The following is a 56,872-nucleotide window of genomic DNA, read 5'->3' as shown; positions in this document are numbered from 1 at the left end:
CGGCGTGGCGGCGCTGCGCTTCCATCTGGTGGCGCGGGCGACGGTGCGGGCGCTGGTTGCGCGGCTGGCGGCGGCCGATGGCGCCGGCCGGGGCGCCGAGCCGAGTGCGCCGTCGGGCGACGCGCCGGACGCCGGGCCGGGCCTCGCCTCGGGCGCCGAGCCGGGCGCCGCGCCGCCCGACTACCTCGCCGTCGCCGCCCGCCTGACCCGGCCCGCCGCGCCGCGCCTGCTCATCACCCACGGCCTGTCCGGCGCGGGCAAGAGCCGGCTGGCGCTGCAACTCGTCGAGCAGGCCGGCGCGTTGCGGCTGCGCTCGGATGTCGAGCGCAAGCGGCTGTTCGGTCTGGCGCCGCTGGCCAGCTCGCGGGCCGACGCCGCGCTGGCCGGCGCCAGCGGCATCTACACGCCGCAGGCCACGCGCGCCACCTTCGACCGCCTGCTCGCGCTGGCCGGCCCGGCGCTCGATGCCGGCTGGCCGGTCATCGTCGATGCCGCCTTTCTGCGCCGTGCCGAGCGCGACGCCTTCCGCGCGCTGGCGGCCGGCCGCGCGCTGCCCTTCGCCATCCTCGACTGCCGCGCCGATCCGGCCCTGCTCGGTGCGCGGCTCGCGGCCCGCGCCGCCGCCGGCAACGACCCGTCCGAAGCCGACGCCGCCGTGCTCGCGCGCCAGCAGGCCACGCAGGAAGCGCTCGCGCCCGACGAGGCCGGCGTCATCGCGGTGGACAGCGGCGGCGCGGTCGACGCCGCGGCGCTGGCCCGCCGCTGGCTGGCCGGCTGAGCCGCCTGGCGGCAGCCGCGCGCCACGGAATCGCGCCCGGCCGACTCGCCCGTCGCCCACCTGCCGCCGAATCCTCCGGTTACCGGCGGCCGTGCGGCTTGTCCTTGGCGCGCGCCGCCGGCCGCGCCACTGTCGCGCCTCCCTCCCGCCCCGGTCGCAACGCACGGCCGTCCGCCCATGCCATTCCGTCGCCCTGTTGCCGCGCTCGCCAGCGCCCTCGTCCTCGCCCTCACGCTCGCCGCCTGCTCCGGCCTGGCGCCGGGCCGGCCCTCCGCCGCCGTCATCCCCGACCGCATCGAGCTGGCCGTGCCAACCGGTGCCGCGCCGGTCGGCCGCTGTACCGAAGTCAATGCCGGCGTGCCGCGCGCGCCGCTCGGGCTGGACCTCAGCTTTCGCGAGGACTTCGACCGGCTGCGCCTGGGCGACGGCGCCTGGCTGCCGCACTACAACCTCGGCCGCGATCCCGATACCGGCGTCTGGCGCGGCGCCGAGCTGGCGCTCAACCGCACGCTGGCCGGCAATCACGAGCAGCAGATCTATGTCGATCCGGCCTACGCCGCCGGCACCGGCAAGCCGCTCGGTCTCGACCCGTTCCGCATCCAGGACGGCGTGCTGTCCATCGTCGCCGAGCGGGTGCCGCCGCGCCTTGCCGAGACGCTCAAGGGCTTCGACTACACCTCGGGCCTGCTCACCTCGCGCGCCAGCTTCGTGCAGCGCTACGGCTATTTCGAGATGCGCGCGCGCGTGCCGGCCGGCAAGGCGCTCTGGCCGGCGTTCTGGCTGCTGGCGGCCGACCGCGTCTGGCCGCCCGAGATCGACATCCTCGAAGTGGTGGGCCAGCAGCCCGAGCTGATGGTGACCACCGCGCACTGGAGCAAGGCCGACGGCAAGCACGGCAGTTCGGGCTGCCGCACCCGCCTGCCCGATGCCTGGAACAGCTTCCATCTGTTCGGCGCGCTGTGGACCGCCGAGCGCATCGTCTGGTTCATCGACCGCGTGCCGGTGGCGCAGATCGCCACGCCGGCCGGCTTCGACAAGCCGATGTATCTGCTGCTCAATCTGGCGGTCGGCGGCAACATGGTCGGCCGGGCCGATGCCGACACGCCGGTGCCGGCGCAATTCGACGTGGACTGGGTCGCGGCCTGGAAGCTGCCGGGCAGCGACGCCGCGCAATAGCGCGTTTGCGCCGGATGGCGCGGCCCGCCCGGCGCCGGCTCAGCGGCCGGCGCGGGCCGGCGCTACGCCGGCCGGGCCCATCAGCCCGATGCCGAGCGCCAGCACATCGGCCCAGACATTGCCGGTGAGCCCTTCGTCGGCCGCCACTTGCGGCAGCCCCTTGGCCACCTTGTCGAGCGCGGCGCACTTGCGCACCGCCGCGCCGAGCGCGCGCCGGTCGAGCCGCGCGACCGCCTTGGGCATGAGCTTTTCGCGCGCGCCCCAGATGCGCAATTCCTTCATCACGGCGGCGACCGGCCGGCCGGCGTCCATCGCGCCGCGCAGCCGCCACAGCGTGCGCAGGTCTTCCGCCAGCGTCCACAGCACCAGCGGCAGCGCTTCGCCTTCGCCTTCGAGGCCGGCGAGCATGCGGGCATAGCGCGGCGCATCGCCGGCCAGCAGCGCCTCGCTGAGCTTGAACACGTCATAGCGCGCCACGTTGAGCACCGCGTCCTTCACCGCCTCGGTATCGAGCCGGCCTTCGGGATGCAGCAGCCCGAGCTTGAGGATTTCCTGATGCGCCGCGAGCAGGTTGCCCTCGACCCGGTCGGCGATGAATTGCAGCGCCTCGGGCGTGGTGGTCTGGCCCTGGCCGGCGAGGCGCTGGGCGATCCATTGGGGCAGTGCCGGCCGCTCGATCGGATCGATCAGCAGCACCCGGCCGGCGGCGAGCAGCGCGGCAAACCACTTGCTGTCGCGCATGTCGCGGTCGGCGCGCGGCAGGGTGATGACGGTGAGCAGCGAATCGTCATCGGCGCGCAGCCCGGCTGCAAAGGCTTGCAGCACCGCCGCGCCATCCTTCCCCGGCTTGCCCGAGGCGATGCGCAGCTCGACGATGCGGCGCTCGGCGAACAGCGACAGGCTGCTGCTCGCATCGACAAAGCCGCTCCAGTCGAAGCGCGGGCCGACGGTGGCCACCTCGCGCTCGCTGTAGCCGCAGCGGCGCGCGGCGGCTCGGATCGCATCGCAGGCCTCGATCTGCAGCAGCGGTTCGGCGCTCGCCACCACATACAGCGGCGCGAGCTTGCCGGCCTTGGCGGCGGCAGCCAGATGGCCGGGCAGATCGTCGAGGCGGAGCAGAGGCATGGGCGGGCGTTGAAAGACGGGCGGTTCAGCGATGCGTGGCGGTATCGATGCGCCCGCCGCCTTCGGTCACGCGCGCCAGCTCGGCCAGGATGACCGCCGCCGCCTCGGCAGGTGCGCGCAGCACGCCCTCCGCATGCAGCCCGACAAACCGCGCCACCGCCGGAAAATCCTCGGCGCCGGTGGCGCGGATCTCGGCCTGCATGTCGGTATCCATCACGCCCGGATCGACGTTGACCGCCAGCACCGGCTGCGCCTCGCCGGCCTGCTCCAGCGCGATGGCGCGGATGTGGTTCTCGAGCCCGGCCTTGGCCGCGCAATACAGCGACCAGCCCGCATAACCCTTGAGCGCCGCGCCCGACGAGATGTTGGCCAGCAGCTTGCGCGCCGCATGCGGCTGGAAGTGCCGCACGAACAGCGCCGCGAACAGCACCGGCGCCGCAAAGTTGAGATCGAGATTGGCCAGCAGCTCGGGCAGCGGCTTGCGCGCCGTCGGCCCGATGGGCGTGAGCGTGGCGGCATTCATCACCGCCAGTACCTCGTCCCAGTCGCGCGCGGCGAGTTGGGCCAGCTTTTCGTCGAGCAGCGGCGCGGCGTTGGCCAGATCGCCGAGATCGACCTCGACCGAGCCGGCATGCGGCGCCGCGCGCGAGAACTCCACCACTTCCCAGCCGGCGGCGGACAGCGCCGCGACCAGGGCAGCACCCAGCCCGCGCGAGCCGCCAGTGACGATTGCCAGTCTTGCCATGCCGCTCTCCCTGAAGGTTTCAGCGCCGGATCAGCGCCAGCCGCCGCACGATCTGCTGTGCCATGTCGGTAATCATGTCGCGGTACAGGAAGTTCTCCTGCGCCTCCTGGGCCAGGATCTGGTCCTCGATGTTGGTCGTGTCGCGCTTGAGCGTGAGCTGGGACGGCTCGATGAAATCGTTGCCCTTGCCGTCCGACACGCGATAGCGCGCGGTGTAGTACAGCCGGTATTCGCGCGCCCGGCCGGCCGAGTTGAACGACACGATCTCGCGCGTGCGGGTCTCGGCCAGCAGGTCGAAGCGCGCCTCGGCGCCGGCCGCCTCGGGCAGCAGCAGCACGTTGCTGCCGTGCAGCAGATTGCGCCTCAGCTCCGCGCCGAGCGCCGAGCCTTCGGGCGTGGCCAGATACAGCGTGGCGAACGGCAGCTGGGCCGAGCCGCGCAGCCGGAAGCCGCAGCCGGCCAGCAGCGCCGCGCCGCCCAGCGCCGCCAGCAGCGCGCGGCGGCCGGGGGCGACGACAGCGCTGGCGCCGTCGCCGGCGGCTTCGGCATCGGACGCCGTGGCGCGGAGCAGGTCACGCGGCGCGGTCATCTCAGACCACCACGTTCACGAGCTTGCCCGGCACCACGATCAGCTTCTTGATCGGCTTGCCCTCGACGAACTTCTGCACGTTTTCATCGGCCAGCGCGGCCGCCTCGATGGCCGCCTTGTCGGCGCCGGCCGGCACATTGACCGAGCCGCGCAGCTTGCCGTTGACCTGCACCACCAGCGCGATCTCGTCCTGCACGAGCGCCGCCTCGTCCACCTGCGGCCAGGGCGCATCGACCAGATCGCCGTGGATCGACACATAGCCCAGCTCGCTCCACAGCGCATGGCCGATGTGCGGGCAGGCCGGATAGAGGATGCGCACCAGCACGCCGAAGCCCTCGGTGACCACCGCCGCGCGCGCGTCGTCGGCCTCGCCGTCTTCGGCGATCGCGGTGGCCGCCGCTTCCAGCGTGTTGAGCAGCTTCATCGCCGCCGAGACCACGGTGTTGTACTGCATGCGCTCGTAGTCGAAGCTGGCCTGGCGCGTGATCAGATGCACCTCGCGCCGCACCGCCTTGAGCCGCTTGCCGAGCGCCGCCGGCAGATCGAACACCGCGCGGCCGAACACATGCGCATGGCCAAACGCCCACACCCGGCGCAGGAAGCGGTTGGCGCCTTCCACGCCGGCGTCGTTCCATTCCAGCGTCTGCTCGGGCGGCGCGGCAAACATGGTGAACAGCCGGGCCGTGTCGGCGCCGTACTGCTCGATCAGCGCCTGCGGATCGACGCCGTTGTTCTTGCTCTTGCTCATCGTGCCGACGCCCTGGTAGTCGATGGGCGTGCCGGCGGGCAGGTCGCCGACCGCGTGCTTGAGCGTCGCGCCCGTGATCTTGCCGTCGGCGCCGACCACGTTCTCCACGTCGTGCGGCCAGAAGTACTCGATGCCGCCCTTGTCGGTGCGGCGCGAGTAGATGTGGTTGAGCACCATCCCCTGCGTCAGCAGCTTGGTGAACGGCTCGTTCACCTTGGTGAGGCCCAGATCGCGCATCACCTTGGTCCAGAAGCGCGCGTACAGCAGATGCAGGATCGCGTGCTCGATGCCGCCGATGTACTGGTCCATCGGCATCCAGTGCTCGGTGCGCGCATCGACCATTGCCGCGTCATAGCCGGGCCGGTCGTTGGCCAGCGTGTAGCGCATGAAGTACCAGGAGCTGTCCACGAAGGTGTCCATCGTGTCGGTCTCGCGGCGCGCCGGCTTGCCGCACTTGGGGCAGGCCACGTTCAGGAAGCTCGCGCACTTGGCCAGCGGATTGCCGCTGCCGTCGGGGATGAGGTCGTCGGGCAGGCGCACCGGCAGATCGCTCTCGGGCACCGGCACCGGACCGCAATCGTCGCAATGGATGATCGGAATCGGCGTGCCCCAGTAGCGCTGGCGGCTGATGCCCCAGTCGCGCAGGCGGAAGGTGGTCTTCTTGTCGCCCAGGTCCTTGAGCAGCAGCGTGATGGCGACCGAATCGACCGCCTTCTTGTAGCTCAGCCCGTCAAAGGCGCCCGAGTTGACGGTGACGCCGCGCGTCTTGTCGCCGTACCAGTCCTGCCAGCCGTCGAGGCTGAATTCCTGGCCCTCGACCGCGACCACCTGCTTGATCTCGATGCCGTACTTCTTCGCAAAGCCGAAGTCGCGCTCGTCATGCGCCGGCACGCCCATCACCGCGCCGTCGCCATAGCTCATCAGCACGTAGTTGCCGACCCACACGGGCACTTGCGCGCCGGTGATCGGATGGGTGACGAACAGCCCGGTCGGCCGGCCTTCCTTTTCCTTGAGCGCCAGTTCGGCCTCGGTCGTGCCGCCCTTGGCGCAGTCGGCGATGAACTCGGCCAGCTCGGGATTGCCGGCGGCGGCATGCGCGGCCAGCGGATGCTCGGGCGCCACGGCGCAGAAGGTCACGCCCATGATCGTGTCGGCGCGCGTGGTGAAGACGTAGAGCTTGCCGTCCTGGATCTTTTCGCCGTCGGCGCCAACGATGTCGTGCGGAAAGGCGAAGCGCACGCCCTCGCTCTTGCCGATCCAGTTTTCCTGCATCAGCCGCACGCGCTCGGGCCAGCCGCTCAGGAATTGCGGGCTGGCCGGATTGGCCACCGCGTCGAGCAGCTCGTCGGCGTACTTGACGATGTTGAGGTAGTAGCCGGGGATTTCGCGCTTTTCCACCAGCGCGCCGGAGCGCCAGCCGCGCCCGTCGATGACCTGCTCGTTGGCCAGCACGGTCTGGTCGACCGGGTCCCAGTTCACGGTCTGGGTGCGGCGCTCGCAGATGCCGGCCTCCAGCATCTTGAGGAAGAGCCACTGGTTCCACTGGTAGTAGGCCGGCGTGCAGGTGGCGATCTCGCGCGACCAGTCGATGGCCAGTCCCATCGCCTGCATCTGCTTCTTCATGTAGGCGATGTTGTCGAAGGTCCAGGCGGCGGGCGAGACCTTGTTCTTCATCGCCGCGTTCTCGGCCGGCAGTCCGAAGGCGTCCCAGCCCATCGGCATCAAGACGTTGTAGCCGTTCATGCGCAGGTAGCGCGCCAGCATGTCGTTGATGGTGTAGTTGCGCACATGGCCCATGTGCAGCTTGCCCGACGGGTAGGGCAGCATCGAGCAGGCGTAGTACTTGCCCTTGGGAAAGCGGGCGTCGTTCTCGCTCACGCGGTAGACGGAATGGGCGGGATCGTCGGCGCGCCAGTGGCTGCGGGCGGCGGCTTCGATGTCGGCGGGGGAGTACTTGTCTTGCATGGTGTCGGGGCGGCGCTGCCGGCGGTTGCGCGAAACCGCCGAGTATAAACGGCGCCCCTTTCTCGCATGAATATTCATGCTTGAGCCAGCAACGGCAAATGCTGGCGTGCGATTGCCTAGCCGACCAGCGCCCCGCTCGCGGCCGGCTCGGCCTCGTCCGCCGCGCTGAGGCCGAGCGCCTCCAGCAGCTCCAGGCTCGGCAGCGCATCGCCGGCATGGATCTTCTGCGCATCGACCAGCGCGACCAGTGGCCCGCCCGATTCGCCGCCGGTGACGAAGCCGACCAGCCAGGGCGTGTTGCGCGCGAATTCCGGCGCCGGCTTGAGCCGCGTCGGCGCGATCGAGCTGACGGTGAGCAGCCGGTCGACGCGCAGGCCCAGCTCGCGCGCGCCCTGGCGGATCACGACGATGGTCAGCTCGCCGTCGTCGCTGGCGTCGCCGTGGTGTTGCAGCCGGAAGTCGATCACCGGCACCAGCCGCGTGCCTTCCGCCGAGTGATGCTCGACCAGCCCGGCGAGCTGGCGCGCGCCCGGCATCGGCACGATGCGCGGCGGCCGGATCGCCTCGACGATGTCGCCGACCGGAATGCCCAGCAGCAGTTCGCCGCTGCGGAACAGGCCGATCTGGAGCGCCGCGTCGCCGGTATTGGGGCAGGACTGGAAATGCGCATCGGCCGGCCCCGCCACGCGCACGGGCAGCGGTTGCAGCACCAGGCCGACGACCGGCTCGCGGTAGCCGTCGCTGCGCTTGAACTCGCGGTAGCCGCCCGAGGCGGCCACGCCGGCCAGATAGCGCGCGCCGTCCAGGCTGAGCATCTGCATGTTCGAGGCGCCGGGCTCGGGCAGCGCGATCTGGCCATGCTCGGCAAAGTGGTCGCCGGGCTGCCAGCGCGGATCGGTCGAGCCGATGACGCTGCCGCCGGGGCGCAGGAACAGCGCAATCATCGACTGGCGCGGCGGAATGGCGCCGTGCAGCATCGCGCCGAATTCGGCCTGCGAATCGAAGGCCAGCACCACGCTGCCGAGCGCGCGCCGGGTCGCCGGATCGCGGATCTGCGCCAGATAGAGATAGGTCGGCTCGTCGTCGCAGAGCGGCGAGGGCTCGAACGGCGACACCGCATAGGCCTGCGAATCGGCCAGCCCGGCGCAGGCGCGCAGCAGCGGCTCGGGCAGGCGCCAGTCGGCCGGCAGCGCCTCGGCCGGACGCGACAGCGCCACCACGCGGCCGTCGGCATCGCACAGCGCCACGCGGCGGTAGACGGTGTAGAGGTCGTTGAGCCGGCCGAGCACGCGGCTCGCGCGTTCGGCGGCGGCGGCGTCGGCCGGGTCGTCGCGCAGCGCCAGCAGGGCTTCGGTCAGTTCGCCCGACAGCGCCCACCAGCGGCAGTCGTTGGCGCGTTCGTAGAGGTTGCGATCGAGGATGTTGACGGCCAGGTCGGCGCGCGCGCGCAGCTGGTCGCGCCGGCCGTCGGCCACCAGCGCGCACAGGCGCCGGATGCCCTCGGCAAAGATGCGCGTGGTGCGCCGGCCGGCCTCGCCGATCTGGTCGAGCACCGCGCTGGCCGAGCCGCTCGCGTCGTTGGCGCCGCGCGCCTGTTCGAGCTTGCCGTTCCAGATCACATGCTCGAGTCCGCGCTCGATGGCGGTGGCCTGCTCGATGGTGCCGATCAGGCTGGCGTCGCTGCGCATGATGGCGTCGAGCATGGCCTCGTGATCGGCGCCGCGCGCCAGCTCGGCGCTGCCGGTGCGAAAGGCCACCTCCAGCCGGGTGAGCGCCAGCGCGCGCCAGGGCAGGCCCATGTAGCCCTGATAGCCGCGGGTCTGGCGGTCGCTGGCCAGGTATTCGGTATCGCGGTGCAGCACGATCGGATAGTCGGGCTCGGGCGGCTCCAGCGGCTCGCCCACCGCCACCACGTCGGGCCGGTTGCTGGCGATGGCGATGCCGTGCTCGTCGACCAGCGCCACCACCGCATGCCGATTGCCATCGTCGATCTCGCAGAAGATGGCGCGCATCTCGGTGGCGAAGCCATAGCTCAGCGCCACGCAGCCGACCACACGGCCATCCGGCGCCAGCACCCGGTGCGCATACACCAGCACCCGGCGTCCGGCCGCCACCAGCGCATCGAAGCCGTGGAACTGGGCATGGCCGTCATGCGCCAGCGCCGCGACGAACCAGGGCGCGTCGGCATGGCTCGCGGGCGCATCGGCCGGCGCGTCCTCCAGCCGGCACAGCACGCGGCCCTCGCGGTCGAGCAGCAGGATGTCGTCGTACACCGTGTACTTGGCGCGGTATTCGGCCAGTCGCGCCCGCAGCGCGGCGGCATCGTGCGCCTCGGGCTCGCTGGCCAGCGCCACCAGCTCGGGATCGGTGGCGATGAAGCCGACATCGGCGGTGCGCTCGTACAGGCTGCGCACCAGCAGGTCGATGGTGACCTGGGCGCGTGCGATGAGGTCGTTGTGCTTGTTGGTCAGATGCACATCGATCACCCGGTCGAGCAGCCGCTGCTGGAGCGTGGCGAACTGCTCGCGCGTGGCGACCAGCGTGCTCAGAAAGCGCGCCGCCGCCACCGGGCAGACCATGCGCGCGGTCGACTCGACCAGATCCCAGCGCAGTTGCAGCTCGTGCAGCTCGCGTTCGAGCTGCTGCACATGGCGCATCGACGGCAGGGCGGCCTCGATGAGTGCGGCGCGGCCGCTGTTCTTGTCGTGGCGCTGCTGGACCTGGCGCTCTCTCATGGGGGGCTCGCTGTTCTTGATTTGTGGCGAAGGGGGGAGTGCGGCGGTCAAAGGTTGCTGGCGGCTCGCACTTCGGTCATGTCGGTCACGCCCATCAGGGCTTTCTGGATGCCGTCCTGGCGCAGCGTGCGCATGCCGGCGCCGACGCCGGCTTCGAGGATCTGCTCGACCCGGGCACCGGTCTGGATCAGCCGCTTGGTCGCGCGGTCGGCGCTCAGCAGCTCGTGGATGCCGGCGCGGCCCTTGTAGCCGCTGCCGCCGCAATGCTTGCAGCCCGGCGCATGCCAGAGCTGAAGCCGGCCGCGCGCATTGCCGAAGCGTTCGACCGCCGTCGCCAGCAGCGCCTCGGGCGACGGTCGCACGGGCTCGGGAATCTGGGTCAGGTATTCGGCGACGAGGGCGTCGGTCTCGCTGTCGCCCAGCTCGGTCGGCACGCGGCATTTCTCGCACAGCCGGCGCACCAGCCGCTGGGCCAGCACGCCGAGCAGCGCATCGGCGAAGTTGAACGGATCGAGCCCCATGTCGAGCAGCCGCACGATGGATTCGGCGGCGCTGTTGGTGTGCAGCGTGCTCAGCACCAGATGGCCGGTGAGCGAGGCCTCGACCGCGATGCGCGAGGTCTCGGTATCGCGCATCTCGCCGATCATGATCACGTCGGGATCGGCGCGCAGAAAGGCGCGCAGCGCATCGGCGAAGGTCCAGCCGATCTTGGCGTTGACCTGCACCTGGCGCAGCCCCTGCTGGGTGATTTCCACCGGGTCTTCGGCCGTCCAGATCTTGCGTTCGGGCGTGTTGATGTGGGCCAGGCAGCTGTGCAGCGTGGTGGTCTTGCCCGAGCCGGTCGGCCCGCACACCAGAAACAGGCCGTAGGGCCGCTGGGTGATCCGGTCGATCGATTCGAGATTGAGCGGGCTCAGGCCCAGCTTGGCCAGCGGCACCGGCTTGGCCGAGGCCAGCAGCCGCATCACCACATCCTCCAGCCCGTTGTTGGTCGGGATGGTGGCCACGCGCAGCTCCAGCTTGACCGGCGCATGGCGCGAGAAATCGATCTTCCCGTCCTGCGGCTTGCGCCGCTCCGAGATGTCGAGCGAAGCCATGATCTTGATGCGCGCGACGATGGCGCGCCGGTAGCTGGCCGGCAGCTCCAGATAGGGCTGCATGTCGCCATCCTTGCGAAAGCGGATGCGCGTCTTGGCCTTGCCCGGATAGGTCTCGATGTGAACGTCGGACACGCCCTGCGCGAACGCGTCCATGACCATGGTGTTGACCAGCCGGGTCAGGGCGTTGTCGCTCTCGCTGACCTGGGCGTCCTCGATCTCGCTGCCGTCGGTCAGGTCTTCGGCCACCAGCCGCTCGGCCAGCGCGGTGGCATCGCCGGGCTCGTAGTCGAGCATGCCGGCATGCTCGTCGTCGTCGCCACCGGCCGGCCCGGCGGCGCCGCGATACACGCGTTGCAGCGCGGCGCTCAGCGCGACTGGCGTGGCCAGCACGCCGACCACCTTGCGCTGGGTGGTGAACTTGAGCTCGTCGATGACATGGGCGCGCGCCGGATCGTCGATGGCCACCACCAGCAGGCCGTTGCGCTCGGCGATCGGCAGGGCGCGCAGCCGGCCGGCGGCGGCGCCCGGCACCAGCAGCGTGGCGGCGGCATCGATCGGGAAGTCGTCCAGCTCGACCGACGGCATGCCGAGCTTGGTGCCGAGCGCGGCATTGAGCGTGGCCTCGTCGATGCAGCCCAGCTCGACCAGCGCGCGGCCGAGCGGCCCGCCCTGCTTCTTCTGGCGCTGGAGCGCGGCGGCCAGGTCGGCCGGGTTGATGCGTCCGCGCTCGACCAGCAGCTCGCCGATGCGCGAGACCGGCACCGTCGAATTGCCGTCGATCTCGCGCCACAGCTGCTCGACCGAGGCGATGCGCAGATTGATGGTGCTGCCCAGGCCCGGAATGGTGGCGGTCGGATCGCCGGCGGGCGGCGCCGGACTGGCCGGGGCCGGCGCGGTGCGGCGCTCGGGCCGGGCGACGGCCGGCTGGGTCGGCGTGCGCTGCGGGCCGGGCGTGGTGTCTTCGAGCTTGAGCGGCGCGCGGCGCGGATCGATCTCCCAGCGCATCACCGAGCCGTGCGGCACGAAGCTGCGCGCCACGCCGTCGCCGGTGGCGATGAAAAGAAAGGTGCCGCCCGGCGTCTCGATGGCCGAGAACACCTGGCCCTGCTCGCGCGTGTCGTCGGCATAGCAGACGCGGTAGTCGCGCAGCGCCGGCTGGCGCCGGTCGGGCGCGAAATGCAGCGGCGTGGTCAGCCGCACCGCGCGCAGCATCGCCAGCCGCATCGCCAGTGGCTTGCCGAGCGCCGCCGGCTCGAACATCAGCGCATCCGAGCCGGGCGTGAAGCGCACCAGCCGGCCTTCCACATGGCTGCCGCGCAGCATGTCGAGTCGGCAGGCGCGCGAGTCGCCCTCGACCGCGCCGACGCCGGTCAGCCCGGGCCAGTCGAGGACATCAAGCGGAACGAGTCGGTCGGTGGAGTCGGGGGCGCCCATGGATCACATCTCTTGCGGATGCCGCATGTGACCCCGAAGCCGCGTTGTCCGATGCCCGGATAAGCGGTGTAACCGGCTTTGTCTCCGGCGCTTTCAGAGCCGCCGCAGCCGCGCCGAAATGCGCGCCTCGATGAAGCCGTGCAGCCGGTCCCAGGCCAGCGGCTTGTGCAGCAGCAGCGCATCGGGCGGCAGGCCGCCGCGCTCGGCCACGGTAGCCGCGTCGAGCCCGGTGATGACGACCAGGTCGACCCGGTCGTATTCGCGCGCCTCGCGCAGCCGGCGCAGCATCGCGAAGCCGTCGAGATGCGGCATGACCAGATCGGTGACCAGCAGGTCGGGCTGCCATTGCGGCAGCTTCATGAGCGCCTCGATGCCGTCGCCGACGGTCAGCAGATCGAGCTCGAAGTTCCACTGCGCCAGCTTGCGTTCGAACAGCCGGCGCGTCGGCGCGTCGTCCTCGACCAGCAGGATGCGCATGCGCATGCCGGCGCCGCCGCGCGCGCTGCGCTCGCGCCAGGCCGCCAGCGACTGGGCCGAGATGCGGCGATGGCCGCCGGCGGTCTTCCAGGCGGCCAGTTCGCCGCGGTCGACCATGAGCTTGACGCTGCCGATCGACAGGCCGAGCTGCTCGGCCGCTTCCGCCGTGGTGAAGAAGCGGTCGGCGTCGTCGCTGGCCGGCACGGGGGAATTTGATGAGGTCATGAAGCGGATTTTTTGCCAACGACTGCCGCGACTCAAATCTTTTCGGACGACTACAATCGTTTTTGACGATTTTGGCGGTTTACTCGGGTTTCTCTCCGGGTCGCTCCCGTCGCCCGGCCTGCGTTGTCGCGTCATATCCACGGTTTCCCTAGGCTCGTGACTCTTCCCTCCGCTCCGCCCACCCCCGCCGGATCGCCGCTGGCGCTGACGGTCGACGACGATCCTGCCGCGCGCCAGTGCATCGCCGGCGCGCTCGCGGCTGCCGGCATCCGCTGCGACAGCTTCGCCGACGGCCGCGCGGCGCTCGCCGCCGCCGCCCGGCGCGCCTACGACGTGGTGCTGCTGGCGCGCGAGCTGCCCGGCCTCGACGGCGCCGGCCTGCTCGCCGAGCTGCGCCAGCTGCCGCCGATGCGCGCGGTACCGGTGCTGTTCACCTGCCGCGCCGCCGATCGCGCCAGCCTGCGCGCCGCCATGGACTGCGGCGCCGACGACGTGCTGGCCAAGCCATTGCGCGCCGCCGAGCTGCTGGCGGCGGTGCGGGCCCGGCTGGCGCGCGCCGAACTGCTGCACCAGAGCCTGCGCGCCCATCAGGAAGCCGACCGCGAAGCCCTGCTCGACATGTTTCCGCATGAACTCAACACGCCGCTCAACACGCTGGTGGGCTTTGCCGAGGTGCTCGCCACCACGCCGCTCGACGCGGCCGAGCGGCGCGAGGCGATGACCGCCGTGGCCAGTTCGGCCGACCGGCTGCGGCGGCTGTCGGCGCGCTTCCTGGTGGCGACCCGGCTGCGCGAAGGCCAGCGGCTGTTCCGCAGCGACCAGCGCGATACCGCCGCCGTCATCGCGCTGGCCCGTGAGGTGGCGCGGCAACACGGCGCGCTCTGCGTCGCCCCGGAAAAACCCGAGGCCGCGCGCTACTTCACGTCGCTCGACGGGCTGCGTGCCATTCTTGAAGAACTGCTCGACAACGCGATGAAGTTCCGCGCCGAGCGGGCCGAGTTGCTGGTTGAGCAGGACGACACTGGCCTCACGATCGAGGTGCGCGACGATGGTCCCGGCCTGAGCCCGGAGCGGCTGTCGCGGCATCGACTGTTCGACCAGTTCGATCGCCAGCAGCTGGAGCAGCAGGGCAGCGGACTCGGCCTGTTCATTGCGCGGCGCATCGCGGAACAGGTCGGCATCAAGTTTCCGGCGCTGGCGACGTCAAGCGACATGACCTCCGGCGGTGCGCGGATTCTTTTGCGCCTCGAAAAAAGAAACTGAGTGCATTCAATGCGATTTCGATTCCGCCTCCAATCCGCGGTCGCCGCCCTGTCGCTCACGCTGCTGGCGGGTCTGTGGCTGGCCTTCTTCGTGCAGATGGACCATGAGCGCGAGGTCGCGGTGTCGAACGCCCGGCGCGACATCCGCAATCTGGTGCTGGCCTTCGCCGAACACACCGACCGCACGATCCAGGGCGCCGACCAGGCCGCGCGCTTCGTGCGGCATCAGATCGTCGAGCACCAGGGCAAGATCGATCTCGAAGGCTTCGTGCGCGACGGCCTCATCGTCGACCCGATGTACAACCTCATCACCTGGGTCGGCGCCGACGGCTTCGTCGTCAAGTCGTCGCAGAACTTCAAGCGCGTCGACCTGAGCGACCGCGAGCACATCCGGGTCCAGCTCGATGCGCCGGTCGGCAGCGACAAGCTGTTCTTCAGCAAGCCGGTGCTCGGCCGGGTGTCCAAGAAGTGGTCGCTCCAGCTCACGCGACGCATCGCCAATGCCGACGGCAGCGCGGCCGGCGTCATCGTCGTCTCGCTCACGCCCGACTACTTCACCGGCCTGTATGCCAACGAAGACCTCGGCGCCGGCAGCGTGATGGCGCTGGTCGGCGGCGACGGCATCGTGCGCGCCCAGGCCGGCGGCAGCCGCGTGGTGCTGGGCGAGAACGTCGGCGACAGCGCGGTGTTCCGCCGCATCGACAGCCAGGCGACCGGCGAGACCGAGGGCGACGACTTCATCGACGGCACGCGGCGCCTGTATGCGTTTGCAACCCAGCCCGAGACCGGGGTGTCGGTGGTGCTGGGCGTGGACGAGGCCACCGTGCTGGCGCCCTGGGTGCACCGGCGCGATCTGGGCGCCGCCAGCCTCGCGGCGATCACGCTGGTGGGCCTTGCGCTGACCGCGCTGGTCATCCGCCAGGCCAGCGCGCAGGACCGGCTGGTGACCGCGCTGCGCGAAAGCCAGCGCCGCGCCAACGAGGCCAACGAGCTCAAGAGCAAGTTCCTCGCGAGCGTGTCGCATGAGCTGCGCACGCCGCTCAACGGCATCCTCGGCTATGCCGAACTGATCCGCGACACCGCGCCCGACGACGACATGCGCGAGATGGGCGACATCGTTCACCAGAGCGCCACGCATCTGCATGCGCTCGTCAACTCCATCCTCGATCTGGCCAAGATCGAGGCCGGCCGCATGGACCTGCAGGAGGAAGACTTCCTGCTCGGCCCGCTGTTCGAGCGCGTGACCACGCTCAACGACGTGGCGGCGCGCGGCAAGGGGCTGGCGCTGGTCACCGAGATCGATCCGGTGCTGGCGGCGCCGGTGCATGCCGACCAGATGAAGCTGTTCCAGGTGCTCAACAATCTGGTCAACAACGCGGTCAAGTTTTCCGAGCGCGGCAGCATCCGGCTGGCGGCGCGGCCGGTCGGCGAGGGCCGGCTGCGCATCGACGTGAGCGACGACGGCGTCGGCATTCCGCGCGAATCGCTGGCGCGGATCTTCGACCGCTTCCAGGGCACCAGCAACGACTTCGTTCATCCCCAGCAGGGCGCCGGACTGGGCCTGCCGCTGGCCAAGGAGTTCATCGAGATGATGCACGGCAGCATTTCCATCGACTCGGACCGCGACGCCGGTACCCGCATCTGCATCGAGCTGCCGCTGGTGCTCGCGCCGCGCCCGGCCGTGGTGGCGCAGGAGGTGGCCCATGTCTGACGCCCGCCATGCGCTCGTCGTCGACGACAACCAGATGAACCGCAAGCTCGCCATCGCCTTTCTCAAGCGGCTGGGCTGGACCGCCGACGAGGCGCAGTCGGGCGGCGAGGCGCTCGACCGGGTGCGCGACCAGCGCTACGACGCGGTGCTGCTCGATCTGCGCATGCCGGTGATGAGCGGCGAATCGGTCTGCCGCGCGATCCGCGCCGAGCCGCGCTTTGCCGAGCTGCCGGTCATCGCCTACACCGCCCACGCCATGATCGAGGAGAAGCAGCAGATCCTCGGCGTGGGCTTCAACGCGCTGCTCATCAAGCCGACCTCGTTCTCCGACTTCAAGAACGTGTTCGAGGCGATCGGATGACGACCGTGCTGCGTCGCGTGCTGCTGGTCGAGGATTCGCCGGTGCTGCGCCGGCTGTTCGCGCTGTGGTGCGAGCACGCCGGCTGCGCGGTGCAGGCGGTGGCCGGCATCGCGGCCGCCGAGGCGCTGCTCGACAGCCTCGCGCCCGAGGCCGCGCCCGAGCTGCTTGTGGCCGATTTCGAGCTGGCCGACGGCGCGGCCGACCATCTGTTCGCGCGGCTCGCGGCGCCGGTCGTGGTCTGCTCGGGCCATCCGCGCCGGCCGCTGCCCGGGCATGAGCACCGGATCGCCGACTGGCTGCGCAAGCCGGTGTCGCGCAGCGATTTCGTCGCCGCGCTCGACCGGGCGCTCGGCCGCGCCACGGCCAGCGTGTCGCCGCGCGAGCTGGCGCTGCGTGCCGCCTACGAGGCCGAACGTAGCGTCGAGCTGGCCGAGCTGGTGCGCGAGATCGCCGATGGCCTGCTCGACGCCGCGCGCCGCCGCGCCCACCGCTTTGCCGGCGTCGCCGCCGTGTTCCGCGACGAGGCGGTCGCCGGACTGGTGCGGCGCGTGGAAGTGGCCGCCGAAGCCGGCGATGCCCGTTTTGCGCTGGCCGAATTGCAGGCCTGCGCCGCCGTGGCGCCGGCGGTCGGCGATTCTCCGCAGAAAGAACCGTCATGAGTCTTGCGCAGCGCGCGACGCCCGAGCGCCAGCTGTCGGCCCTGGTGATCGAGGACGACAGCTTCTTCGCCGGCCAGCTCGGCCAGCAGCTCGCGCGGCTGGGCGTGCGCACGCGGCATGAGATCGGCTCGCTGGCCGAGGCCGGCGCGGTCGACATCGAGGCGCTGGCGCCGGTCGATCTGGCGCTGGTCAATCTGGCGCTCTACGACGGCGACTGCCTGGGCCTGCTGCGCCGACTGGCGCAGGCGCGCATCGCGCGCCGGCTGCTGCTCATCAGCGCGCACTCCTACAGCATCGCGCGCACGGTGCAGGCGTTTGCCGAGGTGCTCGGCTTTGCGGTGGTGCAGGTGCTCGACAAGGCGGCCGCGCCCGGCGCGGTGCGCGTGGCGCTGGAGCAGCTGCTGGCCACGCCGCTGCCCGGTCATGGCCCGCGCCCGGTGCCGCTCAGCGTGCATGCGGTGGCCAGCGCCATCGCCGAGCAGCGCATCGAGGCCTTCTACCAGCCCAAGATCCAGCTCGCGACCGGCGAGGTGGTCGGCGTCGAGGCGCTGATGCGCATCCGCGCGCCGGACGGCCGCATCGTGTTCCCGGCCGAAATCCTGCCCGGCCTGGTCGGCACCGGCTCGACCAGCCTGCTCACGCTGCAAATGCTGCGGCAGGCGGCGGCGCTGTCGGCCGACTGCCTCGATCTCGGCCAGTCGATCTCCTGCGCCATCAACGTGTCGACCGCCGAGCTGGCCGACTACGCCCTGTGCGACGAAATGGCCGGCGTGGTCGCCGAGCACGGCATCGATCCGTGCTGGATCACGCTCGAAGTGACCGAGGGCGAAATGATGGGCGACCTCGCCGCCACGCTCGAGAACGCGGCGCGCGTGCGCATGGTCGGCTTCGGCCTCGCCATCGACGACTTCGGCGCCGGCTACTCGTCGTTCCAGCGCCTGTCGACGATCCCGTTCTCCGAGCTGAAGGTGGACCGCGCCTTCATCCACGGTGCCGCGCATGACGAGCGTACCCGGCTCATCGCCAAGGTCTGCGGCGAGATCGGCCGCACCTTCGGCCTGCGTACCGTGGCCGAGGGCGTGGAAACGCATGCCGACCTCGACACCATCCGCGAGCTCGGCTTCGACTATGTGCAGGGCTGGGTCTACGGCAAGGCCATGCCGCGCAACGAGTTCATCGCCTTCATGCAGAAGGCCAACGGGCTGGTCTGACGCCGGCGGCGTCGGTGCCGATGCGAATGCGCGCCTTCACCCGCCGGGGGTATGGTCGGCGGCTTCCAACAAGAGCCCCGGAGCCCGCCATGCCATTCCCCTTCCGTTTGCGCGCGCTGCTCGCAGCCACCGTTCTTGCCTCGCTCGCCGCCTGCGGCGATTCGGGCACGGTGGCGATGACGACCAAGCCCACCTTCAACCGCGTGATCGCCTTCGGCGACAGCCTCACCGACGTGGGCAGCTATGCGCCGGCGGTGGCCAGCGTGGGCGGCGGCAAGTTCACGACCAATCCGGGGCCGATCTGGGTCGAGGACGTGGCGACCACGCTCGGCCTGAGCATCAAGCCCTGGCAGACCGGCGGCTTCGGCGTGCCGGTGACGGTGGCCGGCGGCTACGGCTATGCCCAGGGCGGCTCGCGCGTGAGCAAGCAGCCCGGCGTCGATTGCGTGTACGTGGCCGCGAGCGACAGCTGCGACGCCACGCAAGGCCCGATGACCGTGCCCCAGGGCAAGCAGCTCGACGCGCAACTGGCGCGCGGCAACTTCACCGCCAACGACATCGTGTTCCTGCTCGGCGGCAGCAACGACGTGATCTGGCACGCGAGCCTGGTGCTCCAGAGCCAGGAATCGCAGGCCACGGCGCTGGCCGAGGTGACCACCGCCGCCAACGACCAGGCCGCGCAGATTGCCCGCGTGCTCGCCACCGGCGGCAAGTACGTGGTGACCTTCCTCATCCCCGACGTGGGCCGCGCGCCCTACGGCGTGGCGGCGGGCGCCAGCGCCCAGGCGCTCATCAATGCGCTGGTGGTGCAGTTCAACACCGCGCTCCAGCAGGCCATCGCCACGCAGAAGCTCGATGTGGTGATCGTCGACGGCTATGCGCTGCTCAACGACGAGCTGAGCAATCCCGGCAAGTACGGCTTCGTCAACACCAGCGCCACCGCCTGCAATGCCACGCTCACGCAGGGCACCTCGCTGCTGTGCTCGGCCGCCACGCTGGTGGCGACCGGCGCCGACCAGACCTATGCCTTCGCCGACGACAAGCATCCGACCACGCGCGGCCACAAGGCCATCGCCGATGCGGTGACGGCGGCGCTCAAGGCCAAGGGCTGGCTGTAGGAAGCAGGCGCGGAACCGGCCGGCGACCGCATGGCGCGCCGGCGCGGTCGGGCGGGAGGCGGCTCCTATAATCGGCGGCTGATTTTTTATCCAGTGGCCGCAAGCCGCCCAAGCCGCCCATGTATCCCGACCATCTGCTCGACAAGCTCAACGAAGAACAGCTCGCCGCCGTCACCCTGCCCGACGAACCGGCGCTGATCCTCGCCGGCGCGGGCTCGGGCAAGACGCGGGTGCTGACCACGCGGATTGCGTGGCTGATCCAGCAGGGCCGCGTCAGCCCGAGCGGGCTGCTCGCCGTCACCTTCACCAACAAGGCGGCCAAGGAAATGCTGATGCGGCTCGGCGGCATGCTGCCGATCAACCTGCGCGGCATGTGGATCGGCACCTTCCACGGGCTGTGCAACCGCTTCCTGCGCTCGCATCACCGCGATGCGGGCCTGCCGCAGACCTTCCAGATTCTCGACAGCGCCGACCAGCTTTCGGCCATCAAGCGCCTGCTCAAGGGCCTGAACGTCGACGACCAGAAATATCCGCCCAAGAACCTCCAGCACTTCATCAACAACTGCAAGGAAGAGGGCCTGCGCGCCGAGAAGACGCCGGCCCACGATCCGCAGAGCAAGAAGTTTGTCGAGCTGTACGCGCTCTACGACCAGCAATGCCAGCGCGAAGGCGTGGTCGACTTTGCCGAGCTGCTGCTGCGCAGCTACGAAACGCTGCTGGCCAATGAGCCGCTGCGCGAGCATTACCAGCGCCGCTTCCGCCACATATTGGTGGACGAGTTCCAGGACACCAACAACCTCCAGTACAAGTGGCTCAAGCTGCTCGGCAAGCATGCGGCGGTGTTCGCGGTGGGCGACGACGACCAGAGCATCTATGCCTTCCGTGGCGCCAACGTCGGCAACATGGCTGCGTTCGAGCGCGACTTCCGCGTGCAGCACCTCATCAAGCTCGAAGAGAACTACCGCTCGTTCAGCAACATCCTCGACTGCGCCAACGAGCTGATCGCCAACAACGGCAACCGGCTGGGCAAGAACCTGCGCACCACGCGCGGCCACGGCGAGCCGGTGCGCATCTACGAGGCGCTGACCGATCTGCAGGAGGCGCAATGGCTGGTCGACGAGGCGCAGAACCTCATCGGCACGGGCAAGAAGCGCAGCGAGATCGCGGTGCTCTACCGCAGCAATGCGCAGTCGCGCGTGATCGAGGCGGCGCTGTTCAAGGCCGGCATTGCCTATCGCGTGTACGGCGGCCTGCGCTTCTTCGAGCGTGCCGAGATCAAGCACGCGCTGGCCTATCTGCGGCTGATGGACAACCCGCATGACGACACCGCCTTCCTGCGGGTGGTCAATTTCCCGACGCGCGGCATCGGTGCGCGCTCGGTCGAGCAGCTGAGCGACATCGCGCGCGAGCGGCAATGCTCGCTGCACATGGCGGTGCCGTTTCTGACCGGCAAGGCGGGCAGCAGCATCGGCAACTTCGTGAAGATGATCGACGGGCTGCGCTTCGAGACCGCGCAGCTGCGGCTGCCCGAAATCGTCGAGCAGATGCTCGATACCAGCGGCCTGCGCGCGCATTACCAGGCCGAGAAGGAAGGCCAGGAGCGGCTGGAGAATCTGGACGAACTGGTCAATGCCGCCGCGCTGTTCATCAGCGACGACGGCATGGTCAGCGGCATCGCCGGGCCGCGCGCGCTGTCGGGCAGCGAGCAGCAGGCGCTGGCCGAGGGCGAAGCGCCGGCCGAGGCGCCGGCCGCGTTTGCCGTCGATGCCGACGGCGTGGTCGATGTGCCGATCGCGCCGCTGGCCGCCTTCCTGTCGCATGCCTCGCTTGAAGCCGGCGACAACCAGGCCGAGGCCGGCCAGGACGCGATGCAGCTCATGACCGTGCATGCGGCCAAGGGGCTGGAGTTCGACGTGGTCTTCCTCACCGGGCTCGAAGAGGGCCTGTTCCCGCACGAGAACGCGGCCCAGGAAACCGCCGGGCTTGAGGAGGAACGGCGCCTGATGTACGTGGCCATCACGCGGGCGCGCGAGCGGCTCTACATCAGCCATGCGCAGACCCGGATGCTGCACGGCCAGACCCGCTACAACCTGCGCAGCCGCTTCCTGGGCGAGCTGCCCGAGGGCTGCTGCAAGTGGCTCACGCCCAGGCTGTCGGGCACGGCGCAGCAGCAGGCCGGCGCCTACAAGGCCGGCATCAGGCAGGACTGGAAGCAGACCCGCGCCACCGGCTGGGAAGAGCTGGGCGAGTACGACGCCAAGGCGGCCCGGCGCGCCGACATCCCCGATACCGGCGGCGGCCCGGTGCCGGGCTGGGTGCAGAAGCAGCATGCCGCCGGCAGTGGCCTGCGCATCGGCCAGAGCGTGCGGCATGCCAAGTTCGGCGAGGGCGTGGTGATCGGCATCGAGGGCAGCGGCAGCGATGCGCGGGCGCAGATCAATTTCCGCAGCGCCGGCAGCAAGTGGCTGGCGCTCGCCGTCGCCAAGCTCGATCCGATCTGACGGCGCCGTTTGCCGTGGCGCAACGCCAGCCCTGAGCGGCTTGCTGCGCATCAAGCATGGCGCGGCCGCGCGGGAACAGCATGGAATCGAAGGCAGGGGCAATCGCCCGCGCCACCCTCGATGAACCCGGAGATTCCATGAGCACCTTCCACGCCGTCATCTGGCTCGACCATGCCCAGGCCCATGTGCTGCATTTCGACGCGAATGCGGCCGACGCCGTGCATCTGAAGCTGCGCGGCAAACATGCCCGTCATCCGCAGCAAAGCGATGTCAACGCGTTCTTCGCCGACGTGGGCAACGCGCTTGAAGATGCATCGGAAGTGCTGGTTACGGGTGCCGCGGGGGCGCCGGCCGATTTCGCGGCCTGGGCACGCGGTCACCGTCCGGCGCTCGAAAACAAGATCGTCGCGGTCGAGACGCTGGCCCAACCGACCGACAACCAGCTCGTTGCGCACGCGCGCAAGGTGTTCGTGAAGGTCGATCGTCTCAACGGCACGCCGACACCGAGCTGAACCGGTTTGTACCTGGCTCAGCTCTCGCCGAGAAAGCCGCCGGCCTGCCGGCTCCAGAGCCGCCAGTAGGCGCCGCGCCGGGCCAGCAATTGCTCATGCGTGCCGTCCTCGACGATGCGGCCGTGGTCGAACACGACGATGCGGTCGAGATGGGCGATGGTCGACAGCCGGTGCGCCACCACGATCACCGTCTTGCCGCGCATCACCGTGTCGAGCGTGCGCTGGATCGCCTGCTCGGTGATCGAGTCGAGCGCCGCCGTGGCCTCGTCGAGGATGAGGATCGGCGCGTTCTTGAGCACCACGCGCGCGATGGCGATGCGCTGGCGCTGGCCGCCCGACAGCTTGACGCCGCGCTCGCCGACCATCGATGCATAGCCTTCCTTCATCTCGGCGATGAAGTCGTGCGCCTCGGCCTGACGCGCGGCGGCCGCCACCTCGGCGTCGGTCGCATCGAGCCGGCCGTAGCGGATGTTGTCGAGCAGGCTGCGGTGAAACAGGCTCGGGTCCTGCGGGATGAGGCCGATCTGCGCATGCAGCGAGTCCTGCGTGAACTCGCGCAGATCGTGGCCGTCGATCAGCACCGCACCTGCCTGCGGGTCGTAGAGCCGCAGCAGCAGATTGACCAGCGTCGACTTGCCCGAGCCCGAGCTGCCGACCAGCCCGACGCGCTGGCCCGGCGCGATGGTGAGCGACAGCCGGTCGAAGACATAGTCGGCATGGCTCGCGTCGGGATCGTTGGCGGCGACGCTGTCGGGCGCGCGCGCCGCCTGCGCTGCCCGCGCATGCTCGGCATCGCCGTCCGATTCGCCGAGCCGCCGGTGCGCATAGGCGAAGCACACCTCGCGCAGCTCGATCTGGCCGCGCTTGACCGGGATGTCGCGCGCCTCCGGCGCATCGACCAGTTCATGCGGCCTGGCGATGCTGTTGACGCCGTTGGCGACGTTGCCCGAGTACTCGAACAGCTCAAGAAAACGCCGGCTCAGGTTGCGCGCCTCGGTGATGATGAGCAGCGCCAGCCCGGTGACGGTGACGAAGTCGGCCACGCCGATGGCGCCGTCGCGCCACAGGCGGATGGCGTACCACAGGATGCCGATCTTGAGCGCCGCCGCCGCCAGGAACTGGAACCAGCGCACGCCCTCGGCATAGCGGTTTGAGACCGTGACCGCGCGCAGCTCGCGCCGGTACTGCTCGGCCAGCAGCGCGCGCTCATGGCCAAAGCGCGCGAACAGCCGGCTGCTGGTCAGATTGCTGACCGCATCGACGAGGCGGCCGTTGGTTTCGCTGCGCGCCGCCGATGCCGCCACCGCATACGGCTGGCAGCGCGTCGCCAGCCACCACGACGCCAGCACGAAGCCGGCAATCCACAGCGACACGAACAGCGCCAGCCCGGCATTGGCCCGGTGCAGCAGCACGACCGACACCCCAAACACCACGCCGATCGGCCAGAAGTCGAACATCAGCAGGCCGAGCGTCTGGTTGACGCCGAGCGAGGTCTCGCCGATGCGGTGCGCGAGCGCGCCGGCAAAGTTGTCGTGGATGTAGCGGTGCGAATGGCCTTGCAGCCAGGCCGCCATCGCCTGGGCGATGGCCTGACGCTGGCGCGGAAACAGCCACAGGAACAGCGCCCCGCTGCTGCGGCTGGCAACCACCTCGCCGAGGCTGAGCGCGACGAACCAGCCGAACGGGCCGTCGATGCGCGCGAAGGCTTCGGCGGCCGAGCCGGCGCCGGTGACCGCGCGCACCACCTCGCCGAGCGCCCAGGGCATGAGGATGCCGCAGCCGGCCTGGAGGGTTTCGAGCAGCAGCAGCGCGGCATAGCTCCACGGCCGCCGGCAGACGAAGCGCCAGATGAAGGCGAGCGGCGTGCGCGGCAGCGGCTCGGCGACGCTGGCGGCGAGGAGGCTGGCAGGCCCGACCGGCGTGGCGCGATCAGGCATTGCCGCCGCCGAAGTCGAGCGGCGGGAACAGCGGATCGGGCAGCTCGGGCGCCGGGCTGGCGGCCTGGGCGACATAGGGCAGGGTGAGATCGCCGCGCGGCACGCTGGCGACGATCTGGGTGCCGACGCCCTTCGGGCCGGGGCCGATCTCGAAGCGCCCGCCGAAGAACTCGACGCGCTGGCGCATGCCGGCGATGCCGTGGCTGCCGGGCCGGCCGCGCCAGTCCTCGGGCAGGCCGCAGCCGTCGTCGGTGACGGTCAGGCGCAGGCCGCCGGCCACTTCGCGCAGATCGACGCCGACGCGCCGGGCGCGCGCGTACTTGGCGCTGTTGTTGAGCGCCTCCTGCACGATGCGGTAGAGCGCGATCGCGCGGTGTTCGTCGAGCAGCGGCAGCTCGGGCTCCACGTCGAGCTGCCAGCTCAGGCCGCTGCCGGCGGCGAACTGCTCGACCAGCATTTGCAGCGCCTTCTCCAGCCCGAGCGTGTCGATCAGGCTCGGGCGCAGGCCCTCGACGATGCGGCGCTTGATGTCGGTGGTCTCGGCCAGCGTGGCCAGCGCCCGGTCGAGGCGCGGCAGCAACGCCGGCGCATCGCTGCGCAGGCCGCGCTGGATCGCGGCCAGGTCCATGCGCAGCACGGTCAGATAGGCGCCGAGTTCATCGTGCAGCTCGGAGGCGAGGCGCGACTTCTCGTTCTCGATCACATGCAGCAGATGGCGCGACAGGTTCTGCAATTCGGCGGTGCGCGCCTCGACCTGGTTTTGCAGGCTGTCGTTGATGGCGCGCAGCCCGTGCTCGGAGGCGCGCAGCTTGAGCTCGGCATGCTTGCCGGCGGTCACGTCGAACACCGCGCCGGTCATGGCGATCGGCTGGCCGTTGTCGCCGGGCAGTGCGGTGCCGCGCGAATTGAGCCAGTGCACGCTGCCGTCGGGCCAGACGCTGCGGAAGGTGGCCTGATAGGGCTGGCCGCTGGCGAGCGCGGCATGGACCGCGCCGTCGACTTCGTTGCGGTCCTGCGGATGCAGCGCGGCCAGGAAGCCCGGGTAGTCGATCTCGGCGGCGTCGTCGAGGCCGAACAGCCGCTTGCACTGCGGCGTCCAGTCGAGCCGGTCGGTCGCCAGATCCCAGAACCACAGGCCGACATTGGCGGCCAGCGTCGCATGCTCGAGCTGGTCCTGCGAGCGGCGCAGCGCCTGCTTGGTGCGGCGCTGGGCGCCGAGCTGGCGCCGCAGCTCGATCTCGGTGAGCGCGGCGCCGGCCAGATCGGCCAGATCGGCGAGCTGCTCGGGCGTCCAGCGGCGCGGCACCCGGTCGGCCACGCCGAAGGCGCCGAGCACGCGACCGTCGGCCAGCGCCAGCGGCACGCCGCAATAGGCGATCAGCCCGAGCTGGCAGACCGGCAGGCTCTGCGCCAGCTGCGGATCGAGCCGGGCGTCGTCGAGCACCAGCGGCCGGCCGGTCTCGACCACGCGCTCGCAGAAGCCGGCGACCAGCGGCAACTCGCGCGAGGCCGGCAGGCAGCCCTCCATGCCGATCGCGCTCTTGAGCAGCTGGCGGTCGACATCGACGAAGTTGATGAGCGCGACCGGCGCCGCGAGCAGCCGGGCCGCCAGCCGGGCCAGCCGGTCGAAGCTGGCTTCGGGCGCGGCATTGAGCAGATCGGCCTCGCGCAGCGCGTCGAGCCGGGCCGCATCGGCGATGACAGCGGCGCGCGCGGCGGCGTCGGGCTGGGGATCGCGTGCGGTCATGGCGGCCTCGTCAGCTGGGCCGGTAGCCGAGGCGCACGTAGATGGGCGCGTAGGCCTCGGCCTGGGTGATCTCGACGAGCGACTCGCGCGCCAGTTCGAGCATGGCCACGAAATGCACCACGACGATGGCCGGCCCGCGCCCGACCAGCCGGTCGTCATGCAGGAACAGCTCGGTGAACTCGACGAAGCGGCTGTCCTGCAGCCGCCGCAGGATCTGGCTCATGTGGTCGCGCACCGACAGTTCCTCGCGCGTGATGCGATGGTGCTGCACCAGTTTTGCGCGCCGGATGATGTCGGCGAAGGCCTGGCGCAGGTCGTCGGCATTGACGTCGGGCAGGCGCACGGCGGTGCTGGTGTCGATGACGGCTTCGGCGCGCCAGAAGTCGCGGCCGAGCTGCGGCAGTTCGTCGATCTGGCGTGCGGCGATCTTCATCTGCTCGTACTCCAGCAGGCGGCGGACCAGTTCGGCGCGCGGGTCTTCGGCCTCGTCGGCGCCGTCGGCCTTTTTCACCGGCAGCAGCATGCGCGACTTGATCTCGATGAGCATGGCCGCCATCAGCAGGTATTCGGCCGCGAGTTCCAGATTGCGGCTGCGGATCTGCTCGATGTAGCCGAGGTACTGCTTGGTGACATCCGCCATCGGGATGTCGAGCACGTTGAAGTTCTGCTTGCGGATGAGATAGAGCAGCAGGTCGAGCGGCCCCTCGAAGGCTTCGAGGAAGATTTCAAGCGCGTCGGGCGGGATGTAGACATCCTGCGGCAGCTTGAACAGCGGCTCGCCGTAGAGCTTGGCGTAGGCCAGGCCGTCCACCGTGTCGGGCAGGCCGTCGGCCGCCGGCGGTGCGTGCAGGGCGGTTTCGTCGAGCGGCGCGGACACGGCTGGCGGCGACTGGCGGCGGAAACGGCTCAGGGCTCGGAGCCGTAGACGTAGGGCTTCTGCGCCACGCGGGCCTGCCTGAAGGCTTCCTGCTCCTGCGGATCGAGGTTCTTTTCCCACAGCAGGGCGCGGCCGTCGCGCTGGGCCTGGTCCAGATAGGGCTTGGCCTGCTTGAGCTGCTTGAGGAACTGCGTGATGTCGGACGTGTAGGTTTCCATGGCGGTCTCTGCGGGGGCGGTGAACGGGCGATTCTAGCTTCAGGGGGCGGCCGCGCCGGCCAGTTCCCAGGCGCGGGCGAGGGCGGCGGCGCGGTCAGGCAACAGATGGTCGGCGCCCAGTTCGTCGAGCAGGCCGCAGCGGGTCATGAGCGACTGCGGCTGGGCGTTGGCGCCGTACAGCACCAGATCGCCGCCGGCGCGGCGCTGGTTCTCGATCCATTCGCGCAGCGCCTCGGCGCCGGTAGTGTCGAGATTGATCATGCGGCTCAGGTCGACGATCACCACGCGCGCCGACGCGGCATTGCTCAGCGCCTCGATCTTGCCCACCGCGCCAAAGAACAGCGCGCCGTAGATGCGCGCCGCCGCAACCCGGCCGTAGGCCGATTCCTCGGGCGTCAGCTCGACCGGCGCCGCCTCGGTGAGCGAGGCCACGCGGGTGATGAAGAAGGCCGCCGACAGCACCAGACCCACTTCCACCGCCACCGTCAGGTCGAGCACCACGGTGAGCAGGAAGGTCGAGATCAGGATGATCCGGTAGTTGTTGCTGAACTGGCGCGCCTTCAGGAACTCGCGCCATTCGCCCATGTTCCAGGCCACGAACAGCAGGATCGCCGCCAGCCCGGCCAGCGGCACATGGGCCGCGAGCGGCGCCGCCACCAGCACGATGAACAGCAGGATCACCGCATGCGCAATGCCCGCCACCGGCGAGGTGGCGCCGGCGCGCACATTGGTCAGCGTGCGCGCGATCGTGCCGGTGGCCGGAATGCCGCCGAACAGCGGCGTGGCGAAGTTGGCCACGCCCTGGGCCATCAGCTCCTGGTTGGGATCGTGATGCTCGCCGAGCAGGCCGTCGGCCACGCGCGCGCACAGCAGCGACTCGATGGCGCAGAGCAGCGCGATGGTGATGGTCGGCGCGAACAGCTGGCGCACCGTGGCCCATTCAAAGTCGGGCAGCGCCGGCACCGGCAGCGATTGCGGAATGCCGCCGAAGCGCGAGCCGATGGTGCTCACCGGCAGATCGGCCAGCCACACCGCCGCGGTGCTGACGATGAGCACCGCGAGCGGCGCCGGCAGCATGGCCGCGAAGCGCCGCCAGCGCGGCACCAGCGCCTCGGCCGATGGCGGCTTGGGCCAGGTGAACATGATCGCCAGCCCGCCGAGCGCCACGCCGAAGGCCCAGGGATTGAAGCTCTGGCGCGCCAGCCAGAGCGCATGGATCTGGCCGAAGAACTCGCCCGGCATCTTGGGTACCGCCAGCCCGAAGAAGTCCTTGAGCTGCGACAGCCCGATCAGCACCGCAATCCCGTTGGTAAAGCCGATGACCACCGAGATCGGGATGAAGCGGATGAGATTGCCGAGCCGCAGCGCGCCCATGGCAAACAGCAGCACGCCGGCGAGCATGGTGGCGATCAGCAGATTGGCCAGCCCGTACTGCTGGATGATCCCGAACACCACCACGATGAAGGCGCCAGCCGGCCCGCCGATCTGCACCCGCGAGCCGCCGAGCGCGCTGATGAGCAGCCCGGCGACGATGGCGGTGAACAGCCCGGCATCGGGCGTGACGCCGCTGGCGATGCCGAAGGCCATCGCCAGCGGCAGCGCCACCACCGCCACCGTCGCGCCCGAGGCGCAATCGCGGCCGAAGCGCGCGAGGTTGTAGCCGGCAAGGTTGTCGATCAGGCGCGGACGAAAGCGCCATTTCGGCGCGGACGGGCTGGACATGGCGGCACCGCAGTGTGGGAAGGCCGCGAGTCTAGGCGCCGGGACCGGCGATTGCCATGCGGCGGCGCAGCTTCTGCCAGCGCCGCCGCCGGCCCGATGCGAACCGCGCTCAGTCGCGCGCGAAGAACGGCGAATTCATGCCGATGCTGGCCTCGCGCGTGGCATCGGCGCTGAACAGCCGCACCGACAGGTTGCCCTTGACCTGGCCCGCGAACGGCACCAGCAGCCCGTCGATGTACTGCTGGGCGCTGTCGGCCGACTCGAACTCGTAGAAGCCGCCGACGCTGTGGGTGTTGATGCCGCTGAGCCAGGTCTTGGAGACGAGGCCGGGAAACTTCTTCATTTCGACGTTGATCGGCGCCCAGTCGATCTGGCTGAACGGGATCGACACTTGGTACTCGGCATAGAGAAAGACGTGGCCGCTGGCCATGGAAGCTCCTTGGGTGGGGGGGATTGGGCGGCCGGCTCAGAAGCCTTCCTTGAACGGCCGCAGGTCGAGTTCATGGGTCCAGGCACTCGGCCGCTGGCGGTGCAGCGCCCAGTAGGCGTCGGCGATGTCGTCGAGCGCGAGCAGGCCGTCCTCGCCCTTGTGGCGCACGAAGTCGGGGAAGTTGTCGCGCGCGTAGTCGCCGCCGATCACGCCGTCGATCACGACATGCGCCACATGGATGCCCTGCGGGCCGAATTCGCGCGCCAGCCCCTGGGCTACCGCGCGCAGCGCCGCCTTGGCCGAGGCAAACGCGGTGAACGGCGGCCGCGCCTTGAGCGAGGCGGTGGCGCCGGTGAACAGCAGCGTGCCGCGCCCTTGCGGCAGCAGCGCGCGCACCGCCTCGCGGCCGACCAGAAAGCCGGCCAGCGCGTTCTGGCGCCACAACCGCTCGAAGGTGGCGCCGTCGATGTCGAGCGCCGGCCGGGCCAGATTGCCGCCGACGTTGAACACCACCAGCTCGGGCGCCAGCCCGGCAAACAGCGCCGTCACCGCCGGCTCGTCGCTGGCGTCGAGCACCGCGGCGCCGGCCGTGCCGCCCTCGGCGCGGATGGCCGCGACCACCGCATCGAGCTTGTCCTGGCTGCGTCCGGCCACCAGCACGTCCAGCCCTTCGCGCGCAAACCGCCGCGCCAGCGCCGCGCCCAGGCCGGCCTCGGGGCCGACGCCAATCACTACCGCGCTTGCCATGTCGGCGCCTCAGCGGTGCTGGAACACGAGGATGAAATTGTTCGCCGGCCGGTCGATGCGGCGCGCCAGCAGCAGGCCGTGGTCGCGCGCGGCGGCGTCGAGATCGCGCACATCCTTCAGGCCCCATTCGGGCACCTTGGCGGCCAGGATTTCCTGGTCGAAGGCGGCGTTCGACTCGGTCGTGTAGTCGCCGTCGACCTTGAACGGCCCGTACACGGCCACGAAACCGCCCGGCTTCAGCGTGCGTTCGGCCAGCGCAAAGATGCCGTCGGCGATCGAGATCGGCGCGACCTGGAAGATGTTGATGACGAAGATCGCGTCGTACAGCGGCGCCTCGGCGGCCGGCCAGGTGCTGCGGTCGGTCAGGTCGAGCCGGAACGGATCGGCCACATTGGCATTGCCCTGTTCGGCGCGCTTGGCCTTGATCGATTCGAATACGTCGGGATTCAGATCGGTCGGCTGGAATTGCAGCGCCGGGAAATGCGGCGCGAAATGATTGATGTGCAAACCGCTGCCGCTGGCCAGTTCGAGCACCGTGCCACTTTTCGGAAAGATTTCGCGGAAGGTTTCCAGGATCGGCTCGCGATTGCGCCTTCCGGCCCAGGCAACATAATCGCTGAGCGGATAAGGATCGATATCGGGCCTGGGTTCATCGATGATGGACATGACGCAATCTCCATTGTTGCAGGGCGCAGGAAGCCGACCCGCAGCCATGGTGCGGGCAGCACGGAAAAGCCGGAATCAGGATTGCGCGAGCAGATCGAGCAGGATGCGATCGATGCTGGCGTTGTAGCCGGCATCGGTGCCGAACAGCGCCAGATGACCCCAGCGCGAGGAAATGCGGTGCAATTCGCTGCGCGCAATCAGTGTCTGTTCGGCAACGATGTCGTCGAACGGAAAGAAGCCGTCTTCCTCGATGGCGATGACGGCGGTGCGGGCCTGAATGCGCGCAAGTGCCGCCGCCAGATCGCCATTGGCATGGCGACTCACATCGGCCGATTGCCATTTGCGCGCGAGCGCAATCAGATTGTTCGGGTCTTGCGCCAGAAAATGATTTTCGACGAATCCGATGAGGAAATCGTCGGTGGTGGTAAAGCCCAATCCGGCCCAGCCCGCGTGATTGAAAAGCGCCGGCGTGAAGCCCGAGGCGGCGAACAGCCGCGCATGCCGGCGCAGCCCGCGATGCACGCTGGCACTCGCCTCGTACCAGCCGCCGTCCCAGGCGGGATCGCTGGTGATGGCCTCGATGAAGGTCTCGACCAGCAGCCGGTTGTGCGGCGTGGCGCGCGCGGTGCCGGCGATCGGCGCGGCCCGGCGCACGAATTGCGGCTGGCTCACCGCCCATTCATAGGTGATCTGCGCGCCCATCGAGCCGCCGAGCACCAGCTGCAATTGCTCGATGCCGAATTTTTCGGTCAACAGCCGATGCTGGGCCCGGACATCGTCGCCAACCGAAACCGTCGGGAAACGCGCGGCATTGAACGGCGACGGCGTATTCGATGGCGAACTCGACAATCCATTGCCGAGCTGATTGACCAGGATGATGAAATAGCGCGCCGGATCGAGCGCGCGGCCACTGCCGAGATAGGCCAGTTCGAGAATCTTGTTGCTGCCCGAATACCAGCTCGGAAACAGGATTGCATTGTCGCGTGCCGGTGAAAGCTCGCCGAAGGTGGCATAGGCCAGCTGGGCATTGCGCAGCCTGGCACCGCTTTCGAGAACGAAATTGCCGAGCTCGAAGGTCTGGAATGGACCGTGCACTTCCTGGCTGTAATAGGACGGTATCGAACCGGTCATCTTGGCTGCCCCGAATGGCTGCGCGCCGGATCTGGCTGCGCGAATGCCGCCGCGGTCATGCGGAAATGACGGTGGCGGCGCCGGCCCCTTTCCCTGTGCTGCGGCGGGAATCGGGCGAGGCCGATGGCAGGAAATCAATTCCCTGAAATCGGCAGGGGCATCCTATTGCGGACCGCCGGTATCCGGGGTTGACCGATTGGTAATGAGGTTATGCGCGACGGCCCGGAATCAGGCTTCGGCGCGGATTGCGCCGGTCGATTCGGCTGGGATTGCGGCGGGCGTGGCGCCGAGCGCCAGATCGAGCGCCGCCATCACCTCGGCACGCTCGGGCCAGTGGCCGCCGCCGCCGAGCGCCCGGCTGCGCGCCGGATTGGCCGGCGCGAACACCGCCTCGGGCCCGGTGCGAAACAGCATCAGCGTCGGCACGCCGCAGGCCGAGGCGATGTGGCCGAGCCCGGTGTCGGTGCTGACGCACAGCCGTGCGCTGCCGAGCCAGGCGGTCCAGGTGGCGATGTCGAGCCGGGGCGCGAGTCGGGCGCCGGCGCCGATGGCCGCCACCAGCGCCGAGGATTCGGCGCGTTCGGCATCGTTGCCCCAGGGCAGCACCGGCATCAGGCCGCGCGCCACCACGGCGCGGCCGAGCGCGATCCATTCCTCGTCATGCCAGCGCTTGTGCGCGCGCGAGGCATGCGGTTGCAGCAGCGCCCAGTCGGCTGGCGGCGCGTCGGCGCCGGGCGGCAGCGGCACGGTGGCCAGACCATAGTCGGGCGCGCGCGCGGCATCGCTGTCGAGCGCGGCGGCCATCAATGCGCGCAGCCGCGCCGCGCCATGCAGATGCGGCGTGGCCGGCGCGCGGCGCCGGAAGAAGCGCGCGCTCGGCGCTTCGCCGCAGTCGGACGGATGGTGGGTGATGGTGTCGGCGGCGCGCGCCATCCGGGTGACGAACAGGCTCTTCCACATGCCCTGGCCGTCGACCACGATGTCGTAGCGCGTGTCGCGCAGGCCGCCGACCAGGTCGAGCAGCTCGCGCCAGTGGCGGCCGTGCAAGGGCGCCTTGCGCCAGCGCCGCAGCGGCACGGTGAACACCCGGCGCACGCCCGGATGCAGGCGGGGGATCGCGGCGAAGCGCTCGTCGACCACCCAGTCGACGGTCAGTCCGGGCCAGCGCCGCAGCGCATCGGACACGGCGGCGAGCATGAAGATCTGGTCGCCGAGCGCCGACAGCTTGACGACGAGGAGATGGCGGGGCGGGGGCGAGTTGGGATGCACGCTGGATGACCTTGCGGCGGCGGGCCGCGAGTCGACGACCGCCGAAAGATACCTGCAAGGTGTTGCCGGCATGCGCCTGTTTGCACTGACGACCGTCAACCGGTCGGAAGGACGCGATTGCTAGACTCGCGCCCTGTTTTCAACCCGTGACGGGCGAGCTTTCGCCGGTCCATTTCTGCCCGCCGCCGGGTTCTCCGGCCCATCTGCGCGGGCTGCGGGGAGGGGCGCATGCCCGAGTTCGTTTCCGGCCTGTTCCAGGTCAAGTGGCTGGTGGTGGCGATCTTCATCGCCTCGACCACCTATGTGCATTTCCGTGGCCGGGTGCGGCACAAGTTCGTGCGCCAGCTCACCGACCATTCCACCTTCACCGCGCCGATCAACACGGTGATGTACCTGTGCTCGAAGGTGCCGGCCACGCCCTTCCTGCGCGCCGAGGATTTTCCGCAGCTGGCACCGGTGACGGCGGCCTGGGAAAGCATCCGCGAGGAGGCGGTCGCGGCCTACAAGGAAGGCGCGATCAAGGCGGCGGACGGCTTTACCGATGCCGGCTTCAACTCCTTCTTTCGCACCGGCTGGACGCGCTTCTATCTCAAGTGGTACGGCAAGCCGCTCGACTCGGCGCGCAGCGTGTGCCCGAAGACGCTGGCGCTGCTCGAGAGCGTGCCGGGCATCGAGGCGGCGATGTTCACCGTGCTGCCGCCGGGCGCGAGCCTGCCGCGCCATCGCGATCCCTACGCCGGCTCGATCCGCTATCACCTGGGCCTGGTCACGCCCAATTCGCCCGACTGCTACATCGAGGTGGACGGCGAGCGGCGCCACTGGCGCGACGGCGAGCCGATCCTGTTCGATGAGACCTACATCCACACGGCGGTCAACAAGACCGACGTGACGCGGGTGATCCTGTTTCTCGACATCGACCGGCCGCTCAACAATCCGCTGGCGCGCGCTTTCAACCATCTGGTGCGCATCACGCTGCTGCGCGCCTCGGCGACGCAGAACGTGCCGGGCGAGCGCATCGGCCTCATCAACCGGCTGTTCTCGCAGGTCTACAGGATCCGCGTGATCGGCAAGGAGCTGAAGAAGCGCAGCCGGCCGACCTATTACCTCGTCAAGTGGCTGCTGATCGGCGGGCTGCTGTATCTGGCGCTGCGCTGAGCGCGGCTGGCGTCAGTCGAAGCGGCAGCGCGGCGCGCCCGGCGTGCGCTCGATGACGCCCCAGCGCAGCCGTGCCGGCGGCAGCTTGTCGTTGGCCCAGGTGCGCTCGATGACGCCGCGCGCGCCGGTCCGCTCGTAGAGCGCCAGCGTGCCGGCACCGGCCGGATCGCCGCTCGCGCCGCGCTGGCTGTCGTCGATGACGACGAGCGCACCGCAGGCCGCCACATCGTCCGGCCCGACCCAGGGCGATTTCACCGTGTCGCCATCGATGAACACCGCCGGCACCGGCTGGCGGTGGATGGCGATGTTGCCGGCCAGCCAGGTGTCGCCGACCACGATGCGCAGTGGGCCGCGCCGGTCTTCATCCCAGGCGGCGGCAGCGGCAGCGGAAATGGCCGCGCCCGGATAGTTGCTGCGCCCGCGATGGCCGAAGCGGTCGGGCAGCACCGTGTTGCCGAGCAGATAGCCGACCGCCAGCAGCAGCTGGATCGCCAGCACCACGCCGGCAAACCGCGCCAGCCCGGCGTCGCGCGCGCCGGCATCGACCGCCGCCGGCGGCCACAGCAGCAGCGCCAGCCAGCCCGCGAACAGGAAGTACATGCTGGCCCAGGGGCTGTCGATGAACATGCCGCCGAACAGCGCCAGCCCCAGCGTGATGAGCAGCGGCCCGAGCCCGAGCGCCAGCACGAAGCGGCGGTCGGCGGCGCAGAGCAGGGCGGCGCGGCGTGCGGCCAGGCTGGTGGCGGCAGACGCGCCGTCGCTGCCCCGGGCCGCAGGCAATCCCGGCGCAGCATCGCCGGCGGTCGCTGCGCCCGGTTCACCGTTCCGGCGCCGCTCAAGCCAGTGCAGCAGCCCCAGCCCCAGCGCCACCGGCAGCAGCCGCACCACCTGCGTCGACGTGAAGCCCCACAGATTCACGAAGCGGTTGCTCTGGTGCATCTCGCCGACCGAATGCTCGACGTAGTGCAGCGTCGGAAAGTCGTGCGCGAAGCCCCAGGCGAGGTGCGGCGCCAGCACCGCCAGCGTCACCGGCGCCGCCAGCGCGATGCCGCGCCAGAGGCGCGCCTCGCCCAGCCGGCGCTCCCACAGCAGCAGCAGCGCAAAGCTCGCGAAGAACAGCAGCGCGCTGTACTTGGTCAGCAGCGCCACGCCGCAGGCCGCGCCCAGCAGCAGCCAGTCGCGCTTGCGCCCGAGCCGCAGCGCCCGGTGAAAGAACAGGAAGGCCGCCGCCAGCGACGGCAGCTGGGCCACGTTGTGATTGAAGTAGAGCCCGCGCAGGTTGTGGTAGGCCGCCAGCGAGCACAGCAGCACCGCGCCGAGCGCCAGCGTCGGGCGCAGCGGCCGGTCGGCGCCGTCGCGCAGCTCGCAGCCGAGCTGCCACATCAGCGCCAGCGCCACCGCCACGCAGCCCGAGCCGGCGAAGAAGGTCAGCCCCGGCGACGGCCCGGCCAGCGCCACCAGCCCGTGCATCAGCCAGGACGGCAGCGGCGGATGCTTGTAGTAGCCCAGCTCCAGCGAATGCGACCAGACCAGCTCCTCGATGTTGTCCCAGGGCGAGTTGAGCCCGAGCGCCGCCGGCAGCACCGCCCACAGCAGCAGATGGCCGGCGACGAACAGCAGCAGTCCGAGTCCGGCCCGGTACCGCTCGCTCATGCCGCCACCAGCGGCTTGCCGGCGATGCGCTCCAGCACCCGCAGCGGCGCGGTGGCCGGATCGAGCTGATGCTTCACGTCGAGATAGAAGGTCTGTTCCATCATGAACTGGCCGCCCATCACCGCATGCAGCACCTGATCGCTGAACACCACCCAGCTGGTGCCGGGCGCGAACTCGACCGTGGCCTGGGTCGCGTCGCGCTGATAGCCGAGATCGGCCTTCACGCCGTCGTGCAGGCCGAGCATGTAGTGGTCGTAGGGCGTGCGCAGCGCCTTGGTCACATGCAGCGCGCGCAGCAGCGCGGCCGAGCCCGGCAGCGGCGCCTTCAGGCGCGGCATGAAGCGCTGGGCGAAGGGCTCGAACGCCTCGCCCACGCGCCAGACGCGCGGCTTGCCATTGGGGTTGAGATTGGTGAACACGCGCAGCAGCCGCACGCCGCCGGTCGGGTTGGACGGAAAGGCGTCGACATGCAGCCGGGTGTCGTCCTTGCGCCAGCTGGTTTCGCGGCCCTCGACCGGCACTGGCCGGTAGGAGGTGTTGCCGATGCGCAGCTGGCCCACGTAGTGCGGGAACAGCCGTTCGGCCAGCGCCGTGGCCTGATCGCGGAAGCGGGCGACCATCGCGCGCAGCTCGGCGCGGTCGGCCTCGCTGCCGCTCGCGCCGCGCAGCTCGGCATTGCTGCTGCGCAGGCTGATGTTCTTGGCCTTGCCGTCGCCCCAGCGCGGATCGAGGAAGCGCCGTTCGGCATCGCGCAGCACGAAGGCGAGCTGCGGAAACACCAGCACCGCGCCGGCTTCGAGCCGGGCTTCGGCGCCCTGCGTGGGCGCGCCGCTGCCGGCGACCCAGGCGGTATCGGGAAAGGTGATGAGCGGGGTGACTGACATGGCGGCGTCCGTGCAGGCTGCAAAAGGGCGGCAAGCCTAGCAAGCCGCGGCCGGCGCCGGCTTGCTGTCGCTCAGGCCCGACGCAGCCGCTGCCGCCTCAGTTGCGCCGCCCCAGGTTCACCACCAGCACCGCCTCATGGCGCTGCCACTGCACGCCGATCACATAGGGATGGGTGCAGGCACGCGCCTGCAACACCGCCGACGGGCCGCGCATCGACATCGGCACCGAGATGACCAGTCGCTCGCCGAAATACTCGCGGGCATTGCCGGCCAGCGTGTTGGCGATCTCGCCGACCGCGTCGAGCAGATTGGCCTCGTCGCGCAGCGGTTCGCGCATCGACACCAGCAGGTGTTCGAGCGTGGCCTGACCGGTGGAGAAGTAGATGGCGCCGTCGAAGTCGCCGCTCACGCCGATGAGCCCGGTGAACTCGTGCACCGGCAGCGCGTTGTCGCCGGTGGACAGCCAGGCCGAGCGCAGCGTGGGCGCGGTCGCGGTGATCTGCTGGAAATAGCGTTCGACCGCGCTCACGAAGACGCGGATGTCCTTTTCGTTCAGTTCAGTCACGTCAGCTCACAAGTTCGGTGAGCGCGGCACCGAGCTGGGCTTCGGTGAACGGCTTGTACAGAAAACCCTGGGCGCCACGCTTGAGCGCCTGGAGTGCGGTGGCCTTGTCGGACAGTGCCGAGACGACCAGCACCTTCACTTCGGGGAGCATCTCCACGAGACGCTCGACGCATTCGATTCCATCCATTTCGGGCATGGTCAGGTCCATGGTCACCACATCGGGCCGGTGGGCGGCGGCCAGCCGCAACCCCTCGATCCCGTTGCGGGCCATGCCCACCACCATGAATTCGCTGGCACGCCAGTCGGCCGCAACGCGCGCGATGCGCGTGCGGATGATGTTCGAGTCGTCGACGATCAGCAGTCGCATGCGGGCTTTCGTTCAGTTGGCCAGTCGGACCGTGAACTGGGTGTATTCGTTTTCGCGCGTGGAACAGCGCAGGCGGGCGCCGAGCCTGGCGAGCTTGTCGCGCACCAGGTCCATGCCGATGCCGTGACCGGCATGGGTGTCGGCGCGGTCGGCGGCGGTCGAGACGCCGGCATCGAAGATCTTCTTGAGCACTTCGCGGTCGTCGAGCGAGGCCAGTTCGGCCTCGGAATAGCGGCCGGCGGCGCGCAGCGCCTCGCGGACCGAGGCCGCCGACAGGCCGCGACCGTCGTCGCGCACGGTGAGTTCGTAGCAGTCGGGCAGGGCGCGCGCGGTCACCTCGACCGAGCCGGTGGCCGGCTTGGCGCGGCGCCGGCGTTCCTCGGGCGTCTCGATGCCGTGGCTGACGGCATTGCGGATGAGCTGGATCGCGATGTCGCGCAGCTCGTTGCGGGTGCCGGCCGGCAGCGGCGCGAGGCCGTCGACATCGATCGACAGGTTGAGCCACTTGTTCTGGCCGTCGGCGGCGCTGCGCGCCACGCGTTCGAGCTGGCTGGCCACGTCGGCCGGCGCAAGCGGCTGGGCCGACGCGCTGTCCGGCTGACTGGCGGCGGTCACGGCCAGGCCCTGACCGCTGCGGTGCAGTTCGTCGATGCGCGCGGTCATTTCGCGCACCAGCGCGATCCGTTCGAGAAAGCCGCTCAGCCGCACCGGAATGCTCAGCAGCGAATCGGCGTCGAGCTTGCTGGCGTCGCGCAGCGGCAGCAGCAGCTGCTCGAAGTCGTGCGACAGGGTCTGGAACATGTCGAGCCCGAGCGCCGCCGCCTCGCCCTTGATGCCGTGCACCGTGCGGCAGATGCCGTCGATGAGCCGGCGCGGATCGTCGTCGCCGGCGCGTTCGCGCAGGTCGTCGTTGATGTGCTCGAGCTTGGCCTGGGTCTCGTTGAGATAGCCGGCCAGCGCGGTCGGCTCGGCGCGCAGCAGGTTGAGCAGCACGCCTACCTCGCTGGCGGCGCGCTTGCGGGCTTCTTCCAGGTCCTGCGCCAGCTCGACCTGCTCGGTCACGTCGGCCACGGTCACCAGCAGGTGCGAGACCTTGCCGTCGACGGTCGCGCGGCGGAACTCGAAGTTGAGATAGCGCCGCGCGCCGGCGCCGCCGCGTTCGAGCGTGACCGGCACGTCGCTGAGCGGATTCAGGCTGCGCACCAGCGCTTCCTTCACCCGGTCGCCGAACAGCAGCGCCAGGTATTCGCGCGTGGCCTCGTGGACCGCCGGCGACACCATCGCGCCCAGCATGCTCACGAAGTCGTCGCCGCCGCGCACATCGCGCCCGAGGATGGTGTTGAGCGAGGCCGAGAACTGGCTGCCCACGCGGTAGTCGCGGTCGAGCAGCAGCAGACCTTCGCTCACCGTGTCGAGAATTTCGCGGTTTTCCTGCTGGGCCTGCTCGATGCGCGCGTCGTTGTCGCGCAGCCGGCGCAGGAACTTGAGCAGGATGAAGCCGAAGTTGGCCAGCGCCAGCGCCATCCCGCCGGCCTGCACCGCGCGCAGCCAGGCCGCGCGATCCGAGGCGCCGGCTTCGAGCGCGCCGGTCAGCTCGTTCATCGCGTCGAGCAGCTTGACGTTGTCGGCCCGCGTGACGCGCACCGCCTGTTCGAGCTGCTCGGGCGTGAAGTTCTCGGCCAGCAGCGGCTCGGTCACCTTCTGGTACTCGGCCCACATGCCGAGCGCCTTGGTCAGCACCGCGCGCCCGGCCGGCGACTCGACCGCCCGCAGCGTGACCGGCTGGCCATTGCCGCCGGTGGTCTCGCCGCCGTTGGTGAAGGCCAGCAGCGTGCGGTCGAACAGCGCGCGGGTGTTGGCAAGCTCGGTGCGCGCCGGGGCGGTGCTCTCGCCCTCGACCTGGAGCGACTGGATGTTGAGCACCGATTTCGTCATCCGCTGGGTCAGCATCCGCTGGCGCCCGGACAGGTTGATGGCGACCGCATCCTCGTTGATCTGGAACGAGGTGTAGAAATTGAGAATCAGGACGCCAAGGTCGAACAGCAGGAAGAAAGCGACCGCGAGGATGATTTCGCGGTATTTGCCGAATAGCGTGGGTTTGCGTACAGGCACGGGTGTCTCCGCATGACTGGATATGGAGTTGCGATCACTGAAAGACCGCAAGTCTCATGCAAAGCACAACGCCTGTATTGCGATGAGCTTGGCTAAAGCTCGATTTGGCCTGTGAAATCGTTCACGAACTCACATAAACCCGGGATATTCCGCCAAGTAATCACCTCACTCGCATTCCGGGACTGGCGCCGGAATGGGGCTCGAGTAGGAAAATCCCCGGGTTTTTTTCCTCGTCTTTTTCCGAGGCGGCCAAGACCATTCCCTCGCTGATTCCGAACTTCATCTTTCGCGGAGCGAGATTGGCCACCACGACGGTCAATTTCCCTTCGAGGTCCGAGGGATTGGCATAGGCGCTCTTGATGCCCGAAAACACATTTCTAGTGCGGCCTTCACCAAGATCGAGCGTCAATCTCAGGAGTTTGTCCGAGCCGGCAACCGCTTCTGCCTTGACGATGCGCGCGATGCGCAAATCGACACGGGCGAAATCGTCGATCTTGATTTCAGCGGCGATTTCTTCACCACCCGGAATGGGCCTGGCTTCGGCCGGCGGCTCGAACAGGGCGTCGAGCATTTTGGGATCGACCCGCTGGAGCAGATGCTCATAGGGCTTTACCTGGGTCGGCAATGCGGGCGTTTCACCATCCAGATCGGAAAGTTTCAGCGGTTGCGGCAAGCCAAGCCACCCGGCCACTTTTGTGGCAGTGGCCGGCAATACCGGCGCCAGCAGCCAGGTGAGCACCGCAAATGCGCGTACCGCATCGCTGCACACGGCATGCAGCTGCTCGCGCGCCTCGGGCTTCTTGGCCAGTTCCCAGGGCTTGGCGGCGTCGTAGCGCTGGTTGATGAAGTCGGCGACCGCCATCAGCTCGCGCAGGGCGCGGCCGGTGTCCAGGCCGTTGATGGCCGCAACGATCGACTCGCGCGCGGCCAGCGCATGGAAAGTCATCGGCGACCATTCCTGTTCGCCGTCACCCAGATTGAAGCTGTTGAGTTCGCCGCCGAATTGCTTGACCAGAAAGCCCGAGGCCCGGCTGGCGATATTGACGTATTTGCCGACCAGATCGCTGTTGACCCGGGCGACGAAATCTTCGGGATTGAAATCGACATCCTCGACCCGGCCATTGAGCTTGGCCGCGATGTAATAGCGCAGCCATTCCGGATTCATGCCCAGATCGAGATACTTGAGCGGCGAAAGGCCAGTGCCGCGGCTCTTGCTCATCTTTTCGCCGCTAACGGTGAGAAAGCCATGCACATGAATCTGGTCGGGCGTCTTGCGGCCCGAGAACTTGAGCATTGCCGGCCAGAACAGCGTGTGGAAATAGATGATGTCCTTGCCGATGAAATGATGCTGTTCGCAATCGGCATCGGCCATGAATTCATCGAAGGATTGGCTGCTGCCATTGGCGGCGGCCTTGCCCGAATCGAAATAATTCTTCAGCGCGGCCAGATAACCGACCGGCGCATCGAGCCACACGTAAAAATACTTGCCCGGCGCATCGGGAATCGGAATGCCGAAGTAGGGCGCATCGCGCGAAATGTCCCAGTCGCCGAGGCCGTCCTCGCCTTCCTTCGGTTCGCCGAGCCATTCATTGGCCTTGTTGGCGACCTGTTCCTGGAGCCGGTCGGTATTGGTCCATTCGCGCAAAAACTCCACGCAGCGCGGATCGCTGAGCTTGAAGAAGAAATGCTCGCTGCTGCGCATTTCGGGCGTGGCGCCCGACAGCACAGAATAGGGATTCTTGAGGTCGGTCGGCGTATAGACCGAGCTGCACACTTCGCAGCTGTCGCCGTATTGATCCTTGGCGCCGCATTTCGGGCATTCGCCCTTGATGTAGCGGTCGGGCAGGAACATGCCTTTCACCGGATCGAAGAATTGCTCGATGGTCCGGGTGGCGATGAAGCCGGCGGCTTTGAGCGCTCGGTAAATACCCTGGGACAGCTCGACGTTCTCGGCCGAATCGGTGCTGTGCCAGTGGTCGTGGCTGATGTGGAAGCCGTCGAGGTATTGCTTGCGGCCGGCGGCAATCTCGCCGACGAATTGCTGCGGCGTCTTTCCGGCCTTTTCGGCGGCAATCATGATCGGCGCGCCGTGGGCGTCGTCGGCGCCCATGAAATGCACTTCGTGGCCCTGCATGCGCTGCGCTCTCACCCAGATGTCGGCCTGGATGTATTCCATGATGTGGCCGATATGGAAGGCGGCGTTGGCGTAAGGCAGGGCGGTGGTGACGAAGAGCTTGCGCGGCATGGTGGTTTCTGCGTGGCGGGCGACGGGGCGCGGGGGAGGCCGATTCTAGCCGCCGACCCGTGCCCGTCCGGCGCCCGCCCGCGTCAGGCGAACCGCCGGCGCAGTCGGCCGAATGGCCGCTCGATGCAGCGGAAGATGAATTGCGCCAGCAGCAGCGACGCCACCAGCGCGACCGCGCCGCGCGCCAGCGGCGGCAGCATCGGCAGATGCTTGTTGGCGGCATAGAGCAGGCTGTCGTGCACCAGATACACCGCATAGGACAGGCCGCCGAGCCAGCGTGCCGGTGCCGAATTGAGCGCCCGGAACGGCAGCCAGTCGGGCCGCAGGATGGCGGCGATGAAGATCGGATAAAGCCCGACGCCGAGCAGGGTGTAGCGCAGCGTGTTGCGCACGAAGTCGTCGCGCAGCACCAGCGCCACGCCGATCAGCGCCATGCCGATCAGCACGCCGGCCAGCAGCTGGCGCGAGGTGTAGCCGAGGTCGCGGTCGAGCGCCGGATTGCGGTGGATGGCCAGCGCGCAGCCGAACAGCAGCGAGTCGAAGCGGGTATCGGAGCCGATGTTCACGCGGGTTTCATCGGCGCCCATGAACAGCACCAGCGCCACGCGCCAGGCTAGGCCGAGCGCGCACATGCCGATCAGCCACCACCAGCGGCCGCGCCCGTCGAGCTTGGAGCGTTGCAGCGCCAGGAAGATGAGCGGGAACACCAGATAGAAGTGCTCTTCCACCGCGAGCGACCAGTACACGCCCGAGCCGACCACCATGCCGGCGCCGTTCTGCGCGCCGCCGTCGACCGACAGCGTGTAGTAGTTGGTGACGTGCAGCGCCTGGGCCAGCAGCGGCTGCCATTGCGGCACGTCGCGGTTGAGCCAGCCGAGCGCGCCCGCCGCCGCGCCGAGAAACAGCACGAAGTAGAACGCCGGCCAGATGCGCAGCATCCGGCGCATGTAGAAGTGGCGCAGGTTGATCTGGCCGCTGGCCTCGTATTCACGCCGCATCAGCGTGGTGATGAGGAAGCCGCTCAGGAAGAAGAAGATCGTCACGCCGAAGCCGCCCGGCACCACCTTGCCGAGGCCGGCGTGCGCGAGAAAGACGATGGACACGGCCACCGCGCGCATGCCGTCGAGCGACGGGATGTGGAAGTTGCCGTGCGGTGCGTGGGTGGTGCTGGATGCGGCCCGCGACCGGGCGGCGGCAAGGGAGTCCGCCAGCGCGCTGCTGCTCGTGCTCATGGTCATCTCCGAAAGCGGCCGAGCCCGAGAACCGACTGGAGCGCAGTGCTTGCGGCGCGCGGATCGATGCCGCGCGAGTCGGAGTGCTTCAGGCCCGGGGAAGGGGGGTGGCGAGCACCTTGTGTACGCGATTCCCTTCCATGTCGACCACTTCGAAGCGCCAACCGGCCCATTCCGCGTGATCGCCGGTGTGGGGGATGCGGCCCAGCAGCAGCATCATCATTCCGCCCAGCGTGTGATAGGCGTCGGAGTCGCCTTCGGGCAGATGCTCGATGGCGAGCCGGTCCTGGAATTCGGGGATGGCGATCGAGCCGTCGAGCAGCCAGGAGCCGTCCTCGCGCTGGTAGGCCGGCGGGTCCTGCGCGGTAGCGGTCGAGATGTCGCCGATGATGGCTTCGAGCACATCCTTGAGCGTGACCAGACCCTGCACCTCGCCGTATTCGTCGACCACCAGCGCCACGGTGGAATGGGCGCTGCGCAGGTTCTCGATCAGCTCGGTGCCGGTGAGGGTCTCGGGCACGTAGAGCGCCGGGCTCAGGCGCGCGGTCAGGTCGAAGTCGCCGCCCGACAGCGCGGCCGACAGCAGATCCTTGGCGCGCGCAAAGCCGAGCACGTCGCGCAGGTCGCCACGGCAGACCGGAAAGCGCGACACGTCGCTCTGCTCGATCTTGGCGCGGTTGACCTCGTGCGAGTCCTCGACGTCGAGCCAGACCACGTCGCCGCGCGGCACCATCAGCGAGCTGAGCTTGCGGTCGTCGAGCCGGAACACGTTGCGGATCATCTCGTGCTCCGACTGCTCGAAGATGCCGGCCTCGGCGCCCTGACGCATCAGCACCTGGATTTCGGCCTCGCTCACCGGCGGCTCGTCGGTCTGGCGCACGCCGAGCAGGCGCAGCAGCCCGTCGGTGGACAGCGTGAGCAGATGCACGAAGGGCGTGGCGACCAGCGACAGCGCGCGCATCGGCCGCGACATGGCGCGCGCGATGGGTTCGGGCCGGATCTGGCCGAGCCGCTTGGGCACCAGTTCGCCGAGCACGATGGACAGGAAGGTGATGAGCACGACCACCACGGTGAGCGCGAGCGGCCGGGCCGCCTCGCCGAGCGCCGGCGCGCGTTCGAGCATGGCGGCGGCCAGCGGATCGGCCAGCGCGCCCTCGCCGACGATGCCGGTGAGCACGCCGATCGAGGTGATGCCGATCTGCACGGTGGAGAGAAAACGGGTCGGGTGCTCGGCCAGCGCGAGTGCTTCGCGGGCGCCCTTGTCGCCGGCCTCGGAGAGTTGCTGGAGCCGGGCCTTGCGGGCGGTGACGACGGCGATTTCGCTCATCGCGAAGATGCCGTTGATGAGGATCAGAACCAGCAGGAAGCCGATTTCCATCGAAAATCAATGAGATATGAGATCGGGCCAGCATAGCAGAGCCCTTCGGGCCGGCCTTTGGCGCGAAGACTGCTTGGGAAGCGGGCTGGGGTAAATTGAAGTCGTTTTCATTCGCAACCATACAACGCGCGCAACGCTCCTCAGCCATGACCATCAGCCAAGAAGCCGCCCAGGCCGCCCTTGCGGGCGTCGTCGATCCCAACACCGGCCGCGATCTCGTGGCGGGCAAGTCGGTGCGCAACCTGCGGGTGCAGGGCGACACCGTCAGCGTCGACATCGAACTCGGCTACCCGGCCAAGAGCCAGATCGAGCCGATCCGTGCCGCTGCCGCTGCGGCACTTGCAGCCGCCGGCGCCGGCGCCAGCACCGTCAACGTCACGCAGAAGATCGTCGCGCACGCCGTGCAGCGCGGCGTGAAGACCATGGCCAACGTGCGCAACATCATCGCCGTGGCCTCGGGCAAGGGCGGTGTCGGCAAGAGCACGACCAGCGCCAATCTGGCCCTGGCGCTCGCCGCCGAAGGCGCCCGCGTCGGCCTGCTCGATGCCGACATCTACGGTCCGAGCCAGCCGACGATGTTCGGCCTGTCGGGCAAGCCGATTTCCGAAGACGGCAAGACCATGAAGCCGCTCGAAGGCCACGGCGTGCAGGTCAATTCCATCGGCTTCCTCATCGATCCGGGCCAGGCCGTGGTGTGGCGCGGGCCGATCGTGATCCAGGCGCTCACCCAGCTGCTGGAGCAGACCGACTGGGCCGACCTCGACTATCTGATCGTCGATCTGCCGCCCGGCACCGGCGACATCCAGCTGACCATGTGCCAGAAGGTGCCGCTGACCGGCGCGGTGGTCGTGACCACGCCGCAGGACATCGCGCTGATCGACGCGCGGCGTGGCATCGACATGTTCGAGAAGGTCGGCGTGCCGGTGCTGGGCATCGTCGAGAACATGGCGGTCCATGTGTGCACGAACTGCGGCCATGCCGAGCACATCTTTGGCGAGGGCGGCGGCGCGCGCATGGCGCAGGAATTTGGCGTGGAGCTGATCGGCTCGCTGCCGCTGGCGCGCGACATCCGCGCCGATGCCGATACCGGCAAGCCGACCGTGGCCGCCAGCCCCGACTCGACCGCCGCCGAGCTGTACAAGACCATCGCGCGCCGCGTGGCGGTCAAGGTGGCCGACAAGGCCAAGGACTACTCGGGCAAGCTGCCCGGCATCGTCGTGAGCAGCAACACCTGATGGACACGCCCTTGCACCAGCTGACGATGACCGTGCTGATGACGCCGGACATGGCCAATTTCTCGGGCAATGTCCACGGCGGCACGATCCTCAAGTTTCTCGACCAGGTGGCCTATGCCTGCGCGAGCCGCTATGCCGGCACCTATGTGGTGACGCTGTCGGTCGACCAGGTGATGTTCCGCCAGCCCATTCATGTGGGCGAGCTGGTCACCTTCCTGGCATCGGTGAACTACACCGGCACCACCTCGATGGAAGTGGGCATCAAGGTGGTCACCGAGAACATCACCGAGCGCGTGGTGCGGCATGCCAACAGCTGCTATTTCACGATGGTGGCGATGGGGCCGGACGGCAAGCCGGCGCAGGTGCCGCAGTTGCAGCCGGGCGATCTGGTCGAGCGCTCGCGCTTCGAGGGCGCGAAGCAGCGGCGCGAACTGCGGCGCGAGCTGGATGCGCGGCTGCACAGCACGAAGCGGCCGTCGGCGGTTTGAGGTTGGCTCCGGCGCGGGACGGGGTTCGGGCGCGCCGGGGGCGACCGGTGTGGCCGCCGCTGGACGCGGCGGCTGCCCTTCGCTTCCTTCGGTAGCCCGGCGGCCGGCGTTCCAACTCACCTCGCTGCGCGAGGTTCAGACAGGAACGCCTGAACCGCTGCGCGGTTCACCGCCGTCTACCTCGTGCGCTCGGCACACCCGACGCCCCCGGCGCGCCCGAACCCCGCCCCGCGCCTCAGTGAAGCTACGTGGGCATATTGGGCCGCGAAGCGGCCCTGACTCCCCCAAGCCCGTTAACAAGGCGGTCGCTGCGGCCGGGCAGCCCCGCGCGGCTGTCGGAAGCGCCGAGCGCAGGCGGTAGACGCCGGTGAACGCCGCAGGCGTTCAGGTCCGCATGTCTGAAGGCCGCGTAAGCGGCCTGAGTTGGCGGACCGGCCGGCGACTACCGCCGGAGCGAAGGGCAGCCGCCGCGTCCAGCGGCGGCCGCATCCGTCAGCCGCGCGGGGCTGCCCGGCCGCAGCGACCGCCGCTTTCACTCCGCCGCCCGAGCCCACCGCTGCGCGAGCACCCCACCCACCGCCAGCTGCAACGGGTGATAAATCATGATCGGCAGCAGGATCAGCCCCAGCGCCGGATTGGCGCCGAAGATCAGCTGCGCCATCGGCACGCCCGAGGCCAGCGTCTTCTTCGAGCCGCAGAACACGCTCGCGACGCGCTCCGGCTCGGCCATGCCCAGCGCGCGCGCCACCGCATTCACCGCCAGCAGCACCACGGCAAAGATCAGCGCCGTGCCCACCACCGTCTCGACCAGCGCGCCCACGCCGTAGTGCGACCACACGCCCTGCGCGACCGAATCGGCGAACGAGGTGTAGACCAGCAGCAGGATGGTCAGCCGGTCCACGGTCGACAGCCGCTTCTTGTGTTTCGCGGCCCAGTTGCCCAGCAGCGGCCGTGACAGCTGGCCCAGCACCAGCGGCAGCACCAGCCACTGGAGCAGGTCGAGCATTACGTCCCAGATCGGGAAGGCGGCGCCGGTCTGGCCCAGCACGAAGCCGAGCCAGGCCGGCGTCAGCACCACGCCGAGCAGGCTGGACAGCGTGGCGTTGAACAGCGCCGCCGGCACATTGCCGCGCGCCGCTGCGGTCAGCGCGACCGACGACGACACGGTGGACGGTAGCGCGCACAGATAGAAGAAGCCGAGTTGCAGATCGGGCTTCATCCAGCCGCGCGTGGCCCACAGGATGAGCAGCCCGAGCAGCGGAAACACCAGGAAGGTGGTGGTCTGCACCAGCAGATGCACGCGCCATTGCAGCGTGCCGGCGCGCAGCGCGGCAAAGCTCAGCGACAGCCCGCTCAGAAAGAAGATCAGCGCGACGCCGAGCTTGTTGAGCAGTTCGGGATGCAGCCAGCCGCCGTGCGCGCCGGGCTCGGGCCAGAGCGCCGCGAGGCCCACGGCGATCAGCATCCCCTTCATGAACCAGTCGAACTTGAAACCGCCCATCGTCAGCTTTCTTGTGTGTGGCGCGCGCGGCGCCGGGAGGAGGGCGCGCCGGTCATGCGCCGGCGTGCGGGGAGTGACAGCGGCCGGCGCCGGCGCGCGGGGGCGTCACCACGCGGCGACGCAGCCGTCGCTGCGCGGGTCTTCGCCGCCTTCGATCCAGCCGTCGGGATGCAGCACCAGACCGCCGGCGTGGCCCAGGCGCTCGTCGAAGTCGCCGACCAGCTCGACCTGATGGCCGAGCCGCGCGAGTCCGTCGACGATCGCGGCCGGAAAGCGCGCTTCGAGCTTGAGCGTGGTGGCCGGCTCGGCCCAGGTGCGGCCGAGCAGCCAGCGCGGCGCGCGCACCGCCGAGCGGATGTCATGGCCGCCCCAGACATAGCGCGCGAACACGGCGGCCTGGGTTTGCGGCTGGCCTTCGCCGCCCATGGTTCCGTAGACCAGCACGCGGCCGTCGGGCAGTTCGGCCATCGCCGGGTTGAGCGTGTGGAAGGGCTTGCGACCCGGTTCCAGGCTGCGCAGCCGGCCCGGGCGCAGGTCGAAGGAGCAGCCGCGGTTCTGCCACCAGAGGCCGGTCTCGGGCAGCACGCAGCCGCTGCCGAACTCGAAGAAGATGCTCTGGATCATGCTGACCGCGCGGCCCTCGCGGTCGACCGCGCCCATCCAGGTGGTGTCGCCGTCGCTGTTCGGCGCCGGCCAGGGGCTGGCGGCATCGAGCGGCACGCGGGCGGCGAGCGCGGCCACATGGTTGGGCGACAGCCAGGCCTGCGGATCGATGCTGGCGAGCGCCGGATCGGCCACCTCGCGGTCGCGCAGCTTGAAGGCCTGCTTGGTCGCCTCGACCAGCAGATGGATGCCGCGCAGCGTGTCGGGCGAATCGCCGGCGGCGCGCAGCTGCTCGAACTGCGCCAGGATGAGCAGCGAGGCCAGCCCCTGCGTCGGCGGACGCAGGTTGTAGACCGTGCCGGCGGCGAGGCGCGCTTGCAGCGGCGTCGGCCATTCGGCGCGATGCGCGGCGAGGTCGGCGCCGGTGATCGGGCTGCCGATGGCGTCGAGGTCGCGCGCCAGGCTCGCCGCCAGATCGCCGCGATAGAAGTCGTCGGCGCCGGCGCGCCCGAGCTGTTCGAGCGTCGCGGCCAGCGCCGGAAAGCGGTGCCGGTCGCCGTAGCGCGGCAGCGCGGCACCGGCTTCGCCCGGCTGCGGCGGGCGCAGAAAGGCGCCGGCAAAGCCCGGCTGCATCTCCAGCTGATGCAGCTTGGCGGCGGTATTGGCGGCCTGACTGTGCGTCACCGGAAAGCCGTCGCGCGCGTAATGCACCGCCGATTCGAGCAGCCGCGCGAACGGCAGCCGGCCGCCCCAGTGCTCGCGCGAATGCGCATAGGCCGCGCCCCAGCCCGAGACGGTGCCGGCGACGGTGTTGGCGGCCAGCGGCCCGCGCCACGGAATGCTGTCGAGCCCGGCGTAAAGCTCGCGCCGCACGTTCGCGCCGGCGCGGCCGCAGGCGTCGATCGAGCGCAGCGGCACGCCGGGCGCGCGCAGCAGCCAGAAGCCGTCGCCGCCGATGCCGGTCATGTGCGGATACACGACGGCCAGCGTGGCCGCGACGGCGATGGTCGCCTCGATGGCATTGCCGCCGTCGCGCAGGATGTCGAGCCCGGCCTGGGCGGCAAGGCTGTGCGGCGCGACGACCGCGCCACGGGTTCCGAGGATGGGAGTCATGCGGGCTTCCGGAGTTGGGGCGGCGCGTCGGGCTCGGCGCCGGCAAGGGCTGAAACATGCTCGGCCGCGCCGCGCGCCGCCACCAGATGTGTGCGCATTGCGCGATGCGCGCCGACCGCGTCATGCGCCAGCACCGCCTCGGCGATGGCGCTGTGCTCGGCAAAGGAGTCGCCCATGCGCTCGGGCTGGCGGAACTGGTTGCGGCGCCAGACCGCGACGCGTGCATGCAGCGCGGCGGCGGTCTGGGCCAGCACCGGGTTGTGCGCGCCGGCCAGCAGCGCGGCGTGGAAATCGATGTTGAGCGCGGCATAGCCGGCGGCATCGCCGGCCTGCATGGCGGCACGGGCGCGGGCATGCAGCTCGGCCAGCGCCGCGCGTTCCTCGGCCGACATGCGCAGCGCCGCGTGGCGTGCGCAGGCGGCTTCGATCTCGCCGATGGCCTCGAAGATCTGCCCCAGCTCCTCGGCCGACAGTCGGGCCACGGCGGCGCCGCGATTGGGCCGCAGCTCGATCAGCCCGCTTGCCGCCAGCTGCTTGATGGCTTCGCGCACCGGCGTGCGCGACACGCCGTAGCGCGCCGCGAGCGAATGCTCGTCGAGCCGGCTGCCGGGCGCGAAGTCGCCGAGCGCGATGTCGTCGGCAAGCCGGCGCGCGACTTCATCGGTGCGGCTGGGTCGGGCGTGCGTGCTGGCGTCAGATTGCATGCAAAGTAGGCGGAGATCGGCCTGAAAGGCGCGACTGTAGCGGTTAAAGCCGGCTTGTGGCGCAAATAAAGCCAGGATTGCATGCAATCTGCCGCGCGGGACGGCGCAAAAAAACGGCGCCGGAGTCGCCTCCGGCGCCGTTGCGGCGCGACCGGGCAGCCAGTGCCCGATCAGTCGTCCTCGTCCGTCAGCACCTTCACCTCGATGGCGCAGGCGCCCTTGTCGTTCGAGCCGAGCCGGTATTCGACGTGATCGCCGATCTTCAGCGTGGCGAATTCGGCATTGGTCACGCTGTTGTGGAAAAAGAAGAGATTGGTGCCGCCATTGAATGGCGTGATGAATCCGAAACCCTCTTTCAGATTCTGGATCTTGCCTTCCAGCACTTCATCGTTATTGGGATCGGCAATTGCCGTGGCCGGCGTCAATGCCGGATTGAAGGCCGGCGCATGCGTCGGCGGCACGAATGCCGGAATCACGTCGTCGCCAATGCGCGGCCGGGCATCGGGCGGCGGCACGAACAGGCCGTTGATGAGCGGATCGTTGCGCGTAAAGCGGTCGTCGATCACCTGATGCATCAGGAACGGCAGGGTCACTTCCTCGATCAGCGATTGCGCGGTGCGGGTTTCGCGCTCGTTGCCATGCTGGTCGGTGAACTTGAAGTCCCAGGCCATCAGCATCACGCGGGTGCCGAGGGTGTTGAGCTTGCGTACCAGCGGCAGGTAGTCGCCGTCGCAGGCCACCAGCACGACCACGTCGTAGCACTTGTGGATCGACAGTTCATAGGCTTCAAGCGCCAGCCACACGTCGATGCCCTTTTCGCCATTGGCGCCGAGCGGCAGGTAGTGCGTGGTGACGCCCTGGCGCATCAGCACATCGTCGAACAGGCGTTCCTTGAGCAGCACGTCGCGCTCGGCGGCGTCCTGGGCGCGCAGGCGGCCGCGAAAGTAATGCGCATCGACGATTTGCGAATAGCGCGGATCGATACCGTCAGCTTCGGCAATCTTCTTTTTCATGAATTCGTGCATGCCGGCAATGCTCAGCCGGGAATGACGCGCATGAACATACTGATAGTAGTTGCTCACATGAAGCAGGAAATTGCCGTCGTAGAAAACGCCGATCTTGGTGAGTTTCTGATTTGCAACTGGCATTGAAACCACATCCTGAAAATTGAAATTGAACTGCATGAATTTGCATGCGAAGCCAGACCCGAGTCGGGCCGGCAGCGAATGCTAACGGACGAATTTGTCCACGTAACATGTCGAGGTGACCGACGGCGTGCAGCGGCTTGAGCGTTTCCACGGGGCCGGGCGTCCGGCGTCGGACCGGTCGCACCTTACGCTGCGCTGGCGACAGCCCACATGCCGGATTGCATCCGGAAATGTCGCCGGCGTCAGTCGATGCGGACGTAATCCACGCTTGCCGTGGTCCAGGGCAACGCCAGCAGCACGGCCGGCGTCGCGGCCAGGCCGGCGGGCAGGCAGCCGGCGGCATCGATGCCTTCGCTCACTTCGATGCGCAGCCGGCCGGTCGCGCGTTCGCGCAGCACCCGGCGCACCTGCAAGCGCGCGCAGGCCGAGGTGCGCGGGCCGGCAAACACGCCGGCGACCATCTGGCTGGCGAAGTTGACCGACGGCAGCAGCGGCGGCGCGGCCAGATTGGCCGTGTGATCGGCCCACAGCTGCGCCCAGGCCGAAATGTCGCGCGCCACGATCAGCCCGGCGCTGGCGATGCCCGAGGCGCCGCTGCTGTCGATCACCGCGAAATCGACGCTGTCCCAGCCGTCGTCCCAGCCCCAGCCGCCCCACACATTGCTGCCGCCACCGATGCCGATGGACACGCCGCCGCTGCAAGCGGCAAGCGCCGCGCAAAGCGGCAGGGCGAGCAGGCGACGGCGTGAATTCATGGCAGCGATCCCGGGAGAAACCCGCGCTTGCGGGCAAAACGGCGTTTCTGGCACGGGGCTCGGGAAGATTTCCCAAGCCCTGCCGCCCGCAAATTTCTACCCTCCGCCGGCCAATCTACAAACAGGCGCCCGATGAGCGCCGACAAGACCGGAGACACCATGATTCACCGCCCCTCCCCGGCGCCGTTGGCGCTCGCGGTTGCGCTCGCCTGCCTGCAGGCCGGCGCACTGGCCCAGACCGCCGCGCAGCATCTGCCCGATGTCGTCGTGGTCGCGCCCACGCCATTGCCGGGCGTGGGCATTCCCAAGGCCCAGATCCCGGCGGCGGTGCAGACGGCCAAGGGCGCCGACCTGGACGCGAGCCACGCGCCCGACCTGTCCGATTACCTCAAGCGCCGGCTCAACGGCGTGTATGTCAATGACATCCAGAACAACCCGTTCCAGCCCGACGTGAACTATCGCGGCTTCACCGCCTCGCCGCTGCTCGGCACGCCGCAGGGGCTGTCGCTGTACCTGGATGGCGTGCGGCTCAACCAGCCATTCGGCGACGTGGTGAGCTGGGATCTCATCCCCAGGTCGGCCATCGACGGTCTGGTGCTGATGCCGGGCTCCAATCCGCTGTTCGGCCTCAACACGCTCGGTGGCGCGCTCGCGCTCACCACCAAGGACGGCCGCAGTGCGCCGGGCACCGCCATCGACATGCTGGCCGGCAACCACGGCCGGCGCTCGGCCACGCTGGAACACGGCGGCAGCAACGAGGCCGGCTGGCACTGGTTCCTCACCGGCACCAAGTTCCGCGACGACGGCTGGCGCACCGATTCGCCGTCGGACGTGGGCCAGCTGTTCACCAAGCTCGGCTGGGCCGACGAGCGCACCGACATCAGCGTGACCGCAGCACATGCCGACACCGACCTCAACGGCAACGGCCTGCAGGATGTGCGGCTGCTGGCGCGCGATTACGCGAGCGTCTACACCAAGCCCGACAACACCCGCAACCAGCAGAACCTGCTGAGCCTGGCGCTGCGCCATGCGCTGCGCGACGACCTGACGCTGAGCGGCAACGTCTACTACCGCGACATCGACACCCGCACCTACAACGGCGACATCAACGAAGCCGCGCTCGGCGAATCGCTCTACCAGCCGACGCTGGCCGAACGCACCACGCTGCGCAACGCCGGCTACACCAACATCCCGGTGAGCGGCGCGACCTCGGCCAACACGCCTTTCCCCAAGTGGCGCTGCATCGCCAACGCCATCACCAACAGCGAGCCGAACGAGAAGTGCAACGGCCTCATCAACCGCTCGCACACGGTGCAGACGCAGTACGGCGCGACCGCCCAGCTCACCGCCACGACAGCGCTGGCCGGGCATGAAAACCAGTTCACCGCCGGCGCCGGCTATGACGGCAACCGGGTGCGCTTCAACCAGTCGAGCGAGTACGGCTATCTCGATTCGGCGCGCGGCGTGGTCGGCACCGGCGTGTTCGCCGACGGCACGCAGGACTCGGAGAACGCCGAGGATTCGCGCGTCGACCTGACCGGATCGAGCCTCACCTGGAGCGTGTACGCGACCGACACCTTCGCCATCACCGACGCGCTGCGCGTGACCGGCTCGGGCCGCTACAACCGCACCAAGGTGTCGAACCACGACAACCTGATTGCCGGCGGCACGGCCGGCTCGCTCGACGGTTCGTATGTGTTCAGCCGCTTCAATCCGGCGCTCGGGCTGACCTTCACGCCCAAGGCCGGCATCAACGCCTATGCCGGCTACAACGAGGGCAGCCGGGCGCCGTCGGCCATCGAGCTGGGCTGCGCCGATCCGGCCAATCCCTGCCGCCTGCCCAATGCGATGGCCGGCGATCCGCCGCTCAGGCAGGTGGTCACGCGCACCATCGAGGCGGGCCTCAGCGGCCGTGTGGCCGGCGCGCTCAACTGGAATGCCGGCGTGTTCCGCGCCGTCAATCGCGACGACATCCAGTTCGTGGCCGACGATCAGGCCGGCTTCGGCTACTTCCGCAACTTCGGCAAGACGCGGCGCCAGGGCGTGGAACTGGGCCTGAACGGCAGCGCGACCGACACGGTGAACTGGGGCGCCAACTACACGTACTTGCAGGCGACCTACCAGAGCGCCGAGACCTTCAACGGCGAGGGCAACAGCAGCAACAGCGCGGCGCTCGAAGGCAATCCGGGCTTCGAGGGCACCATCGACGTCAAGCCCGGCGACCGCATGCCGCTGACGCCGCGCCATCTGTTCAAGGCCTGGGCCGACTGGCGCCTGCTGCCGACGGTGCGCGTGGGTGTCGACATGAATGCGGTCGGCGATTCGCTCGCGCGCGGCAACGAGAACGGCCAGCATCAGGCCGACGGCACCTACTACCTCGGCCCGGGCAAGGTCGGCGGCTATGCGGTGTTCAACCTCGGCGCCGACTGGCAGGCGACGCGCGCGGTCAAGCTCTACACCCAGGTCAACAACGTGTTCGACCGGCGTTACGCCTCGGCGGCGCAGCTGGGCGCGACCGGCTTCCGCAGCGATGGCACGTTCATCGGCCGGCCGTTCACCACGCCGGTCATCGATGGCGAACGCGCGCTGCTGCATTCCACCTTCGTCGCGCCGGGCGCGCCGCGCATCTTCTGGGTCGGCGTGCGGGTGGAGTTCGGGCGGACCGGCAGTTGAGTACGGGCGGCTCGGCTATCGTCGCCACATGAAGTCATCCGCCCGCCAGGACCTGGCGCTTGCCGCCGTGTTTGCCGCCGCCACCTTTGCCGTGGGCGCGCGGCTCGAACTCAACGAAGCCGTGCTGCGCTTCACGCGCTCGTTCGAGCGCTTCCAGCTCGACGAGCTGCCGCTGGCGATGCTGGTGCTGACCGCCGGCCTCAGCTGGTTTTCGTGGCGCCGGATGCGCGAGGCGCGCTGCGAGCTGGCCTTGCGCATCGAGGCCGAGGGCCGCGCCGAGGACAGCGAGCGGCGCTACCGGCTGCTGGCGCGCGAAGCCATCGGCATCCAGGAAGCCGAGCGCCGGCGCCTCGCGCATGAGCTGCATGACGAGATGGGCCAGACGCTCAACGCCATCAAGATCGAGGCGGTATCGCTGCGGCGCGCCGGCGAATCGGCGACGCGGCTCGATGCTGGCGAGCTGCGCCGCGCCGCCGGCGCCATCGTCGAGCTGACCGACCATGTCTACGCCACGGTGCGCACGATGATGAGCCGGCTGCGTCCGGTGGCGCTCGACGAGCTGGGGCTGGTGGCGGCGCTGGAGCATTGCATCGACGGCTGGCGGCCGCGGCTGGCCGGCACCAGCTTCGAGTTCAGCGCCAGCGCCGGGCTCGACCGGCTGCCCGAGCCGGTCGCCATCACCGCCTACCGGCTGGTGCAGGAAAGCCTGACCAACATCGCGCGCCATGCCCAGGCCACGACGGTGCGCGTGAGCCTGGAGCGCGCCGACGGCCGGGTGCGGCTGGCGGTGCATGACGACGGTCGCGGCCTGCTGCCGGGCGGCGGGCGCGGCGGGCTCGGGCTGCTCGGCATGCAGGAGCGCGTGGAGGCGGTGGGCGGCCAGTTCACGCTGACCAGCGAGCCCGGCGGCGGCACCGCCATCACGGCCAGCATCCCGGTTGCGGAGCAAGACGATGAATGACGCGCCAAGCATTGCGGTGCTGCTGGTGGACGACCATGCCGTGGTGCGCGAGGGCTACCGGCGGCTGCTGGAAGCCACCGGTCGCATCCGCGTCTGCGCCGAGGCGGCCGACGGCGAGGAGGCCTATCGCCGCTATGCCGAGGGCGAGCGCATCGATGTGGTGGTGATGGACATCACCCTGCCGCGCATCAGCGGGCTGGAGGCGATGCGCAGGATTTTGGCGCGCGATGCGCGGGCGCGGGTGCTGGTGTTCAGCATGCATGAGGACGCGGTGTTCGTGAGCCGCGCGCTCGACGGTGGCGCCTGGGGTTATCTGACCAAGTCGAGCGCGCCCGAGGTGCTGGTGGAAGCGGTGCTCACGGTGGCCGGCGGTCGGCGCTATCTGGGCGGCGATCTGGCCACCGCGCGCGACAGCGCCACCCGCCGGGCCCAGCGCGAGGAACTGGGCCGGCTGAGCGAGCGCGAGTTCGAGATCTTCCGGCTGCTGGCCGAGGGCCACAGCGCCGCGCGCATCTCCGAGCTGCTCAATCTCACGCCCAAGACGGTGGCCAACTACCAGTCCAACATCCGCCAGAAGCTGGGCGTGGAGAACACCGCGCAGCTGGTGCATCTGGCGATCGATTGCGGCGTGCTCGACCGGGCGCGCGACGGCGGCGCGGCATGAGCGTGTTGGGCATGAGCGCGGCGGGCATGAGCAGCACGCACGCCGCCGGCGCCGTCGTGCCGCCGCCCGACTGCCGGCCCGGCTGCGGCGCCTGCTGCATCGCGCCGTCGATCAGCAGCGCCATCCCGGGCATGGAAGGCGGCAAGCCGGCCGGCGTGGCCTGCGTCCAGCTCGATGCCGAGCTGCGCTGCAGGATCTTTGGTCAGCCCGGCCGGCCGGGCTGCTGCGGCGGGCTCCAGCCGTCGCAGGAGATGTGCGGC

Annotated in this window: 47 protein-coding genes (2 of these 47 only partly in view); 17 read left to right on the top strand and 30 right to left on the bottom strand. The window is 69.4% G+C overall.

Features of this window, described 5'->3' with window-relative positions:
* Positions 1-778, top strand: the 3' portion of a protein-coding gene (locus tag B9P64_RS00890) for a bifunctional aminoglycoside phosphotransferase/ATP-binding protein (RefSeq protein ID WP_085314387.1). It extends 728 nt beyond the left edge of the window; 778 of the gene's 1,506 nt are visible here — the last part of the coding sequence; its start codon lies beyond the left edge, outside the window; it ends in the stop codon at positions 776-778.
* Positions 779-955: 177 nt separating this feature from the next.
* Complete coding sequence (locus B9P64_RS00885; RefSeq protein ID WP_085314386.1) at positions 956-1,954, top strand: glycoside hydrolase family 16 protein; 999 nt, start codon at positions 956-958, stop codon at positions 1,952-1,954.
* 39 nt (positions 1,955-1,993) lie between these two features.
* On the opposite strand, the gene holA is transcribed toward B9P64_RS00885, so the two are convergent.
* From holA to B9P64_RS00850, 7 genes are all read right to left on the bottom strand, one after another.
* A complete protein-coding gene (gene holA / locus B9P64_RS00880) occupies positions 1,994-3,079 on the bottom strand; it encodes a DNA polymerase III subunit delta (RefSeq protein WP_085314385.1) in 1,086 nt (361 codons plus the stop codon).
* A 25-nt stretch (positions 3,080-3,104) separates the two neighbouring features.
* Positions 3,105-3,824 (bottom strand): SDR family NAD(P)-dependent oxidoreductase, encoded by a 720-nt coding sequence (locus B9P64_RS00875; RefSeq protein ID WP_085314384.1) that lies wholly within the window; start codon positions 3,822-3,824, stop codon positions 3,105-3,107.
* A 19-nt stretch (positions 3,825-3,843) separates the two neighbouring features.
* Positions 3,844-4,413, bottom strand: coding sequence for an LPS-assembly lipoprotein LptE (locus tag B9P64_RS00870; protein ID WP_085314383.1), 570 nt, complete (start codon positions 4,411-4,413; stop codon positions 3,844-3,846).
* 1 nt (position 4,414) lies between these two features.
* The gene (leuS, locus tag B9P64_RS00865) at positions 4,415-7,126 is read right to left on the bottom strand and encodes a leucine--tRNA ligase (protein WP_085314382.1); all 2,712 of its coding nucleotides are present in this window, start codon (positions 7,124-7,126) and stop codon (positions 4,415-4,417) included.
* A 116-nt stretch (positions 7,127-7,242) separates the two neighbouring features.
* Positions 7,243-9,861 carry a chemotaxis protein CheW gene (locus B9P64_RS00860; RefSeq protein ID WP_085314381.1) on the bottom strand — a complete coding sequence of 873 codons (2,619 nt, stop codon included), beginning with the start codon at positions 9,859-9,861 and terminating at the stop codon, positions 7,243-7,245.
* Between the two features lie 47 nt (positions 9,862-9,908).
* On the bottom strand, positions 9,909-12,395 hold the full coding sequence (locus tag B9P64_RS00855) for a GspE/PulE family protein (RefSeq protein WP_235839845.1): 2,487 nt from the start codon (positions 12,393-12,395) through the stop codon (positions 9,909-9,911).
* A 93-nt stretch (positions 12,396-12,488) separates the two neighbouring features.
* On the bottom strand, positions 12,489-13,097 hold the full coding sequence (locus tag B9P64_RS00850) for a response regulator (protein WP_176256677.1): 609 nt from the start codon (positions 13,095-13,097) through the stop codon (positions 12,489-12,491).
* A gap of 156 nt (positions 13,098-13,253) precedes the next feature.
* On the opposite strand from B9P64_RS00850, the gene B9P64_RS00845 reads away from it, so the two are divergent.
* The 8 genes from B9P64_RS00845 to B9P64_RS00810 all read left to right on the top strand — a co-directional run bounded on the left by B9P64_RS00845 (position 13,254) and on the right by B9P64_RS00810 (position 22,432).
* Positions 13,254-14,360, top strand: a complete 1,107-nt coding sequence (locus B9P64_RS00845; RefSeq protein ID WP_176256676.1) for an ATP-binding response regulator — start codon at positions 13,254-13,256, stop codon at positions 14,358-14,360.
* A gap of 9 nt (positions 14,361-14,369) precedes the next feature.
* Positions 14,370-16,070 carry a cache domain-containing sensor histidine kinase gene (locus B9P64_RS00840; protein WP_085314378.1) on the top strand — a complete coding sequence of 567 codons (1,701 nt, stop codon included), beginning with the start codon at positions 14,370-14,372 and terminating at the stop codon, positions 16,068-16,070.
* Entirely contained in the window at positions 16,063-16,431 is a 369-nt protein-coding gene (locus tag B9P64_RS00835) for a response regulator (protein WP_085314377.1), read from the top strand. Before B9P64_RS00840 ends, B9P64_RS00835 begins: the two co-directional genes overlap by 8 nt.
* On the top strand, positions 16,428-17,090 hold the full coding sequence (locus tag B9P64_RS00830) for a DNA-binding transcriptional response regulator (protein ID WP_085314376.1): 663 nt from the start codon (positions 16,428-16,430) through the stop codon (positions 17,088-17,090). Before B9P64_RS00835 ends, B9P64_RS00830 begins: the two co-directional genes overlap by 4 nt.
* A complete protein-coding gene (locus B9P64_RS00825; RefSeq protein ID WP_085314375.1) occupies positions 17,087-18,301 on the top strand; it encodes an EAL domain-containing response regulator in 1,215 nt (404 codons plus the stop codon). Before B9P64_RS00830 ends, B9P64_RS00825 begins: the two co-directional genes overlap by 4 nt.
* An 89-nt stretch (positions 18,302-18,390) precedes the next feature.
* Complete coding sequence (locus tag B9P64_RS00820; protein WP_176256675.1) at positions 18,391-19,419, top strand: SGNH/GDSL hydrolase family protein; 1,029 nt, start codon at positions 18,391-18,393, stop codon at positions 19,417-19,419.
* A 119-nt stretch (positions 19,420-19,538) separates the two neighbouring features.
* Complete coding sequence (locus tag B9P64_RS00815; RefSeq protein WP_085314373.1) at positions 19,539-21,920, top strand: UvrD-helicase domain-containing protein; 2,382 nt, start codon at positions 19,539-19,541, stop codon at positions 21,918-21,920.
* 80 nt (positions 21,921-22,000) lie between these two features.
* Positions 22,001-22,432: a hypothetical protein gene (locus B9P64_RS00810; RefSeq protein WP_139826068.1), complete on the top strand. Its 432-nt coding sequence runs from the start codon at positions 22,001-22,003 to the stop codon at positions 22,430-22,432.
* A gap of 17 nt (positions 22,433-22,449) precedes the next feature.
* On the opposite strand, the gene B9P64_RS29155 is transcribed toward B9P64_RS00810, so the two are convergent.
* The 10 genes from B9P64_RS29155 to waaC all read right to left on the bottom strand — a co-directional run bounded on the left by B9P64_RS29155 (position 22,450) and on the right by waaC (position 33,176).
* Positions 22,450-24,369, bottom strand: coding sequence for an ABC transporter ATP-binding protein (locus B9P64_RS29155; protein ID WP_328589840.1), 1,920 nt, complete (start codon positions 24,367-24,369; stop codon positions 22,450-22,452).
* Positions 24,362-26,116 carry a PAS domain-containing protein gene (locus B9P64_RS00800; RefSeq protein WP_085314371.1) on the bottom strand — a complete coding sequence of 585 codons (1,755 nt, stop codon included), beginning with the start codon at positions 26,114-26,116 and terminating at the stop codon, positions 24,362-24,364. The genes B9P64_RS29155 and B9P64_RS00800 overlap by 8 nt, the downstream gene beginning before the upstream one ends.
* A 10-nt stretch (positions 26,117-26,126) precedes the next feature.
* On the bottom strand, positions 26,127-26,993 hold the full coding sequence (locus B9P64_RS00795; RefSeq protein WP_139826067.1) for a segregation and condensation protein A: 867 nt from the start codon (positions 26,991-26,993) through the stop codon (positions 26,127-26,129).
* A gap of 29 nt (positions 26,994-27,022) precedes the next feature.
* Complete coding sequence (locus B9P64_RS00790; protein WP_085314370.1) at positions 27,023-27,211, bottom strand: DUF3460 family protein; 189 nt, start codon at positions 27,209-27,211, stop codon at positions 27,023-27,025.
* 39 nt (positions 27,212-27,250) lie between these two features.
* Positions 27,251-28,933 carry a SulP family inorganic anion transporter gene (locus B9P64_RS00785; RefSeq protein WP_085314369.1) on the bottom strand — a complete coding sequence of 561 codons (1,683 nt, stop codon included), beginning with the start codon at positions 28,931-28,933 and terminating at the stop codon, positions 27,251-27,253.
* Positions 28,934-29,042: 109 nt separating this feature from the next.
* Positions 29,043-29,363 (bottom strand): YdhR family protein, encoded by a 321-nt coding sequence (locus B9P64_RS00780; RefSeq protein WP_085314368.1) that lies wholly within the window; start codon positions 29,361-29,363, stop codon positions 29,043-29,045.
* A gap of 36 nt (positions 29,364-29,399) precedes the next feature.
* Positions 29,400-30,110 carry an SDR family NAD(P)-dependent oxidoreductase gene (locus B9P64_RS00775; RefSeq protein ID WP_085314367.1) on the bottom strand — a complete coding sequence of 237 codons (711 nt, stop codon included), beginning with the start codon at positions 30,108-30,110 and terminating at the stop codon, positions 29,400-29,402.
* Positions 30,111-30,119: 9 nt separating this feature from the next.
* A complete protein-coding gene (locus tag B9P64_RS00770; RefSeq protein ID WP_085314366.1) occupies positions 30,120-30,776 on the bottom strand; it encodes a DUF938 domain-containing protein in 657 nt (218 codons plus the stop codon).
* A gap of 75 nt (positions 30,777-30,851) precedes the next feature.
* A complete protein-coding gene (locus B9P64_RS00765; RefSeq protein WP_085314365.1) occupies positions 30,852-31,907 on the bottom strand; it encodes an alpha/beta fold hydrolase in 1,056 nt (351 codons plus the stop codon).
* A 228-nt stretch (positions 31,908-32,135) separates the two neighbouring features.
* The gene (waaC, locus tag B9P64_RS00760) at positions 32,136-33,176 is read right to left on the bottom strand and encodes a lipopolysaccharide heptosyltransferase I (RefSeq protein WP_176256674.1); all 1,041 of its coding nucleotides are present in this window, start codon (positions 33,174-33,176) and stop codon (positions 32,136-32,138) included.
* A gap of 228 nt (positions 33,177-33,404) precedes the next feature.
* On the opposite strand from waaC, the gene B9P64_RS00755 reads away from it, so the two are divergent.
* On the top strand, positions 33,405-34,331 hold the full coding sequence (locus tag B9P64_RS00755) for an aspartyl/asparaginyl beta-hydroxylase domain-containing protein (RefSeq protein WP_085314363.1): 927 nt from the start codon (positions 33,405-33,407) through the stop codon (positions 34,329-34,331).
* A gap of 12 nt (positions 34,332-34,343) precedes the next feature.
* Here the strand turns inward: B9P64_RS00755 and B9P64_RS00750 are convergent, their stop codons facing one another.
* The 8 genes from B9P64_RS00750 to B9P64_RS00715 all read right to left on the bottom strand — a co-directional run bounded on the left by B9P64_RS00750 (position 34,344) and on the right by B9P64_RS00715 (position 44,767).
* Positions 34,344-35,984 carry a glycosyltransferase family 39 protein gene (locus B9P64_RS00750; RefSeq protein ID WP_085314362.1) on the bottom strand — a complete coding sequence of 547 codons (1,641 nt, stop codon included), beginning with the start codon at positions 35,982-35,984 and terminating at the stop codon, positions 34,344-34,346.
* Positions 35,981-36,868: a Kdo hydroxylase family protein gene (locus tag B9P64_RS00745; protein WP_085314361.1), complete on the bottom strand. Its 888-nt coding sequence runs from the start codon at positions 36,866-36,868 to the stop codon at positions 35,981-35,983. The genes B9P64_RS00750 and B9P64_RS00745 overlap by 4 nt, the downstream gene beginning before the upstream one ends.
* Positions 36,869-36,965: 97 nt before the next feature.
* On the bottom strand, positions 36,966-37,433 hold the full coding sequence (locus B9P64_RS00740; RefSeq protein WP_085314360.1) for a chemotaxis protein CheX: 468 nt from the start codon (positions 37,431-37,433) through the stop codon (positions 36,966-36,968).
* 1 nt (position 37,434) lies between these two features.
* Positions 37,435-37,800 carry a response regulator transcription factor gene (locus tag B9P64_RS00735; protein WP_085314359.1) on the bottom strand — a complete coding sequence of 122 codons (366 nt, stop codon included), beginning with the start codon at positions 37,798-37,800 and terminating at the stop codon, positions 37,435-37,437.
* A 12-nt stretch (positions 37,801-37,812) separates the two neighbouring features.
* The gene (locus B9P64_RS00730; RefSeq protein WP_176256673.1) at positions 37,813-39,912 is read right to left on the bottom strand and encodes a type IV pili methyl-accepting chemotaxis transducer N-terminal domain-containing protein; all 2,100 of its coding nucleotides are present in this window, start codon (positions 39,910-39,912) and stop codon (positions 37,813-37,815) included.
* Positions 39,913-40,072: 160 nt separating this feature from the next.
* Positions 40,073-42,157: a methionine--tRNA ligase gene (metG, locus tag B9P64_RS00725; RefSeq protein ID WP_085314357.1), complete on the bottom strand. Its 2,085-nt coding sequence runs from the start codon at positions 42,155-42,157 to the stop codon at positions 40,073-40,075.
* An 83-nt stretch (positions 42,158-42,240) separates the two neighbouring features.
* Complete coding sequence (locus B9P64_RS00720; RefSeq protein ID WP_176256672.1) at positions 42,241-43,389, bottom strand: acyltransferase family protein; 1,149 nt, start codon at positions 43,387-43,389, stop codon at positions 42,241-42,243.
* An 88-nt stretch (positions 43,390-43,477) separates the two neighbouring features.
* A complete protein-coding gene (locus B9P64_RS00715) occupies positions 43,478-44,767 on the bottom strand; it encodes a hemolysin family protein (protein WP_085314355.1) in 1,290 nt (429 codons plus the stop codon).
* A 146-nt stretch (positions 44,768-44,913) separates the two neighbouring features.
* On the opposite strand from B9P64_RS00715, the gene apbC reads away from it, so the two are divergent.
* Together apbC and B9P64_RS00705 are read left to right on the top strand one after the other, a co-directional pair.
* Positions 44,914-46,002 (top strand): iron-sulfur cluster carrier protein ApbC, encoded by a 1,089-nt coding sequence (gene apbC, locus B9P64_RS00710; protein WP_085314354.1) that lies wholly within the window; start codon positions 44,914-44,916, stop codon positions 46,000-46,002.
* Positions 46,002-46,490, top strand: a complete 489-nt coding sequence (locus tag B9P64_RS00705) for an acyl-CoA thioesterase (RefSeq protein ID WP_085314353.1) — start codon at positions 46,002-46,004, stop codon at positions 46,488-46,490. The genes apbC and B9P64_RS00705 overlap by 1 nt, the downstream gene beginning before the upstream one ends.
* A gap of 532 nt (positions 46,491-47,022) precedes the next feature.
* Here the strand turns inward: B9P64_RS00705 and B9P64_RS00700 are convergent.
* The 5 genes from B9P64_RS00700 to B9P64_RS00680 form a co-directional block, all read right to left on the bottom strand.
* Positions 47,023-47,991 carry a bile acid:sodium symporter family protein gene (locus B9P64_RS00700; protein ID WP_085314352.1) on the bottom strand — a complete coding sequence of 323 codons (969 nt, stop codon included), beginning with the start codon at positions 47,989-47,991 and terminating at the stop codon, positions 47,023-47,025.
* 105 nt (positions 47,992-48,096) lie between these two features.
* On the bottom strand, positions 48,097-49,707 hold the full coding sequence (locus B9P64_RS00695; RefSeq protein ID WP_085314351.1) for a gamma-glutamyltransferase family protein: 1,611 nt from the start codon (positions 49,705-49,707) through the stop codon (positions 48,097-48,099).
* Positions 49,704-50,411: a GntR family transcriptional regulator gene (locus B9P64_RS00690; RefSeq protein ID WP_085314350.1), complete on the bottom strand. Its 708-nt coding sequence runs from the start codon at positions 50,409-50,411 to the stop codon at positions 49,704-49,706. The genes B9P64_RS00695 and B9P64_RS00690 overlap by 4 nt, the downstream gene beginning before the upstream one ends.
* A 170-nt stretch (positions 50,412-50,581) precedes the next feature.
* A complete protein-coding gene (locus B9P64_RS00685; protein ID WP_085314568.1) occupies positions 50,582-51,559 on the bottom strand; it encodes an NYN domain-containing protein in 978 nt (325 codons plus the stop codon).
* A 242-nt stretch (positions 51,560-51,801) separates the two neighbouring features.
* A complete protein-coding gene (locus B9P64_RS00680) occupies positions 51,802-52,314 on the bottom strand; it encodes a hypothetical protein (protein WP_085314349.1) in 513 nt (170 codons plus the stop codon).
* 159 nt (positions 52,315-52,473) lie between these two features.
* Between B9P64_RS00680 and B9P64_RS00675 the strand changes: the two genes are divergently transcribed.
* The 4 genes in view from B9P64_RS00675 to B9P64_RS00660 are tightly spaced (at most 28 nt apart) and all read left to right on the top strand, a layout consistent with a single transcriptional unit that may run on beyond the window.
* Positions 52,474-54,987 (top strand): TonB-dependent receptor, encoded by a 2,514-nt coding sequence (locus tag B9P64_RS00675; protein ID WP_085314567.1) that lies wholly within the window; start codon positions 52,474-52,476, stop codon positions 54,985-54,987.
* Positions 54,988-55,015: 28 nt separating this feature from the next.
* Positions 55,016-55,948 carry a sensor histidine kinase gene (locus B9P64_RS00670; protein WP_176256671.1) on the top strand — a complete coding sequence of 311 codons (933 nt, stop codon included), beginning with the start codon at positions 55,016-55,018 and terminating at the stop codon, positions 55,946-55,948.
* Positions 55,941-56,612: a response regulator gene (locus B9P64_RS00665; RefSeq protein WP_085314347.1), complete on the top strand. Its 672-nt coding sequence runs from the start codon at positions 55,941-55,943 to the stop codon at positions 56,610-56,612. Before B9P64_RS00670 ends, B9P64_RS00665 begins: the two co-directional genes overlap by 8 nt.
* A 26-nt stretch (positions 56,613-56,638) precedes the next feature.
* A protein-coding gene (locus tag B9P64_RS00660) for a YkgJ family cysteine cluster protein (RefSeq protein ID WP_085314566.1) crosses the window boundary here: on the top strand, positions 56,639-56,872 show its 5' portion. The gene runs 60 nt beyond the window's last position; 234 of the gene's 294 nt are visible here — the first part of the coding sequence; the start codon lies at positions 56,639-56,641; its stop codon lies off the right edge, out of view.

It is taken from the genome of Derxia lacustris, assembly GCF_002105195.1.
In the GTDB taxonomy this organism is placed as follows: Bacteria; Pseudomonadota; Gammaproteobacteria; order Burkholderiales; family Burkholderiaceae_E; genus Derxia; species Derxia lacustris.
This window is presented reverse-complemented; position numbering and strand designations above follow the sequence as displayed.

What these genes read in the sequence shown, in the direction of transcription:
- B9P64_RS00810 (WP_139826068.1), top strand. Translation starts at nt 22,001, where the DNA reads ATGGAATCGAAGGCAGGGGCAATCGCCCGCGCCACCCTCGATGAACCC.
- B9P64_RS00765 (WP_085314365.1), bottom strand. Translation starts at nt 31,907, where the DNA reads ATGACCGGTTCGATACCGTCCTATTACAGCCAGGAAGTGCACGGTCCA.
- B9P64_RS00825 (WP_085314375.1), top strand. Translation starts at nt 17,087, where the DNA reads ATGAGTCTTGCGCAGCGCGCGACGCCCGAGCGCCAGCTGTCGGCCCTG.
- B9P64_RS00785 (WP_085314369.1), bottom strand. Translation starts at nt 28,933, where the DNA reads ATGTCCAGCCCGTCCGCGCCGAAATGGCGCTTTCGTCCGCGCCTGATC.
- metG (WP_085314357.1), bottom strand. Translation starts at nt 42,157, where the DNA reads ATGCCGCGCAAGCTCTTCGTCACCACCGCCCTGCCTTACGCCAACGCC.
- B9P64_RS00850 (WP_176256677.1), bottom strand. Translation starts at nt 13,097, where the DNA reads ATGACCTCATCAAATTCCCCCGTGCCGGCCAGCGACGACGCCGACCGC.
- B9P64_RS00870 (WP_085314383.1), bottom strand. Translation starts at nt 4,413, where the DNA reads ATGACCGCGCCGCGTGACCTGCTCCGCGCCACGGCGTCCGATGCCGAA.
- B9P64_RS00755 (WP_085314363.1), top strand. Translation starts at nt 33,405, where the DNA reads ATGCCCGAGTTCGTTTCCGGCCTGTTCCAGGTCAAGTGGCTGGTGGTG.
- B9P64_RS00775 (WP_085314367.1), bottom strand. Translation starts at nt 30,110, where the DNA reads ATGGCAAGCGCGGTAGTGATTGGCGTCGGCCCCGAGGCCGGCCTGGGC.
- B9P64_RS00735 (WP_085314359.1), bottom strand. Translation starts at nt 37,800, where the DNA reads ATGCGACTGCTGATCGTCGACGACTCGAACATCATCCGCACGCGCATC.
- B9P64_RS00675 (WP_085314567.1), top strand. Translation starts at nt 52,474, where the DNA reads ATGATTCACCGCCCCTCCCCGGCGCCGTTGGCGCTCGCGGTTGCGCTC.
- B9P64_RS00670 (WP_176256671.1), top strand. Translation starts at nt 55,016, where the DNA reads ATGAAGTCATCCGCCCGCCAGGACCTGGCGCTTGCCGCCGTGTTTGCC.
- B9P64_RS00695 (WP_085314351.1), bottom strand. Translation starts at nt 49,707, where the DNA reads ATGACTCCCATCCTCGGAACCCGTGGCGCGGTCGTCGCGCCGCACAGC.
- B9P64_RS00840 (WP_085314378.1), top strand. Translation starts at nt 14,370, where the DNA reads ATGCGATTTCGATTCCGCCTCCAATCCGCGGTCGCCGCCCTGTCGCTC.
- B9P64_RS00815 (WP_085314373.1), top strand. Translation starts at nt 19,539, where the DNA reads ATGTATCCCGACCATCTGCTCGACAAGCTCAACGAAGAACAGCTCGCC.
- B9P64_RS00820 (WP_176256675.1), top strand. Translation starts at nt 18,391, where the DNA reads ATGCCATTCCCCTTCCGTTTGCGCGCGCTGCTCGCAGCCACCGTTCTT.
- B9P64_RS00780 (WP_085314368.1), bottom strand. Translation starts at nt 29,363, where the DNA reads ATGGCCAGCGGCCACGTCTTTCTCTATGCCGAGTACCAAGTGTCGATC.
- B9P64_RS00835 (WP_085314377.1), top strand. Translation starts at nt 16,063, where the DNA reads ATGTCTGACGCCCGCCATGCGCTCGTCGTCGACGACAACCAGATGAAC.
- B9P64_RS00885 (WP_085314386.1), top strand. Translation starts at nt 956, where the DNA reads ATGCCATTCCGTCGCCCTGTTGCCGCGCTCGCCAGCGCCCTCGTCCTC.
- B9P64_RS00800 (WP_085314371.1), bottom strand. Translation starts at nt 26,116, where the DNA reads ATGACCGCACGCGATCCCCAGCCCGACGCCGCCGCGCGCGCCGCTGTC.
- B9P64_RS00680 (WP_085314349.1), bottom strand. Translation starts at nt 52,314, where the DNA reads ATGAATTCACGCCGTCGCCTGCTCGCCCTGCCGCTTTGCGCGGCGCTT.
- leuS (WP_085314382.1), bottom strand. Translation starts at nt 7,126, where the DNA reads ATGCAAGACAAGTACTCCCCCGCCGACATCGAAGCCGCCGCCCGCAGC.
- B9P64_RS00690 (WP_085314350.1), bottom strand. Translation starts at nt 50,411, where the DNA reads ATGCAATCTGACGCCAGCACGCACGCCCGACCCAGCCGCACCGATGAA.
- B9P64_RS00720 (WP_176256672.1), bottom strand. Translation starts at nt 43,389, where the DNA reads ATGAGCACGAGCAGCAGCGCGCTGGCGGACTCCCTTGCCGCCGCCCGG.
- B9P64_RS00875 (WP_085314384.1), bottom strand. Translation starts at nt 3,824, where the DNA reads ATGGCAAGACTGGCAATCGTCACTGGCGGCTCGCGCGGGCTGGGTGCT.
- B9P64_RS00770 (WP_085314366.1), bottom strand. Translation starts at nt 30,776, where the DNA reads ATGTCCATCATCGATGAACCCAGGCCCGATATCGATCCTTATCCGCTC.
- B9P64_RS00665 (WP_085314347.1), top strand. Translation starts at nt 55,941, where the DNA reads ATGAATGACGCGCCAAGCATTGCGGTGCTGCTGGTGGACGACCATGCC.
- B9P64_RS00860 (WP_085314381.1), bottom strand. Translation starts at nt 9,861, where the DNA reads ATGAGAGAGCGCCAGGTCCAGCAGCGCCACGACAAGAACAGCGGCCGC.
- B9P64_RS00715 (WP_085314355.1), bottom strand. Translation starts at nt 44,767, where the DNA reads ATGGAAATCGGCTTCCTGCTGGTTCTGATCCTCATCAACGGCATCTTC.
- B9P64_RS00855 (WP_235839845.1), bottom strand. Translation starts at nt 12,395, where the DNA reads ATGGGCGCCCCCGACTCCACCGACCGACTCGTTCCGCTTGATGTCCTC.
- B9P64_RS00705 (WP_085314353.1), top strand. Translation starts at nt 46,002, where the DNA reads ATGGACACGCCCTTGCACCAGCTGACGATGACCGTGCTGATGACGCCG.
- apbC (WP_085314354.1), top strand. Translation starts at nt 44,914, where the DNA reads ATGACCATCAGCCAAGAAGCCGCCCAGGCCGCCCTTGCGGGCGTCGTC.
- B9P64_RS00750 (WP_085314362.1), bottom strand. Translation starts at nt 35,984, where the DNA reads ATGAGCGAGCGGTACCGGGCCGGACTCGGACTGCTGCTGTTCGTCGCC.
- B9P64_RS29155 (WP_328589840.1), bottom strand. Translation starts at nt 24,369, where the DNA reads ATGCCTGATCGCGCCACGCCGGTCGGGCCTGCCAGCCTCCTCGCCGCC.
- B9P64_RS00830 (WP_085314376.1), top strand. Translation starts at nt 16,428, where the DNA reads ATGACGACCGTGCTGCGTCGCGTGCTGCTGGTCGAGGATTCGCCGGTG.
- B9P64_RS00790 (WP_085314370.1), bottom strand. Translation starts at nt 27,211, where the DNA reads ATGGAAACCTACACGTCCGACATCACGCAGTTCCTCAAGCAGCTCAAG.
- B9P64_RS00745 (WP_085314361.1), bottom strand. Translation starts at nt 36,868, where the DNA reads ATGTCAGTCACCCCGCTCATCACCTTTCCCGATACCGCCTGGGTCGCC.
- B9P64_RS00685 (WP_085314568.1), bottom strand. Translation starts at nt 51,559, where the DNA reads ATGCCAGTTGCAAATCAGAAACTCACCAAGATCGGCGTTTTCTACGAC.
- B9P64_RS00700 (WP_085314352.1), bottom strand. Translation starts at nt 47,991, where the DNA reads ATGGGCGGTTTCAAGTTCGACTGGTTCATGAAGGGGATGCTGATCGCC.
- holA (WP_085314385.1), bottom strand. Translation starts at nt 3,079, where the DNA reads ATGCCTCTGCTCCGCCTCGACGATCTGCCCGGCCATCTGGCTGCCGCC.